This is a genomic window from Streptomyces sp. NPDC056128 (assembly GCF_042263835.1).
Classification (GTDB): Bacteria; Actinomycetota; Actinomycetes; order Streptomycetales; family Streptomycetaceae; genus Streptomyces.
Genome location: NZ_JBHJVQ010000018.1, coordinates 54,745 through 108,804 on the forward strand (window position 1 = coordinate 54,745; position 54,060 = coordinate 108,804).

Annotated in this window: 50 protein-coding genes, 1 pseudogene and 1 riboswitch (1 of these 52 only partly in view); of the genes and pseudogenes, 27 read left to right on the top strand and 24 right to left on the bottom strand. The window is 73.0% G+C overall.

Features of this window, described 5'->3' with window-relative positions; translation table 11 throughout:
• A riboswitch (cobalamin riboswitch) is annotated at positions 1–66 on the top strand; it begins 77 nt to the left of the window's first position.
• Between the two features lie 99 nt (positions 67–165).
• The 5 genes from ACFC1X_RS27330 to ACFC1X_RS27350 are packed head-to-tail and all read left to right on the top strand — an operon-like array spanning position 166 to position 6,760.
• Positions 166–1,131, top strand: coding sequence for a cobalamin biosynthesis protein (locus ACFC1X_RS27330; protein ID WP_376358047.1), 966 nt, complete (start codon positions 166–168; stop codon positions 1,129–1,131).
• Positions 1,128–2,636: a cobyric acid synthase gene (locus ACFC1X_RS27335; RefSeq protein WP_376358049.1), complete on the top strand. Its 1,509-nt coding sequence runs from the start codon at positions 1,128–1,130 to the stop codon at positions 2,634–2,636. Before ACFC1X_RS27330 ends, ACFC1X_RS27335 begins: the two co-directional genes overlap by 4 nt.
• 40 nt (positions 2,637–2,676) lie before the next feature.
• A complete protein-coding gene (locus ACFC1X_RS27340) occupies positions 2,677–4,716 on the top strand; it encodes a putative cobaltochelatase (RefSeq protein WP_376358052.1) in 2,040 nt (679 codons plus the stop codon).
• The gene (cobO, locus tag ACFC1X_RS27345) at positions 4,716–5,315 is read left to right on the top strand and encodes a cob(I)yrinic acid a,c-diamide adenosyltransferase (protein ID WP_122614793.1); all 600 of its coding nucleotides are present in this window, start codon (positions 4,716–4,718) and stop codon (positions 5,313–5,315) included. The genes ACFC1X_RS27340 and cobO overlap by 1 nt, the downstream gene beginning before the upstream one ends.
• A complete protein-coding gene (locus ACFC1X_RS27350) occupies positions 5,312–6,760 on the top strand; it encodes a cobyrinate a,c-diamide synthase (RefSeq protein ID WP_376358055.1) in 1,449 nt (482 codons plus the stop codon). The genes cobO and ACFC1X_RS27350 overlap by 4 nt, the downstream gene beginning before the upstream one ends.
• An 11-nt stretch (positions 6,761–6,771) precedes the next feature.
• Here ACFC1X_RS27350 and ACFC1X_RS27355 read toward each other — a convergent pair whose 3' ends face one another.
• A complete protein-coding gene (locus ACFC1X_RS27355) occupies positions 6,772–7,500 on the bottom strand; it encodes a ZIP family metal transporter (RefSeq protein WP_376358058.1) in 729 nt (242 codons plus the stop codon).
• Between the two features lie 95 nt (positions 7,501–7,595).
• Here ACFC1X_RS27355 and ACFC1X_RS27360 point away from each other — a divergent pair.
• Positions 7,596–8,045 (top strand): annotated as a pseudogene (locus ACFC1X_RS27360) (cobalamin biosynthesis protein); the annotation flags it as partial.
• A gap of 22 nt (positions 8,046–8,067) precedes the next feature.
• Positions 8,068–9,156, top strand: coding sequence for an Rv2231c family pyridoxal phosphate-dependent protein CobC (gene cobC, locus ACFC1X_RS27365; protein WP_376358061.1), 1,089 nt, complete (start codon positions 8,068–8,070; stop codon positions 9,154–9,156).
• Between the two features lie 174 nt (positions 9,157–9,330).
• Here cobC and ACFC1X_RS27370 read toward each other — a convergent pair whose 3' ends face one another.
• The 3 genes from ACFC1X_RS27370 to ACFC1X_RS27380 all read right to left on the bottom strand — a co-directional run bounded on the left by ACFC1X_RS27370 (position 9,331) and on the right by ACFC1X_RS27380 (position 12,038).
• Positions 9,331–10,290 carry an SCO1860 family LAETG-anchored protein gene (locus ACFC1X_RS27370; RefSeq protein WP_376358064.1) on the bottom strand — a complete coding sequence of 320 codons (960 nt, stop codon included), beginning with the start codon at positions 10,288–10,290 and terminating at the stop codon, positions 9,331–9,333.
• Positions 10,291–10,476: 186 nt separating this feature from the next.
• Complete coding sequence (locus ACFC1X_RS27375) at positions 10,477–11,568, bottom strand: amidohydrolase family protein (protein WP_376358067.1); 1,092 nt, start codon at positions 11,566–11,568, stop codon at positions 10,477–10,479.
• On the bottom strand, positions 11,565–12,038 hold the full coding sequence (locus ACFC1X_RS27380) for a hypothetical protein (RefSeq protein WP_376358070.1): 474 nt from the start codon (positions 12,036–12,038) through the stop codon (positions 11,565–11,567). The genes ACFC1X_RS27375 and ACFC1X_RS27380 overlap by 4 nt, the downstream gene beginning before the upstream one ends.
• Positions 12,039–12,203: 165 nt before the next feature.
• Here ACFC1X_RS27380 and ACFC1X_RS27385 point away from each other — a divergent pair, with 165 nt between their 5' ends.
• The 5 genes from ACFC1X_RS27385 to thpD all read left to right on the top strand — a co-directional run bounded on the left by ACFC1X_RS27385 (position 12,204) and on the right by thpD (position 16,970).
• Positions 12,204–13,331, top strand: a complete 1,128-nt coding sequence (locus tag ACFC1X_RS27385) for a pyridoxal-phosphate-dependent aminotransferase family protein (protein WP_376358072.1) — start codon at positions 12,204–12,206, stop codon at positions 13,329–13,331.
• 330 nt (positions 13,332–13,661) lie between these two features.
• The gene (gene ectA, locus ACFC1X_RS27390; RefSeq protein WP_376358075.1) at positions 13,662–14,174 is read left to right on the top strand and encodes a diaminobutyrate acetyltransferase; all 513 of its coding nucleotides are present in this window, start codon (positions 13,662–13,664) and stop codon (positions 14,172–14,174) included.
• A 133-nt stretch (positions 14,175–14,307) separates the two neighbouring features.
• Entirely contained in the window at positions 14,308–15,579 is a 1,272-nt protein-coding gene (gene ectB, locus ACFC1X_RS27395; protein WP_376358078.1) for a diaminobutyrate--2-oxoglutarate transaminase, read from the top strand.
• Between the two features lie 89 nt (positions 15,580–15,668).
• On the top strand, positions 15,669–16,067 hold the full coding sequence (locus tag ACFC1X_RS27400; RefSeq protein WP_122614803.1) for an ectoine synthase: 399 nt from the start codon (positions 15,669–15,671) through the stop codon (positions 16,065–16,067).
• Positions 16,068–16,070: 3 nt separating this feature from the next.
• Positions 16,071–16,970, top strand: a complete 900-nt coding sequence (thpD, locus tag ACFC1X_RS27405) for an ectoine hydroxylase (protein ID WP_376358231.1) — start codon at positions 16,071–16,073, stop codon at positions 16,968–16,970.
• Positions 16,971–17,044: 74 nt separating this feature from the next.
• Here the strand turns inward: thpD and ACFC1X_RS27410 are convergent, their stop codons facing one another.
• The 5 genes from ACFC1X_RS27410 to ACFC1X_RS27430 all read right to left on the bottom strand — a co-directional run bounded on the left by ACFC1X_RS27410 (position 17,045) and on the right by ACFC1X_RS27430 (position 21,771).
• A complete protein-coding gene (locus tag ACFC1X_RS27410) occupies positions 17,045–18,139 on the bottom strand; it encodes an aminotransferase class V-fold PLP-dependent enzyme (protein ID WP_376358081.1) in 1,095 nt (364 codons plus the stop codon).
• A 47-nt stretch (positions 18,140–18,186) separates the two neighbouring features.
• Positions 18,187–18,912, bottom strand: coding sequence for a DsbA family oxidoreductase (locus ACFC1X_RS27415; protein ID WP_376358084.1), 726 nt, complete (start codon positions 18,910–18,912; stop codon positions 18,187–18,189).
• A 76-nt stretch (positions 18,913–18,988) separates the two neighbouring features.
• The gene (locus tag ACFC1X_RS27420; protein ID WP_376358086.1) at positions 18,989–19,492 is read right to left on the bottom strand and encodes a GNAT family N-acetyltransferase; all 504 of its coding nucleotides are present in this window, start codon (positions 19,490–19,492) and stop codon (positions 18,989–18,991) included.
• Between the two features lie 37 nt (positions 19,493–19,529).
• Positions 19,530–20,138 (bottom strand): DUF1349 domain-containing protein, encoded by a 609-nt coding sequence (locus ACFC1X_RS27425; RefSeq protein ID WP_376358088.1) that lies wholly within the window; start codon positions 20,136–20,138, stop codon positions 19,530–19,532.
• Positions 20,139–20,241: 103 nt separating this feature from the next.
• Positions 20,242–21,771 (bottom strand): aldehyde dehydrogenase (NADP(+)), encoded by a 1,530-nt coding sequence (locus tag ACFC1X_RS27430; RefSeq protein WP_376358091.1) that lies wholly within the window; start codon positions 21,769–21,771, stop codon positions 20,242–20,244.
• A gap of 112 nt (positions 21,772–21,883) precedes the next feature.
• Here ACFC1X_RS27430 and ACFC1X_RS27435 point away from each other — a divergent pair, with 112 nt between their 5' ends.
• The 8 genes from ACFC1X_RS27435 (at position 21,884) to ACFC1X_RS27470 (ending at position 29,180) form a co-directional block, all read left to right on the top strand.
• Complete coding sequence (locus ACFC1X_RS27435; RefSeq protein WP_376358094.1) at positions 21,884–22,657, top strand: IclR family transcriptional regulator; 774 nt, start codon at positions 21,884–21,886, stop codon at positions 22,655–22,657.
• A gap of 3 nt (positions 22,658–22,660) precedes the next feature.
• Positions 22,661–23,131, top strand: coding sequence for a GNAT family N-acetyltransferase (locus ACFC1X_RS27440; protein WP_376358097.1), 471 nt, complete (start codon positions 22,661–22,663; stop codon positions 23,129–23,131).
• Positions 23,132–23,209: 78 nt separating this feature from the next.
• A complete protein-coding gene (locus ACFC1X_RS27445) occupies positions 23,210–24,214 on the top strand; it encodes a hypothetical protein (protein ID WP_376358100.1) in 1,005 nt (334 codons plus the stop codon).
• Entirely contained in the window at positions 24,211–25,455 is a 1,245-nt protein-coding gene (locus tag ACFC1X_RS27450; RefSeq protein WP_376358103.1) for a sensor histidine kinase, read from the top strand. Before ACFC1X_RS27445 ends, ACFC1X_RS27450 begins: the two co-directional genes overlap by 4 nt.
• Before the next feature lie 187 nt (positions 25,456–25,642).
• The gene (locus ACFC1X_RS27455; protein WP_376358106.1) at positions 25,643–26,305 is read left to right on the top strand and encodes a response regulator transcription factor; all 663 of its coding nucleotides are present in this window, start codon (positions 25,643–25,645) and stop codon (positions 26,303–26,305) included.
• A 64-nt stretch (positions 26,306–26,369) separates the two neighbouring features.
• Positions 26,370–27,824, top strand: coding sequence for a peptidoglycan D,D-transpeptidase FtsI family protein (locus ACFC1X_RS27460; protein ID WP_376358109.1), 1,455 nt, complete (start codon positions 26,370–26,372; stop codon positions 27,822–27,824).
• A gap of 79 nt (positions 27,825–27,903) precedes the next feature.
• Positions 27,904–28,470, top strand: a complete 567-nt coding sequence (locus ACFC1X_RS27465) for a SigE family RNA polymerase sigma factor (protein WP_376358112.1) — start codon at positions 27,904–27,906, stop codon at positions 28,468–28,470.
• Positions 28,467–29,180, top strand: a complete 714-nt coding sequence (locus ACFC1X_RS27470) for a hypothetical protein (RefSeq protein ID WP_376358115.1) — start codon at positions 28,467–28,469, stop codon at positions 29,178–29,180. Before ACFC1X_RS27465 ends, ACFC1X_RS27470 begins: the two co-directional genes overlap by 4 nt.
• A gap of 10 nt (positions 29,181–29,190) precedes the next feature.
• Here ACFC1X_RS27470 and ACFC1X_RS27475 read toward each other — a convergent pair whose 3' ends face one another.
• The 13 genes from ACFC1X_RS27475 to ACFC1X_RS27535 all read right to left on the bottom strand — a co-directional run bounded on the left by ACFC1X_RS27475 (position 29,191) and on the right by ACFC1X_RS27535 (position 43,690).
• Positions 29,191–29,988 carry an HAD family acid phosphatase gene (locus ACFC1X_RS27475; RefSeq protein ID WP_376358118.1) on the bottom strand — a complete coding sequence of 266 codons (798 nt, stop codon included), beginning with the start codon at positions 29,986–29,988 and terminating at the stop codon, positions 29,191–29,193.
• A gap of 116 nt (positions 29,989–30,104) precedes the next feature.
• Positions 30,105–31,232, bottom strand: a complete 1,128-nt coding sequence (locus ACFC1X_RS27480; protein WP_376358121.1) for a pectinesterase family protein — start codon at positions 31,230–31,232, stop codon at positions 30,105–30,107.
• A 17-nt stretch (positions 31,233–31,249) separates the two neighbouring features.
• Complete coding sequence (locus tag ACFC1X_RS27485; protein WP_376358123.1) at positions 31,250–32,560, bottom strand: polysaccharide lyase family 1 protein; 1,311 nt, start codon at positions 32,558–32,560, stop codon at positions 31,250–31,252.
• A gap of 151 nt (positions 32,561–32,711) precedes the next feature.
• A complete protein-coding gene (locus ACFC1X_RS27490) occupies positions 32,712–34,073 on the bottom strand; it encodes an ABC transporter substrate-binding protein (RefSeq protein ID WP_376358126.1) in 1,362 nt (453 codons plus the stop codon).
• 48 nt (positions 34,074–34,121) lie between these two features.
• Complete coding sequence (locus tag ACFC1X_RS27495; protein ID WP_376358129.1) at positions 34,122–35,657, bottom strand: family 43 glycosylhydrolase; 1,536 nt, start codon at positions 35,655–35,657, stop codon at positions 34,122–34,124.
• Positions 35,654–36,499, bottom strand: a complete 846-nt coding sequence (locus tag ACFC1X_RS27500) for a PmoA family protein (RefSeq protein ID WP_376358132.1) — start codon at positions 36,497–36,499, stop codon at positions 35,654–35,656. The genes ACFC1X_RS27495 and ACFC1X_RS27500 overlap by 4 nt, the downstream gene beginning before the upstream one ends.
• Positions 36,496–37,653, bottom strand: a complete 1,158-nt coding sequence (locus ACFC1X_RS27505; protein WP_376358135.1) for a Gfo/Idh/MocA family protein — start codon at positions 37,651–37,653, stop codon at positions 36,496–36,498. The genes ACFC1X_RS27500 and ACFC1X_RS27505 overlap by 4 nt, the downstream gene beginning before the upstream one ends.
• Complete coding sequence (locus ACFC1X_RS27510) at positions 37,650–38,549, bottom strand: carbohydrate ABC transporter permease (protein WP_376358138.1); 900 nt, start codon at positions 38,547–38,549, stop codon at positions 37,650–37,652. The genes ACFC1X_RS27505 and ACFC1X_RS27510 overlap by 4 nt, the downstream gene beginning before the upstream one ends.
• On the bottom strand, positions 38,546–39,481 hold the full coding sequence (locus ACFC1X_RS27515) for a carbohydrate ABC transporter permease (protein ID WP_307011114.1): 936 nt from the start codon (positions 39,479–39,481) through the stop codon (positions 38,546–38,548). The genes ACFC1X_RS27510 and ACFC1X_RS27515 overlap by 4 nt, the downstream gene beginning before the upstream one ends.
• A 99-nt stretch (positions 39,482–39,580) precedes the next feature.
• Entirely contained in the window at positions 39,581–41,320 is a 1,740-nt protein-coding gene (gene araD / locus ACFC1X_RS27520; protein WP_376358142.1) for an L-arabinonate dehydratase, read from the bottom strand.
• Positions 41,317–42,225 carry a dihydrodipicolinate synthase family protein gene (locus ACFC1X_RS27525; protein ID WP_376358145.1) on the bottom strand — a complete coding sequence of 303 codons (909 nt, stop codon included), beginning with the start codon at positions 42,223–42,225 and terminating at the stop codon, positions 41,317–41,319. The genes araD and ACFC1X_RS27525 overlap by 4 nt, the downstream gene beginning before the upstream one ends.
• Positions 42,222–42,890 (bottom strand): GntR family transcriptional regulator, encoded by a 669-nt coding sequence (locus ACFC1X_RS27530; protein ID WP_376358147.1) that lies wholly within the window; start codon positions 42,888–42,890, stop codon positions 42,222–42,224. The genes ACFC1X_RS27525 and ACFC1X_RS27530 overlap by 4 nt, the downstream gene beginning before the upstream one ends.
• Before the next feature lie 197 nt (positions 42,891–43,087).
• On the bottom strand, positions 43,088–43,690 hold the full coding sequence (locus ACFC1X_RS27535) for a TIGR03086 family metal-binding protein (RefSeq protein WP_376358150.1): 603 nt from the start codon (positions 43,688–43,690) through the stop codon (positions 43,088–43,090).
• A gap of 142 nt (positions 43,691–43,832) precedes the next feature.
• On the opposite strand from ACFC1X_RS27535, the gene ACFC1X_RS27540 reads away from it, so the two are divergent.
• Positions 43,833–45,095: an MFS transporter gene (locus ACFC1X_RS27540; RefSeq protein ID WP_376358153.1), complete on the top strand. Its 1,263-nt coding sequence runs from the start codon at positions 43,833–43,835 to the stop codon at positions 45,093–45,095.
• Positions 45,096–45,311: 216 nt separating this feature from the next.
• Here ACFC1X_RS27540 and ACFC1X_RS27545 read toward each other — a convergent pair whose 3' ends face one another.
• Together ACFC1X_RS27545 and ACFC1X_RS27550 are read right to left on the bottom strand one after the other, a co-directional pair.
• Positions 45,312–46,481, bottom strand: coding sequence for a hypothetical protein (locus tag ACFC1X_RS27545; protein WP_376358155.1), 1,170 nt, complete (start codon positions 46,479–46,481; stop codon positions 45,312–45,314).
• Positions 46,478–47,464 carry a 5-dehydro-4-deoxyglucarate dehydratase gene (locus ACFC1X_RS27550; RefSeq protein ID WP_376358158.1) on the bottom strand — a complete coding sequence of 329 codons (987 nt, stop codon included), beginning with the start codon at positions 47,462–47,464 and terminating at the stop codon, positions 46,478–46,480. Before ACFC1X_RS27550 ends, ACFC1X_RS27545 begins: the two co-directional genes overlap by 4 nt.
• Positions 47,465–47,656: 192 nt before the next feature.
• On the opposite strand from ACFC1X_RS27550, the gene ACFC1X_RS27555 reads away from it, so the two are divergent.
• From ACFC1X_RS27555 to ACFC1X_RS27580, 6 genes are all read left to right on the top strand, one after another.
• Positions 47,657–48,466: an NAD-dependent epimerase/dehydratase family protein gene (locus ACFC1X_RS27555; RefSeq protein ID WP_376358160.1), complete on the top strand. Its 810-nt coding sequence runs from the start codon at positions 47,657–47,659 to the stop codon at positions 48,464–48,466.
• Positions 48,467–48,880: 414 nt separating this feature from the next.
• The gene (locus ACFC1X_RS27560) at positions 48,881–49,651 is read left to right on the top strand and encodes a DeoR/GlpR family DNA-binding transcription regulator (RefSeq protein ID WP_376358163.1); all 771 of its coding nucleotides are present in this window, start codon (positions 48,881–48,883) and stop codon (positions 49,649–49,651) included.
• A gap of 95 nt (positions 49,652–49,746) precedes the next feature.
• On the top strand, positions 49,747–51,117 hold the full coding sequence (locus ACFC1X_RS27565) for an ABC transporter substrate-binding protein (RefSeq protein WP_376358166.1): 1,371 nt from the start codon (positions 49,747–49,749) through the stop codon (positions 51,115–51,117).
• The gene (locus ACFC1X_RS27570; RefSeq protein WP_376358169.1) at positions 51,114–52,058 is read left to right on the top strand and encodes a carbohydrate ABC transporter permease; all 945 of its coding nucleotides are present in this window, start codon (positions 51,114–51,116) and stop codon (positions 52,056–52,058) included. Before ACFC1X_RS27565 ends, ACFC1X_RS27570 begins: the two co-directional genes overlap by 4 nt.
• A complete protein-coding gene (locus ACFC1X_RS27575) occupies positions 52,055–52,930 on the top strand; it encodes a carbohydrate ABC transporter permease (RefSeq protein ID WP_360892795.1) in 876 nt (291 codons plus the stop codon). The genes ACFC1X_RS27570 and ACFC1X_RS27575 overlap by 4 nt, the downstream gene beginning before the upstream one ends.
• Positions 52,927–53,916 carry a zinc-dependent alcohol dehydrogenase family protein gene (locus tag ACFC1X_RS27580; protein WP_376358171.1) on the top strand — a complete coding sequence of 330 codons (990 nt, stop codon included), beginning with the start codon at positions 52,927–52,929 and terminating at the stop codon, positions 53,914–53,916. Before ACFC1X_RS27575 ends, ACFC1X_RS27580 begins: the two co-directional genes overlap by 4 nt.
• Positions 53,917–54,060 lie beyond the last annotated feature (144 nt).

The window sequence follows — 54,060 nt, forward strand, 5'->3', positions numbered from 1 at the left end:
TCCCGCCACTGTGACCGGGGAGCAGACCCCGGTAGCCAGGAACTCTCACCGCCGGACTCTTCGAACCAGGGCGTGGACACCCTGAGTGAGGACGCGACGCGATGCCCGGCTGCCGACCGACGTTCAGTACCAGGTGCTCCCCTGCCCGTGTGACCGGCTGAACCCGTGCGTGCCGGACGCGTCTTCGCGTACGGCGCCGCCGCCGGCCTGCTCGGTGACCTCCTCCTCGGCGACCCGCGCCGCGGACACCCGGTCGCCGCGTTCGGCCGCGCCGCCGGTGCCGTGGAACGGGTGCTGTGGCGTGACCACCGGGGCTGGGGCGCGCTGCACACCCTGGTGTGCGCCGGTGGCGCCACCGCCCTGGGCTCGGCCGCCGCGCACGCCGTACGCCGCTCCCCCGCCGCCTCGGTCGCGCTGACCGGCGCGGCCACCTGGGCCGTGGTCGGCGGTACGTCGCTGGCGCGCGAGGCCCTCGTCATCGGCCGGGCCCTGGAGGCCGGGGACGTCGAGGCGGCCCGGGCGCGGCTGCCGCACCTGTGCGGGCGGGACCCGCAGGCACTGGACGCCGACGGGATCGCGCGGGCGGTCGTGGAGTCGGTCGCCGAGAACACCTCGGACGCGGTGGTGGGCGCCCTGGTCTGGGGTGCAGTCGGCGGAGTGCCGGGACTGCTCGGCTTCCGTGCGGTGAACACCCTGGACGCCATGGTCGGCCACAAGTCGCCCCGGTACCGGCGCTACGGCTGGGCCTCGGCCCGCCTCGACGACCTCGCGGGCTGGCCGGGCGCCCGCCTGACCGCCCTGCTGACCACCGTGGCCGGCGGCGATCCGCGGGGCGCCGTACGGGCCTGGCGCGCGGACGCCGGACGGCACCCGAGCCCCAACGCCGGTCCCGTGGAGGCGTCGTTCGCGGGCGCCCTCGGGGTGCGGCTCGGCGGGACGCTCTCCTACGGCGGGCGGGTCGAGCACCGGCCCGTGCTCAACGGGGCGGCGGGGCGCGCCGTCCGGGCCGGTTCCGGCGACATCGAACGGGCCGCTCGGCTCTCCCGGCGCGTGGGCTGGCTGGCGCTCGGCGTGTGCGCCGGCGCCCGGCTGCTGGTGCGCGGGGCCGTCAGGAAGGGACGTACGTCATGAACGGTGGACTCCTCGTCGCCGGCACCACCTCCGACGCCGGCAAGAGCGTCGTCACGGCCGGGATCTGCCGCTGGCTGGTGCGCCAGGGCGTGAAGGTCGCGCCCTTCAAGGCGCAGAACATGTCGCTCAACTCCTTCGTGACGCGCGAGGGCGCGGAGATCGGGCGGGCGCAGGCCATGCAGGCCCAGGCCTGCCGGGTGGAGCCGACCGCGCTGATGAACCCGGTGCTGCTCAAGCCCGGCGGTGAGCGCAGCAGCCAGGTGGTGCTGCTCGGCAAGCCGGTCGGCGAGATGACCGCCCGCGGCTACCACGGCGGGCGGCAGGAGCGGCTGCTCGGCACGGTGCTCGACTCGCTGGCCGAGCTGCGCGGCACCTACGACGCGGTGATCTGCGAGGGCGCGGGCAGCCCGGCCGAGATCAACCTGCGCCGCACCGACATCGTGAACATGGGGATCGCGCGGGGCGCCGGGCTGCCCGTGCTGATCGTCGGCGACATCGACCGCGGGGGCGTCTTCGCCTCCTTCTTCGGCACGGTGGCGCTGCTCTCGCCCGAGGACCAGGCGCTGGTCGCCGGGTTCCTCGTCAACAAGTTCCGCGGCGACGTGTCGCTCCTGGAGCCGGGCCTCGACATGCTGCACGGCCTGACCGGACGGCGGACGTACGGTGTGCTGCCCTTCCGGCACGGGCTCGGCATCGACGAGGAGGACGGGCTGCGGGTCTCGCTGCGCGGCACGGTGCGGGAGTCCGTGGTCGCGCCGCCGGTCGGCGAGGACGTGCTGCGGGTCGCCGTCTGCGCGGTCCCGCTGATGTCCAACTTCACGGACGTGGACGCGCTGGCCGCCGAACCGGGCGTGGTGGTGCGGTTCGTGGACCGGCCCGAGGAGCTGGCCGACGCCGACCTGGTGATCGTGCCGGGGACGCGCGGGACGGTCCGGGCGCTGGAGTGGCTGCGCGAGCGGGGGCTGGCGGAGGGCATCGCGCGCCGGGTGGCCGAGGGCCGGCCCGTGCTCGGCGTGTGCGGCGGGTTCCAGCTCCTCGGCGAGCACATCGAGGACGACGTCGAGTCGCGTGCCGGGCACGTCGACGGGCTCGGACTGCTGCCCGTGCGGGTGCGGTTCGCCCGCGAGAAGACCCTGACGCGACCGGTGGGCGAGGCGCTCGGCGAGCGCGTCGAGGGGTACGAGATCCACCACGGGGTCGCCGAAGTCCTGGGCGGCACACCCTTCTTGGACGGCTGCCGGGTCGGCCAGACCTGGGGCACGCACTGGCACGGCTCGCTGGAGTCGGACGGCTTCCGGCGGGCGTTCCTGCGCGAGGTGGCCGCCGCTGCGGGCCGCCGGTTCGTGCCGGCCCCCGACACCTCGTTCGCCGCGCTGCGCGAGGAGCAGCTCGACCGGCTCGGCGACCTGATCGAACAGCACGCGGACACCGACGCGCTGTGGCGGCTCATCGAGTCCGGCGCGCCGCCCGGGCTGCCCTTCGTGCCACCGGGGGCGCCCGCATGAGCCCGCAGGAACTTGAAGGCGACTTGGAGGACGACAACAAGTGAGTACCCCGTTCCCGTTCACGGCCGTCGTCGGCCAGGACGACCTGCGCCTCGCGCTGCTGCTGAACGCCGTCTCCCCGGCGGTCGGCGGCGTGCTGGTGCGCGGCGAGAAGGGCACCGCCAAGTCGACGGCCGTACGGGCGCTGTCGACGCTGCTGCCGGCGGTGTCGGTGGTCCCCGGCTGCCGCTTCTCCTGCTCCCCGGGGTCGCCCGACCCGGGCTGCCCCGACGGTCCGCACGAGCCCGGGACGGCCACCGAGCGTCCCTCGCGGATGGTCGAACTGCCCGTCGGCGCCTCCGAGGACCGGCTGGTCGGCGCCCTCGACATCGAGCGGGCGCTCGCGGAGGGCGTGAAGGCCTTCGAGCCCGGCCTGCTGGCCGACGCGCACCGCGGGATCCTGTACGTGGACGAGGTCAACCTCCTCCACGACCACCTGGTGGACCTGCTCCTCGACGCCGCCGCGATGGGCGCCTCGTACGTCGAGCGCGAGGGCGTGTCGGTGCGGCACGCCTCGAAGTTCCTGCTGGTCGGCACCATGAACCCCGAAGAGGGCGAGCTGCGGCCGCAGTTGCTGGACCGGTTCGGGCTGACGGTGGAGGTCGCCGCCTCGCGCGAGCCCGACCAGCGGGTGGAGGTCGTACGGCGCCGGCTCGCGCACGACGACGACCCGGCCGGTTTCGTCGCCCGCTGGGCGGACGAGGAGGCCGCCGTGCGGGCACGGATCGTGGCGGCCCGGGAGCTGCTGCCGTCGGTGTCGCTCGGCGACGCGGCGCTGCGGCAGATCGCGGCGACCTGCGCCGCCTTCGAGGTGGACGGCATGCGGGCCGACATCGTGATGGCCCGGACCGCGACCGCGCTGGCGGCCTGGGCCGGGCGGACCGACGTCCTGGCGGAGGACGTCCGCCAGGCGGCGCTGCTGGCGCTGCCGCACCGGCGGCGGCGCAACCCGTTCGACGCGCCCGGCCTCGACGAGGACAAGCTCGACGAGACGCTGGAGGAGTTCGGCGACCAGGGCGAGGACGACCCCGATCCGGACCCGGACCAGGACCCCGACCCCGGTCCCGACGGTCCCGGTGGCGGCGGTGGACGGCCGCCCGAGGAGGGCCCGCAGGACGGTGCGGACGACGCGGGCGTCCCGCCCGAGGCCGGTACCGGTGACGAACCGGGGCCGGTGCCCGCCGGGGGCGGCGCCGGGGAGCGGTCCGCCGTACCGGCCGCCGAGCCGTTCCGGACCAAGGTGCTGAGCGTGCCCGGACTCGGCGAGGGGGCCGCCGGGCGGCGCTCCCGGGCCCGGACCGAACACGGGCGGACCACCGGCGCCCGCCGGCCGCGGGGCGCGCTCACCAAGCTGCACCTGGCGGCGACCGTTCAGGCGGCGGCTCCGCACCAGCGGGAGCGCGGCCGGGCGGGGCGCGGTCTGGTGGTGCGCCGGGACGACCTGCGGCAGGCGACCCGCGAGGGGCGCGAGGGCAACCTCGTGCTGTTCGTCGTGGACGCCTCCGGGTCGATGGCGGCACGGCAGCGGATGAGCGCCGTGAAGGGCGCCGTGCTGTCGCTGCTGCTCGACGCCTACCAGCGGCGGGACAAGGTGGGTCTGGTGACCTTCCGGGGTTCGGCCGCCGACGTGGCGCTGCCGCCGACCTCGTCGGTGGACGCGGCGGCCTCCCGGCTGGAGTCGCTGCCGACCGGCGGGCGTACCCCGCTCGCGGCCGGGCTGCTCAAGGCGCACGAGGTGCTGCGGGTGGAGCGGCTGCGGGACCCGGCACGCCGGGCGCTGGTCGTGGTGGTCACCGACGGTCGGGCCACCGGCGGGCCGGAACCGGTCGCGTTGGCGTCGCGCGCGGCGCGGCTGTTCGCGGCCGAGGGCACCGCCTCCGTGGTCGTGGACTGCGAGTCGGGGCCGATCCGGCTGGGGCTCGCCGGGCAGCTCGCGGGTGAGCTGGGCGGTACGGCGGTGACCCTCGACGAGTTGCGGGCGGACTCGATCGCGGGGCTGGTCAAGGATGTGCGGGATACCGGAACAAGGAGGGCCGCGTAGTGCCCAAGGGACAGCCGAGTGTCGTACCGGACGACGGACTGACGACCCGACAGCGGCGCAACCGGCCGCTGGTCTTCGTGCACACGGGGATCGGGAAGGGCAAGTCCACCGCCGCCTTCGGGCTGGCGCTGCGCGCCTGGAACCAGGGGTGGCCCGTCGGGGTGTTCCAGTTCGTCAAGTCGGCCAAGTGGAAGGTCGGCGAGGAGAACGCCCTGCGGGTGCTCGGTGCGTCCGGTGAGGGCGGCACCGTCGACTGGCACAAGATGGGCGAGGGGTGGTCCTGGGTCCAGCGCGACCAGCAGCAGGACAACGAGGAGAAGGCCCGGGAGGGCTGGGAGCAGGTCAAGCGCGACCTCGCCGCCGAGACGTACAAGCTGTACGTGCTGGACGAGTTCGCCTACCCGCTGCACTGGGGGTGGATCGACACCGACGAGGTGGTGTCCGTGCTGCGTGACCGGCCCGGCACCCAGCACGTCGTGATCACCGGGCGGAACGCGCCGCAGCAGCTGGTGGACTTCGCGGACCTGGTCACCGACATGTCCAAGGTCAAGCACCCGATGGACACCGGCCAGAAGGGGCAGAGGGGCATCGAGTGGTGACAGCCTCCGTCCCCAGGCTGGTCGTGGCCGCGCCCTCCTCGGGCAGCGGCAAGACCACCGTGGCCACCGGGCTGATGGCCGCGCTCGCCGCGCGGGGGCTCGCCGTGTCCCCGCACAAGGTCGGGCCCGACTACATCGACCCCGGGTACCACGCGCTGGCCACCGGGCGGACGGGACGCAACCTCGACGCCTACCTGTGCGGGCCCGAGCTGGTGGAGCCGCTGTTCCTGCACGGGGCGCGCGGCTGCGACATCGCCGTGATCGAGGGCGTGATGGGGCTGTACGACGGGGCGGCCGGGGAGGGCGAACTCGCCTCCACCGCACACGTGGCCAAGCTGCTGCGGGCGCCCGTGGTGCTGGTCGTGGACGCGTCGGCGCAGTCGCGGTCGGTGGCGGCGCTGGTGCACGGGTTCGTGTCCTTCGATCCGGACGTGCGTGTCGGGGGCGTGATCCTGAACAAGGTCGGGTCGGACCGGCACGAGGTGATGCTGCGGGAGGCGTTGGACTCCGTCGGGGTGCCGGTGCTGGGGGCGTTGCGGCGGGCCGCGCCGGTGGAGACGCCGTCGCGGCATCTGGGGCTGGTGCCGGTTGCCGAGCGGGGGGCGGCGGCGGTCGACGCCGTCGGGGCGATGGCGGCGTTGGTCTCCGACGGGTGTGATCTGGAGGGGCTGGTGGCGTTGGCCCGGGGGGCGGGGGCGTTGCCGGGTGCGGCTTGGGACGCGGGTGAGGTGCTTGTTTCCTCGCCCCCGCCGCCCCTTCCCGTCCCGAACCTGGGGGCTGCGCCCCCAGACCCCCGCTTTCGGCCTGGACGGCCTCGTCCTCAAACGCCGGACGGGCTGAAGAATGCCCGGGTGGCTGTTGCGGGCGGGGCCGCGTTCACCTTTTCCTATGCCGAGCATGCCGAACTGCTCGCGGCGGCGGGGGCCGAGGTCGTCGTCTTCGATCCGTTGCGGGACGAGGAGTTGCCGGAGGGGACGCGGGGGCTGGTGATCGGGGGCGGGTTTCCGGAGGTGTACGTCTCCGAGCTGTCGGCCAACGAGGGGCTGCGGAAGTCCGTCGCCGAGCTGGCGCTCGGGGGTGCGCCCGTCGCGGCGGAGTGTGCGGGGCTGCTGTACCTGGGGCGGGAGCTGGACGGGCTGCCCATGTGCGGGGTGCTGGACGCCTCCGCGCGGATGTCGGGGCGGCTCACCCTCGGGTACCGGGACTGCGTGGCGCTGACCGACAGTCCGCTGGCCGTGGCGGGGACGCGGATGCGGGGGCACGAGTTCCACCGGACCGTCGTGGAGCCGGGGGCCGGGGCGACACCCGCGTGGGGGATGCGGACGCCCGAACGGCGCGTCGAGGGGTTCGTCGAGGGTGGTGTGCACGCGAGTTACCTGCACACGCACTGGGCGGCGGAGCCGTCGGTCGCCCGTCGGTTCGTGGAGAGGTGCCGGACGTCGTGAACGGCGGCCGCTCACTCCGCGATGCCCACCACCAGCCAGATGAAGGCCGCGCCGGCGACCGTGCACAGCAGGGTCGAGCGAGCCGGGTGCTCGTGGTGGGCCTCGGGCAGGATCTCGGCCGCGGCGAGGTAGAGCAGTACGCCGCCGAACAGGCCGAGGTACGCGCCGAGCGCGCCCTCCGGGATCGAGAAGAGCAGGGTGGAGGCCGCGCCCGCCACGGGTGCCAGGGCGTCGGCGACCAGCATCGCGATCGCGCGGCGGCGGGCGTTCCCGTACAGGCTGGTCAGCGTGTACGTGTTGAAACCGTCCGCGAAGTCGTGGGCGATCACCGCCATCGCCACCGCCGCGCCCATGCCGCCGCCCACCTGGAAGGCGGCGCCGATCGCCACGCCGTCCATCGCGCTGTGCCCCACCATCGCGGCGGCCGCCGTGAGGCCCACCTGGGGCGAGCGCCGCTCGTGCTCGTCGGCGCCGTGCGCGGCGCGGCGGGCGGCCAGCAGGCGTTCCACCAGGTGCGCGAGGAGGAAGCCGGCGACGAAGAGCAGCAGCGCCTCGGGTACGCCGAACACCTCGTCGCCGGCCGCCTCCAGTGCCTCGGGCAGCAGGTCGAGGCCGACGACGCCCAGCATCAGGCCGCCGGCCAGCCCCAGGACCAGGTGGCGCCGGTCGGTCACGCGCTGTGCCGTCCAGCCGCCGGCCAGCGTCATCAGGAACGCGCCGAGCGCGACGAAGACCGCCATGGGCCCTTGCTATCCGATCAGGGCGCGTTCCCACGTGCACGACAGCGGCAACGGCGGTAAATATGCGCAGGATGAGCGGGACGGGAGCGGATTCCATGCCCGGAATGCCCGGACGTGCGGTGCGGCCCGCGTCGTCGGTCGTCGTCGGTGTCGGCGCGTCCCGGGGCGTGCCGGTCGACGAGGTGCTCGCGCTGGTGGCGCTGGCGCTGGGCGAGGCGGGGCTGGACTCCGCATCGGTCACGGAGCTGGCCACCCTGGACACGAAGGCCGCGGAGCCCGGGATCGCCGGGGCCGCCGAGCGGCTGGGCGTGCCGCTGGTGACCTACAGCGCCGCTGAACTGGCGGCGGTCGGGGTGCCCCATCCCTCCGGTGCCGCGTTCGCGGCCGTGGGCACCGCGTCGGTCGCCGAGGCGGCGGCGCTGGCGGGTGGCGGTGCGCTTCTCGTGCCCAAGCTCAGGTCGGCGGCGCGTCCGGCGCGGGCGACCTGCGCGGTGGTAAGCCGGTCCGGGCGCGGGACGGCGGACCCGGGCGCCGGGGCGGAGGACGGGGTGCGGCACCATCACGCGTATGGACACGCACACTCCCATGCGCGCTGAGCCGGGAACCCGGGGCCACGACCTGCGGCACCACGGGGACGCCGAGGTACGCGACGACGGCTCGGCGCTGGTGGACCTCGCGGTGAACGTCCGCGCGGACACGCCGCCGGTGTGGCTGCGCGAGCACGTGGCCGCCTCGCTGGGCTCGCTGGCCGCCTACCCCGACGGGCGGGCGGCGCGGGCCGCGGTGGCGGAGCGGCACGGGCTGCCGGTGGAGCGGGTGCTGCTGACGGCCGGGGCGGCGGAGGCGTTCGTGCTGCTGGCGCGGGCGCTGAAGGTGCGGCGGCCGGTCGTGGTGCACCCCCAGTTCACGGAGCCGGAGGCGGCGCTGCGGGACGCCGGGCACACGGTCGACCGGGTGCTGCTGCGGGCCGCGGACGGCTTCCGCCTCGACCCGGCGGCCGTCCCGGAGGACGCCGACCTGGTGGTGGTCGGCAACCCGACCAACCCGACGTCGGTCCTGCACCCGGCGGACGTGCTCACGGGGCTGGCCCGTCCCGGGCGGACCCTGGTCGTGGACGAGGCGTTCATGGACGCGGTGCCGGGCGAGCGGGAGGCGCTGGCCGGGCGCACCGACGTACCCGGGCTGATCGTCCTGCGCAGCCTCACCAAGACGTGGGGGCTGGCGGGGCTGCGCATCGGCTACGTCCTGGCGGCGCCCGAGACGGTGGCCGAGCTGGAACGCGCGCAGCCCCTGTGGCCGGTGTCCACGCCCGCGCTGGCGGCCGCCGAGGCGTGTGTGGCGCCGCGGGCGCTGGCGGAGGCGGCCCACGCCGCCCACCGCGTCGCCGCGGACCGGGCCCATCTGGTCGCCGGGCTCGGGGAGTTCGCCGGGGCCGGCCTGCGGGTCGTCGAGCCCGCCGAGGGCCCCTTCGTCCTCGTCCGCCTCCCGCACGCCGCCGCGGTACGCCACCGGCTGCGCGGCCTCGGATTCGCGGTACGGCGCGGGGACACGTTCCCCGGACTGGACGAGGAGTGGCTACGCCTCGCGGTCCGGGACCGGGCCACGTCCGACAGGTTCCTGCGGGCGCTGGCAGGGGCGATACCGGCCCCGGCCTGACGACCCCGGCCGCGAGGCGCGGGAGCAGATCCGCCCTCACGGGGCTCGACCCGGGCGGGACGCGCGCCGACGGGACCGCCCCCCGCACGCACGCCCCGCCGAGGCCGGCCCCGGCGGGGTCTGCGGCGGCCGGGCCACGCCGGTCGCCGCATGTGCCGCCGTCCCCTTGACGCGTCAGCCGCGTCCGCGTCGGGCCAGGACCAGCGCTCCGCCGCCCGCCAGGACCAGGGCCGCGGCGCCGGCCGCGACGTACGGGGTCGCGGAGCTGCCGCCCGTCTCGGCGAGGTCGGCCTCGGCGCGGGCGCCCTGGGGCTTGACCTCGGTCGCCGGTTCGGCGGCGGGCTCGGCGTCCTGGTCGGCCGGGGGCTCCTCCTCGGCCTTCACCGGCGGCTGCTCGGCCTCGTCCGCGGGCGCCGTCGGTGCCTCGCAGGTCGCCTTCGCCAGGGTGACGGTGCCGTGCACCTCGGCGACGTTCAGGTCGAGCGGGTTGACGGACACCTTCAGTTCGAGCGCGGTGGCGGCCGCCGTACGGGAGGTGGTCTCGGTCTTCGACAGGTCGAGCCGCACCTCGCCGACGCCGGGCACCTTCACGTCCGTCGTCCCGGCCGTGGTCAGCGTGACCTTCTTGCCGAGGACCGTCACGGCGCCCAGCAGGTTGGCCTCGGCGGCCGGCTTCTTCCCGGCCTCGCAGGTCGCCCTGGAGGTGACCTGCTCGACCTCGATCACCGACAGCAGCGGCAGCCCGGGGACGTGGAGCCGCGCGCCCGCGAGCTTGGTGCGGCCCTCGCTCTTCCCGGCGTCCGCGGTCGCCGCGGCCTCGGCCACGTCGGCGCGCAGGACGCTGAAGGGCTTGCCGCCGTCGACGCCGTCCAGCCGGGCGGTCAGCGCGGTCTTCTCGGCGCTCTCGGGGGCCTGCACCTCGTTGAGGGTGACCGCGAGCGGGACGTTCACGGTCTTGTTGAGCAAGGAGACGTCGAGCCCGGTGCGCAGCACGGTGGCGCTCGCGCGGCCGTGGTCACCGGTCGCGTGGGCGGCGCCCGCGCCGGCCAGGGTCACGGGACCCGCGGCCAGGGCCGTGGCCGCCGCGACGGTGGCGAGGCGGCGTGCGGGCATGCGGAAGGTGTTGCCGTTCAAGGTGGTGGGACCCCCAGTGAGACATGCGTGCGGGACACGCATGAGCGACATGCTTGGGACCCGGAAAGAATGTCCCCGCGCACGCCGAACCGTCAGCGATCCAGGGTCACTTCACCCCTTCGTGGAGTTTTGGCGAACCCTTTCGAATCTTCCGGCACGGGTGTTCGCCGCCGTCACTCCCCTCGGCTAACCGACGACCCGCCCGTTCAGCACCACCCGGCGCGGAGCGGCGAGCACGCGCACGTCGGCGCGCGGATCCTCGTCGTACACCACCAGGTCCGCCGGCGCCCCCTCGTCGAGGCCCGGGCGCCCGAGCCAGCTCCGCGCGGCCCAGGTGGTCGCGGCGAGGGCCTCCAGGGGCGGGATGCCGGCGGTGACCAGTTCGGCGACCTCCGCCGCGGCCAGGCCGTGGGCCAGGGAGCCGCCCGCGTCGGTGCCGACGAAGACGGGGACACCGGCGTCGTAGGCGCTGCGCACGGTGTCGTAGCGGCGTTCGTGCAGTCGGCGCATGTGGGCCGACCAGCGTGGGAAGCGGGACTCGCCGCCGTCGGCGAGGGCGGGGAAGGTGGCGATGTTGACGAGGGTCGGCACGATGGCGACGCCCCGTTCGGCGAAGAGCGGGATCGTGTCGTCCGTGAGGCCCGTGGCGTGTTCGACGCAGTCGATGCCGGCCTCGACCAGGTCGCGCAGGGAGTCCTCGGCGAAGCAGTGCGCGGTGACGCGGGCGCCGAGGCGATGGGCCTCCGCGATCGCCGCCTCCACGGCGCCGCGCGGCCAGCAGGCCGACAGGTCGCCGAGGTCGCGGTCGATCCAGTCGCCGACCAGCTTCACCCAGCCGTCGCCGCGGCGGGCCTCCTGGGCGACGTAGGCGACGAGGTCGTCCGGCTCGACCTCCCAGGCGTAGTTGCGGATGTAGCGGCGGGTGCGGGCGATGTGCCGCCCGGCCCGGATGATCTTCGGGAGGTCCTCGCGGTCGTCGATCCAGCGGGTGTCGGACGGTGAGCCCGCGTCGCGGATGAGCAGCGTTCCCGCGTCCCGGTCGGTCAGCGCCTGCTTCTCGGCCACGTCCTCGGGGACGGCGCCGTGCTGGTCGAGGCCGACGTGGCAGTGCGCGTCGACCAGGCCGGGCAGCGCCCACCCCTCGACGGTGCGGACGTCGCTGGCGCCGGCGGGCCGGTCGTAGGAGACCCGGCCGTCGATCACCCACACCTCGTCGCGGACCTCGTCCGGTCCGACGAGCACCCGACCCTTGACGTGCAGCACCGCGCGATCGCTCATGCTCGCACCCTAAACCGGGCCCCGGGGGTGTTCGAAAGGCCGGCCGCGAGGGCGCTCCCCGCGGCGGTCAGGGCGAGGACGGCGGTGCCCGGGTTGACGTAGCCGGGGACGTCGTCACTGGTGTAGTCGTCGCCGTCGGAGGTCTCGCAGACGAAGCCCAGGGGCAGGAAGGAGACCGACTGGTCGATGACGTGGAGGGCCCGCTCCTCGTACCCCGGCATCCGGCAGGGAGGCGCCGGCGCCGAGTTCGCACCACCGTTGGACTCCATGGCGGCGCCCGCCACGTGCAGCAGACCCCAGCCGTACACCGCCACCGCGGCCGCACCGGCGAACGCGGCGAGGGCGTGGAGCAGCGGTCCGGCGCCGGGGCCCCGGGCACGGCGGGCGGCGAGGACGCTCGCGCCGTGGCCGGCGAGTCCCATGGCCGACACCACGGCGATCACGACGAGAAGCAGAAGTACCAGGAACACAGGGCGAGTTCATCAGCCCGGAGACCCTCACCGCTGTTGCGGAAGCCACAATTCCGGGCGTGGGGGTGTCGCAACGGATGGACTCGGTAGCGAGTGCCGGAAGTGGTCATGGTTACTCTCGACTCGTACGTTCCGTACACCAGCCGTACTGAAGAGAGCCCCGCCGTGACCCATCCCCTCCTGGACCTCCCCCCGCTGAGCGCCGGCCGTTTCGCCGCGATCGAGGACCGGGTCGCGCGTCTGCTCGGGACCGCGCAGGACGTCGTGGTCATGCAGGGTGAGGCGCTGCTGCCGCTGGAGGGCGCGATCCGCGCCGCCGCGGGGCCGGGCACCGTGGCGCTCAACATCGTCACCGGACCGTACGGGCAGACCTTCGGGAACTGGCTGCGGGACTGCGGCGCGACCGTGCACGACCTCGCCGTGCCGTTCCACACGGCCGTCTCCGCCGAGCAGGTCCGCGGGGCCTTCGCGGAGCACCCGGAGATCGACTTCGTGTCGCTGGTGCACGCCGAGGCGGCGACCGGCAACACCAACCCGGTCGCGGAGATCGGCGAGGCCGTCCGGGCGCAGGGCGCGCTGTTCTACCTGGACGCCGTGGCCTCCGTGGGCGCCGAGCCGGTGCTGCCGGACGCGTGGGGCGTGGACCTGTGCGTGATCGGCGCGCAGAAGGCGATGGGCGGTCCGGCCGGAGTCTCGGCGGTGTCGGTCAGCGAGCGGGCGTGGGCGCGGATGGCGGCGAACCCGGCGGCACCGCGCCGGTCGTACCTCTCCCTGCTGGACTGGAAGGAGCGCTGGATCGACGGCGGCCGCAAGGCCCTGCTGCACGCGCCGGCCCAGCTGGAGATGCTCGCGCTGGAGGCCTGCGTGGAGCGCATCGAGGCGGAGGGCCCCCAGACGGTGATGGCGCGGCACGCGTCGGCCGCGGCGGCCACCCGGGCCGGCGCCCTCGCGCTGGGCGGCCTGGAGCCGTACGTGTACGAGGCGAAGGAGGCGGCGCCGGTCGCCACGACCCTGCGGACGCCGTCGGACGTCGACGCGTCCGCGCTGGTGGCCCGGGCCCTGGCCGCCGACCCCGCGCTGCCGCTGGCCGCGGGCGGGGGCGCGCTGGCCGGCGAGATGGTCCGGGTCAACCACTACGGTCCGGACGCGACGCTCATGGCCGTACAGGGCTGTCTGACGGCACTGGGTGCCGCGCTGACGGAGACGGGACGGAAGGCCGATCCGGAGGGCGCCCGGCGGGCCGCCGGGGACGCCTGGGAGCGGCCGGTCGGAGCCGGCCTTTCCGGAGCATGAATTCAAGGGAATTCCCTTATCCCGCACTTACTCAATAGAGGAATTCCCGTCCAGCGCAGGATCCCATATTCTTCTGCCCGCTTTCTCTTGACCTAAACACAAAGATTTCGCGAACGTGGAGCTACGCATTTCGGACACGTCTCGCATGGGTTACGAGATTGTGACCCGATACACATGCTGTCCGCTTCGCGGAGTTTGACCCGGTCAAATCACCACAAGTTGCCGTCGCCTCGCGCGGAGGTACGCGCCCGCGTGATAACACACGAGGCAGCGATCCGTAACCCCATCCGACGATGCAATTTTGAAATTCCCTCGGTAAATTCAATTTGCATGACTGCCGCGCAAGCAGACCTGCAAATCGATCGTCCGAGAGTGGCCGACGGCGCCGCCCTGTGGCGGATAGCTAAGGATTCCAAGGCCCTCGACCTGAACTCGTCCTACAGCTACCTGCTCTGGTGCCGGGACTTCGCCGCCACCTCGGCCGTTGCTCGCGACGGGCACGGGGTGCCGGTCGGCTTCGTCACCGGCTACATCCGGCCCGACCGGCCGGACACGCTGCTGGTGTGGCAGGTGGCCGTGGACGAGGCGTACCGTGGACGAAGGCTCGCGGCTTCACTGCTCGACGGGCTGGTCGCCCGCACTGTCGCGGAGTGCGCGACGACGACCTTGGAGACCACCATCTCCCCCGACAACACCGCGTCCCAGCGGTTGTTCACCTCGTTCGCCGAGCGGCACGGTGCCCGGCTCGATCGCGAGGTGCTGTTCGACACGGACCTCTTCCCGGACGGGCCGCACGAGCCCGAGGTCCTGTACCGCATCGGTCCCCTGACCGCAGCCGGCTGACCCGCCGGACGCCCGGACGGCCGGGCACCCCTGACCGTCCGGCCCCACAGACTTCCCGCCGGGACCACACCGGTTCCCGCCGGATTCGTACGACCTTCCTCTCCCACCCTCACCCAACGAGGAGCGATTCGTCGTGACCATCACCCAGCCCGACCTCAGCGTCTTCGAGACCGTCGAGTCCGAGGTGCGTAGCTACTGCCGCGGCTGGCCCACCGTGTTCGACCGTGCGGTGGGCAGCCGCATGTACGACGAGGACGGCCACGAGTACCTCGACTTCTTCGCCGGAGCGGGCTCTCTCAACTACGGGCACAACAACGCGGTCCTGAAACGCGCGCTGATCGACTACCTGGAGCGAGACGGCGTCACGCACGGTCTCGACATGTCGACCACCGCGAAGCGCCGCTTCCTGGAGACGTTCCAGGACATCATCCTGCGCAAGCGTGACCTGCCGTACAAGGTCATGTTCCCGGGCCCGACGGGCACCAACGCCGTGGAGTCCGCGCTCAAGCTGGCACGCAAGGTGAAGGGGCGCGAGTCGATCGTGTCGTTCACCAACGCCTTCCACGGCATGTCGCTGGGCTCGCTGGCCGTGACCGGCAACGCCTTCAAGCGGGCCGGCGCCGGCATCCCGCTGGTGCACGGCACGCCGATGCCGTTCGACAACTACTTCGACGGCACCGTCGAGGACTTCCTCTGGTTCGAGCGGCTGCTCGAGGACCAGGGCTCCGGCCTGAACAAGCCGGCCGCCGTGATCGTCGAGACGGTGCAGGGCGAGGGCGGCATCAACGTCGCCCGGCCCGAGTGGCTGCGCGCCTTGTCGGAATTGTGCGAACGCCAGGACATGCTTCTCATCGTGGACGACATCCAGATGGGCTGCGGCCGGACCGGCGCCTTCTTCTCCTTCGAGGAGGCGGGCATCACGCCGGACATCGTGACCGTGTCCAAGTCGATCAGCGGCTACGGTCTGCCGATGTCGCTGTGCCTGTTCAAGCCGGAGCTGGACGTCTGGGAGCCGGGCGAGCACAACGGCACCTTCCGCGGCAACAACCCGGCCTTCGTCACCGCGACCGCCACGCTGGAGACGTACTGGGCCGACGGGTCGGCGATGGAGAAGCAGACCCGCACCCGTGGTGAGCAGGTCGAGCAGCACATGATCGCCATCACCGAGGAGAACCTCGCGGACGTCAAGGAGTACCGGGGCCGCGGCCTGGTCTGGGGCCTGGAGTTCCACGACAAGGACCGCGCGGGGAAGGTCGCCAAGCGCGCCTTCGAGCTCGGGCTGCTCATCGAGACGTCCGGCCCCGAGAGCGAGGTCGTCAAGCTGCTCCCGGCGCTCACCATCACGCCCGAAGAGCTGGACGAGGGCATGAAGACCCTCGCCCGGGCCGTGCGTGAGACGGCCTGACACCACCACCGCTTCCGGCGCCTTCGGCCCGCGTGACCGAGGGCGCCGGGGACCCTGCACACCCTTCACCTAGGAGGCATCGCAACACCGTGATCGTCCGTTCGTTCAAGGAGATCGAAGGCACCGACCGGCACGTGAAATCGGCGTCCGGCACCTGGGAGAGCAAGCGCATCGTCCTCGCGAAGGAGAAGGTCGGCTTCTCCCTCCACGAGACGATTCTGTACGCGGGTACGGAGACGTCGATGTGGTACGCGAACCACATCGAGGCCGTCGTCTGTACCCAGGGCGAAGCCGAGTTGACCGACCGCGAGACGGGGAAGACGTACACCATCACGCCGGGCACGATGTACCTCCTCAACGGCCATGAGCGGCACACGCTCAAGGTCAAGGAGGACTTCCACTGCCTGTGCGTCTTCAACCCGCCCGTGACCGGACGGGAGGACCACGACGAGAACGGCGTCTACCCGCTGCTCACCGAGGAGGTGTGAGTCATCGTGACCATGACCACGAACGTCACCGATCTCTATCCCACCCGCGGCGCCACCGAGGTGGCAACCCCCCGGCAGGACCCGGTGGTCTGGGGCTCCCCCGACACGCCCGGTCCGGTCTCGCAGGGTGACCTCCAGTCCTTGGACCGCGACGGGTTCCTCGCCATCGACCAGCTCATCGGGCCGGACGAGGTCGGGGTCTACCAGCGGGAGCTGGAGCGGCTCACCACCGACCCGGCCATCCGCGCGGACGAGCGCTCGATCGTCGAGCCGCAGTCCAAGGAGATCCGGTCGGTCTTCGAGGTGCACAGGATCAGCGAGGTCTTCGCCAACCTCGTGCGGGACGAACGAGTGGTCGGACGGGCCCGGCAGATCCTCGGCTCGGACGTCTACGTCCACCAGTCGCGGATCAACGTCAAGCCCGGCTTCGGGGCCAGCGGCTTCTACTGGCACTCGGACTTCGAGACCTGGCACGCCGAGGACGGTCTGCCGAACATGCGGACGATCTCGGTCTCGATCGCGCTCACCGAGAACTACGACACCAACGGCGGTCTCATGATCATGCCGGGGTCGCACAAGACGTTCCTCGGGTGCGCGGGGGCCACGCCGAAGGACAACTACAAGAAGTCCCTGATGATGCAGGACGCGGGGACGCCGTCCGACGAGGGTCTGACGAAGATGGCCTCGGAGTACGGCATCAAGCTGTTCACCGGCAAGGCCGGTTCGGCGACCTGGTTCGACTGCAACTGCATGCACGGGTCGGGCGACAACATCACGCCGTTCCCGCGCAGCAACGTGTTCATCGTCTTCAACAGCGTCGAGAACACCGCGGTCGAGCCGTTCGCGGCACCGATCCGGCGGCCGGACTTCGTCGGCGCGCGGGACTTCACTCCGGTGAGGTGACCCGCATCTGAACTCGGGCAGGGGCCTTTTGTGTGGGACAGGAGGCTCCTGCCCGATGCCATGTCCTGAGGTCTTCAGCCGGCCAGCACGTCCAGCAGCCGGTCGACGTCCGCCGCCGTGTTGTACAGGTGGAAGGCGGCCCGCAGGTTGCCCGCCCGGTCGGAGACCTCGACGCCGGCCCGGCTCACCTCGTCCCGGCGCCGGCCGAGGCCGGGCACGGACACGATGGCGGAGCCCGGCGCGGCCACCGGCTCGTGGCCCAGCGACAGCACCCCCGCGCGGAACCGGTCGGCGAGACCGGTGTCGTGGGCGTGCACGGCGTCCACGCCCAGCTCCTCGAGCAGCGCCAGGGAGTGCCGGGCGCCGGTGTACGAGAACACCGCGGGGCTCTCGTCGTAGCGCCGGGCCGAGTGCGCCAGCTCCTGGACGGGGCCGTAGCAGCTGTCCCAGGGGCGCTCCCCCGACGCCCAGCCGGCGAACAGCGGCGTCAGCCCGGCCGACACCCCCAGGTCCTCCGGTACGACGAGGAAGGCGACGCCGCGCGGGCAGAGCACCCACTTGTAGGCGACGGCGACCACGAAGTCGAAGTCGTCCGCGGCCGTCGGCAGCCAGCCGTTCGCCTGGGAGACGTCGATCAGCGTCCGCGCCCCGTGCGCCCGGGCCGCTTCCCGCAGCGCCGCGAGGTCGGCGATCCGCCCGTCGGCCGACTGAACCGAGCTGACCGCGACGAGCGCGGTCTCCGGGCCCACCGACTCGGCGAGGCGCTCCAGGGGCACACTGCGCACCTTGAGGTCGCCCCGCATGTACAGGGGGTTCACCAGCGAGGCGAAGTCGGCCTCCGCGGTGAGGACTTCGGCGCCCGCGGGCAGTGCGGCGGCGACCAGGCCGCTGTAGGTGGCCACCGAGGCACCGGCCGCGACCCGGGTGGCGGGCACCCCCACGAGCCGGGCGTAGGCGGACCGGCACGCCTCGACGTCGGCGAACATGTCGAGCGGCTGCCCGGCCGCGGCCGACGCCGCCGCGTCCCGCATCGCGACGAGGGTCCTGGCGGGCAGCAGGCCGGTGCTGGCCGTGTTGAGGTACGTGGTCTTCGGGGCGAACTCGGCACGGACGAGATTCTCGAAGCTCTCCATGGCACCACTGTGCGGCCCCGTGACCTCCCCGTCCATTGCGTATTCCTACGCGGTTTCTCCAAGCAATCCTTATGTACGGCCCCTCACCTGGGGTTCTCGGCCCCCGGCACCGCGCAGCCCTCGGGACCGCACGCCTCCGCGCCCCCGTCGTCGATCAGCTTCAGCGGGGCGCGCTCGCCCCACGCCTGCGTCAGCGCCTGGGCGAAGACCTCGGCGGGCTGGGCGCCGGAGACGCCGTAGGCCCGGTCGAGCACGAAGAACGGCACTCCGGTGGCCCCGAGCTGCGCGGCCTCGCGCTCGTCGGCGCGGACCTCGTCGGCGTAGGCGGCGGGGTCGGCGAGCACCGCGCGGGCCTCGTCGGCGTCCAGACCGGCGGCGACGGCCAGCTCCACGAGCCGCTCGTCGTCGTTGAAGACGGAGCGCTCGTCGGCGAAGTTGCCCCGGTAGAAGGCGTCGAGGAGCGCCTCCTGCCGCCCCCGCTCCTTGGCGAGGTGCAGCAGCCGGTGCATGTCGAAGGTGCTGCCGTGGTCGCGGTCGCGGGTGCGGTAGTCCAGGCCCTCGGCGGTGGCCTGCGCGCCGAGGTTGTCCTCACCGGCCCGCGCCTGCGCCTCGCTCATGCCGTACTTGGCGGTGAGCATCGTCAGCACCGGCTGCACGTCGTCCTTGGCCCGCCCGGGGTCCAGCTCGAACGACCGGTGGACGACCTCGACGCCGTCCCGGTGCGGGAAGGCCGCCAGCGCCTTCTCGAAGCGGGCCTTGCCCACGTAGCACCACGGGCAGGCGATGTCGCTCCAGATCTCGACGCGCATGTCTCGGCTCTTCTCCAGGTCGTACGGGTACGGAGGCCCTCTCCGCACCTATACGTGAACGTTCAAGCAGCGGGCCTCATTCCCCGGGCACCCGAAAACGCAGGAACAAGTGGTGGTCGCCCTCGGCGGGCGGGTTCTCCGGGTCCGGAACCCAGCCCAGGCGGGCGTAGAAGGCCTGCGCCCGCCGGTTGTCGACGTGCACGTCCAGCACCGCCGCCCGCCGGCCGTCGGCCTGCCACTGCTCGACGCAGGCGGCGTGGAGTGCGGTGCCGAGGCCGGCGCGCCAGTGGCCGGGGTCGACGTGGAACTGGAAGAGCTTGACCGTGTCCGCCGGTCCGTCCTCCGGGACCCGGAAGGAGGCGATGGCGGCGATGCGCCCCTGTTCCACCGCGCACAGCACGTGCCCGTCGGTCCGCTCCACGGCGGTGCGCCAGACGGCCGCCCAGTCGAGACCGTCGTCGGGCAGCCCGTCGGGGTAGTACGTCGCCCGGGCCCGGGCGTGCAGGGCGGCGACGGTCTCGGCCTCGGCGGGCAGGACGGTGCGGATCACCCTGCTTCCGGTCACACGTTCGCTGATCATGCACCGCAGGACGCGCGGAACCACCCTGCCGGTTGCGTCAGCTGCCGTCGCGCAGGTCCGCAGGCCAGCCCGGCCGGAACTCCAGGCGGTCGTACGTCACGACGCAGCCCTCCCCCGTCGGCGCCTGGGCCAGGAAGCCGACCAGGGCCGCACCGGTCTCCTCCGCGTCGCCGAGCGTGAAGAGCCGCACGAACGTCCAGCGCTCCCCGTCGAGCGAGGCGTGGAAGGCGAAGGCCCGCCCGCTGCGGCTGACCCGGAACCAGACGGAACTCCCGTCCACGGTGGAGGAGTTGCAGTCGTCGGAGTGCCCCCGGGTGACCACCGTGCAGACGGTGGGCACGTCCGGCGAGTACTCCAGACACAATTTGGCCCACGCCCGCTCACCGACATGCACGTAGAGCACCCCGGCGTCGAAGGCCCCCTTGAACCCGACGGTGACCCGGGCGACGAGCTGGAAGTCCCCGTCGGGAGCCCCCAGCAGCCGAGGCGCGTCGGAAGGGGCGTCCAGCGCCTCCCCGGTCGGCGTCACGAACCGGTCCTGCCGCGGGCCGGCGGCCCCGGTGAGCACACCGCCCTCGTAGGACCAGCCGCCGTCGGGCCCGTAGGGACGGAGGGGGAAGGGCAGTTCGGGAAGTGCGATGTCCATGTACTGATTCTCTCCGGTCGCGTGTACCTACCAAGGGGCGCGGGGAACTGCGCGACAAGCCACGACGGCGCAGCACCCGCAACGAACCCGCACCCCCACGGCGCTACCGCTCCAAAACCCCGTTGAACCGCCGAGGCACCCCCAACGGATTCCCATCCCGCAACTCAGCCGGCAGCAAAGCCTCCGGCACCCCTTGATACGCCACCGGCCGCAGCCACCGCTCCACAGCCGTCCCCCCCACCGACGTGGACGTCGACGTCGTCGCAGGGTACGGCCCCCCGTGATGCTGAGCCGCCGCCACGGCAACCCCCGTGGGCCACCCATTCACCAGCACCCGCCCCGCAAGCGGCGTCACCGCACCGAGAAGCTCGGCACCACCCCCCTCCCCCGCAACCTCTCCGGAGGAGAGCTGCACGGTCGCCGTGAGATTCCCCGGCAGCCGCGACAGCACCCCCCGCACCTCGTCCTCGTCCTGATAGCGGGCCACCACGGTGACCGGCCCGAAGCACTCCTCCAGCAGCAGATCGTGCTCCCCCTCCGCCGCCAGCCGCGCGGCCGGCACGGTGAGGAACCCGGCGGCGACGGTGTGCTCGCCGCCCGCGCCCGGCGTCACCGGCGAGTCCACGTCGGGCAGCGCGGCGCGCTCGGCGACGCCGGCGACGAAGTTGTCCCGCATGCGGTGGTCGAGCAGGACCCCGGCGTCGGTGTCGCTGACCGCGTCCGTGAGCGTCTTGACCAGGCCGTCACCAGCGGCGCCGGCCGGCACCAGGACCAGGCCGGGCTTCACGCAGAACTGGCCGACGCCCAGCGTCATCGAGCCGGCCAGCCCCGCGCCGATCGCGTCCGCCCGCTCGGCGGCCGCCGCCTCCGTGACGACGACCGGGTTCAGCGAGCCCAGCTCGCCGTGGAAGGGGATCGGCACCGGCCGCGCCGCCGCCGCGTCGAACAGCGCGCGACCGCCCCGTACGGATCCGGTGAAACCGGCCGCGGCGACCAGCGGATGCCCGATCAGTTCGATGCCCGCGTCGAAGCCGTGCACCAGACCGAGGACGCCGTCCGGGATGCCGTGCCGGGCCGCGGCGCGGCGCAGCACCTTGGCGACCAGTTCGGACAGGGCCGGGTGGTCGGGGTGCGCCTTGACGACGACCGGGCAGCCGGCCGCGAGGGCGCTGGCGGTGTCGCCGCCGGGGACGGAGAAGGCGAAGGGGAAGTTGGAGGCGGAGTAGGCCGCGACGACGCCGAGGGGCACCTTGTAGCGGCGCAGGTCCGGGATGGGCGGGGTGGCGGTGTCGTCGGGGTGGTTGACCACGACACCGAGGAACTCGCCCTCGTCGACGATGTCCGCGAAGGCCCGCAGCTGGTAGCAGGTGCGGGCCAGTTCGCCGGTGAGCCGTACGGGGCCGAGCGCGGTCTCCGCGTCGGCGGCCTCGACCAGCGTCCCCTCGGCGGCCTTCAGTTCGTCGGCGGCACTGCGCAGGAAGGCCGCGCGGACGGTACGGTCCGCGAGGGCGCTCCGGGCGGCGTGCGCGGCGCGGACGGCGTCGTCCACCTCCTGGGCGGTGGCCTCCACCGCGACCTGTTCACGCTGCTTCCCGGTACGGGGGTCGACACTCCAGACTGGTGCTGCTGCCACCGCGGGTCCCTCCACGTGCTCTGCATCCGACCGTTCGATATACTGAACGCTGTCTCTGATGATGAATATGCTGTTCGAGACTATTTCCCGGCGAACGAAGGGGTCAAGGGCGATGTCGGCTGGCGATACGGGGGGCGGAGCGCAGGTCAAGTCCGCGGTGCGGACGGTTGAACTGCTCGAGTACTTCGCCGGACGCCCCGGTATGCACTCCCTCGCGTCGGTCCAGGAGGCCGTCGGCTATCCCAAGTCCAGTCTCTACATGCTGCTGCGCACGCTGGTGGAGCTGGGCTGGGTGGAGACGGACGCCACGGGCACGCGGTACGGCATCGGCGTACGGGCGCTGCTGGTCGGCACCTCGTACATCGACGGCGACGAGGTGGTCGCGGCGGCGCGGCCGACGCTGGACCGGCTCTCCGACGACACGACGGAGACCATCCACCTCGCGCGCCTGGACGGCACGAACGTCGTCTATCTGGCCACCCGGCAGTCGCAGCACTACCTGCGGCCGTTCACCCGGGTCGGCCGGCGGCTGCCCGCGCACTCGACGTCGCTGGGCAAGGCGCTGCTGAGCACGTACACCGACGAGCAGGTCCGCAAGATGCTGCCGGAGACGCTGCCGGCGCTCACCGAACACACCATCACCGACCGGGAGAAGCTCATCGAGGAGCTGCGCCTGGTGCGGGAGCAGGGGTTCGCCGTGGACCGCGAGGAGAACACGCTGGGGCTGCGCTGCTTCGGCGTGGCGGTGCCCTACCGCACCCCCGCGCGGGACGCGATCAGCTGCTCCGTGCCGGTGGCGCGGCTGACGCCCGCGCACGAACAGATGGTGAAGGACGCTCTGTTCGACGCGCGGGACCGGCTGACACTGGCCACGCGTAGGCTCTGAGCCATGCTCATCGCACTGCGCGACGTCCACGACAGCGATCTGCCCGTGTTCTTCCGGCAGATGAACGATCCGGAGGCCCTGCGCATGGCGGCCTTCACGCCGAAGGACCCGGCCGACTGGGACGCGTTCGCGGCCCACTGGAGCAGGATCCGGGCCTCCGCCGACATCGTGCGGACCATTCTCGGCGACGGTGACGTCGTGGGCAGCGCGGCGGTGTACGGGGAGCCGGGCGAGCGCGAGGTCACCTACTGGGTGGACCGGGCGTACTGGGGCCGCGGGGTGGCGACGGCCGCGCTGCAGGCCCTGCTCGCCGAGGTGCCGGACCGGCCGCTGTACGCCCGTGCGGCGGCCGACAACGCCGGGTCGCGGCGGGTGCTGGAGAAGTGCGGCTTCGAGACGACCGCCCGGGCCAGGGGCTTCGCGGCGGCGCGGGGCGAGGAGATCGACGAGGTCGTCCTCCACCTCGCGCACTGACCCCCTCCGCCGCGCGGCGGAGGCGGATCGTCGCCGCGCGTGACGTGCGCGGGGGTGTCCGCGCGGGAGCGTGGAGGCATGACGCAGACGTTCGCACCCACGCCCTCACCGGCCGCCACGGCGCCGGGGCCCACCCGGACCCGTCGGCTCCTGCGCGCGGTGGCCGTGCTCTCCTGCCTCCCGTACCTCGGGCTCAAGGCCGCCTGGATCGCGGGGAGCCGGATCGGCATCCCGGAGGGCAGCGCGCTGCTGGACGACCGGGTGACCATGATCGTCGCCAACGGGGTCTCGGTCCTGCTGGACAGCTGTGTGATCGTGCTGGCGCTGGTGCTGACCCGGCCGTGGGGGCGGCGGGTGGCCGCGTGGCTGCTGGCGTTCCCCGTGTGGGTCGCCACGGGGCTGCTCGCGCCGATCATGGCCGGGTTCCCGCTGCAGCTGCTCACGCGGGCGCTGGGCGGCGACACCGCGACGGCGCCCGGTCCGGGGCGCGAACCCTTCCTCCAGGAATGGGTGTTCGCGGTCGTGTACACGGGGTTCATCGTGCAGGGGCTCGCCCTCGGGGCGCTGTTCGTGCTCTACGCCCGGGACCGCTGGGGACACCTGTGGCGCGGGCGGATGCGGGAACTCCCGGCCGGCGTCGTCGGCACGCCGTACCGGGCCGTCGCCGTCGCCGCGGCGATCCTCGCGTCCCTCCCGCTCGCCGTCCGGCTGTACTGGACGTGCGGTGGCACGGCGGGGCTCGGGGACGAGAACCGCACGACCGACTTCCAGGTACTGGACGGCATGCACGTCGCGTTCCTCGTCGGGGCCGTCGTCGGCGCCCTGTTGCTCGCCTTCCGCCGCGCCCGCGTCCTGCCGGTCGCGGTGCCCCTCGCGTCGACCTGGGTCTGTTCCGGCGCCGCGGCCTGCTGGGGCGGCTGGGTGCTGCTCGCCACACTGATCACGGCCGACGATCCCGCCGACCGGCCGACAGCGCTGATGACGCTCACCTACGCTGGCCAGATGACCGTCGGCCTGCTCCTCGCGTCAGTCGGCGCCCACTTCCTCGTCCGGCGGTCGGCCGCCCTCGGCACCCGGCCATGACCGCGTTCGCCGGGCTGCTGTTCGGGCGGCGAACGCGGCTGCGGTGGATCCATCTGATCCTCGGCGGCGCGCTCGCCATGCCGTACGTCCTGGTCGGCTCGGTCGTCGTCGGCCCGGTCGCCGGGGACGCGAACGTCTTCGGCTCACTGCGCCTGCAACTGGCCTCGTTCGCCGTCGGGCTGCCGCTGGCCGCCGTCACCTCGCTGTTCCCGCTGACCCGGCCGCTGGAGTCCGGCGTCGTGCGGTCGCTGTGCGGGGTCGAGCCGGACCGGCTCGCCCACGGGCCCGCCCGCACCAAGGGCGAGAAGGGGCGTACGGCGGCCTGGTTCACGCTGCATCTGGGCTTCGGCGGTGTCATCGCGGGGATGTCGCTCGCGGTGCCGCCGTTCGCGGCCGCGCTGATCGCGCTGCCGTTCGTGCCGGCGCTGCGGGACGACCGGATGGGGCTGCCCGGTGTCCTCCAGCACACCTGGTCGCTCGCGCTCGCGCCGGTCGCGGGCGCCGCGATGCTGGTCGCGCTCGCCGGGTGCGCCGCCGCCTGCGGCACACTGCTGGCCCGCTGGGCGCCCGCGCTGCTCGGCCCCTCCGCCGAGGACCGGGTCGCGGCGGCCGAGGCCCGCGCCGCCGCGCTCGCCGTCCGCAACCGGCTCGCGCGCGAGCTGCACGACTCCGTCGGCCACGCGCTGAGCGCGGTCACCCTCCAGGCGAGCGCGGCCCGCCGGCTCCTGGACAGCGACCCGGAGTTCGTCCGCGAGGCGCTGGCCGCGATCGAGGACACCACCCGGCGCACGGTCGGCGAACTCGACGCCGTACTGGGCGTACTGCGCGACGGCGACGCCCCCGGCACCGCGCCGACGCTCGCCGCCGATCTCGACGGGCTGCTGCACCGCACCCGCGCGGGCGGACTGCGGGTGACCGCCACGGTCACCGCCGACCCCGGCGCGCTGCCGCCGTTGGTCTCGCGCGAGGCGTACCGCATCGTGCAGGAGGGGCTGAGCAACGCGCTCAGGCACGCGGGCGCGGACGTCACCGTGGCGCTCCGCGTCGACGTGCGCGACGACGACCTGCGGATTTCCGTCGAGAACCCCCTCGGCGAGGCCCGCACCACGCGCCCCGGCGGCGGCCACGGCCTGCGCGGCATCACCGACCGCGCCCGCCTGCTGGGCGGCGCGGCCGAGGCCGGCGCCGAGGGAGAGACGTGGCGCCTCCACGTACGCCTGCCCCTGAGGGGGACCACGTGACCCGCCCGCGCCGGGCCCGGCCCCTCCGCCGCGGACGGGATCGGGACCACCCCGCCCGATCCCGGCGCCGCCTCTCCCTCCGCGTCCTGGGCCGGAGGGGAATCGGCAACCACCTGATCCGGCCGGAGACCCTGCCGACCCGCCCGCCCCACGTCCCGCCGCCGCAAGCGGCATCCGAGGAGACCCCGTGACCCGCCCGCCGATCCGGATCGTGCTCGCCGACGACGAGCGGATGGTGCGCACCGCGCTGCGTGCCATCCTCTCCGCCGAGGCGGGCCTGGAGGTGGTCGGGGAGGCGGCCACCGGTGCCGAGGCGGTGTCCGTGGTGCGGGAGACCCTGCCGGACGTGGTCCTGATGGACGTCCGCATGCCCGGCGTCGACGGCATCCGCGCCACCGAGCAGATCCTCGCCACCGTCGCCGCGCCGCCCCGCGTCGTGGTCGTGACCACCTTCGAGAACGACTCCTACGTGTACGACGCCCTGCGTGCCGGGGCCGCCGGGTTCCTGCTCAAGCGGGCCGACGCCGACACCCTCGTCCGCGCGGTGCGGCTGGTGGCGCACAGCGACACGCTGCTGTTCCCGTCGGCGGTGCGGACGCTGGCCGCCGAGCACGCCCGCGCGCACCCCGCCCCGCCGCCCTGGGTGGCGCGGCTCACCGAACGCGAGGGCGCGGTGCTGCGCCTGATGGCGACCGGCCTGACCAACGCGGAGATCGCGGCGCGGATGGCGGTGGGCCCGGCCACGGTGAAGACACACGTGGCGTCGGTGCTGGCGAAGACCGGCAGCCGGGACCGCACCCAGGCGGTGATCCGGGCCTACGAGGCCGGCTTCACGCGACCGGCCACATGAACGGACGATGAGAAAACGGGGCACATGGAACGATCGGCCCCGGCCCGTTCGTCCTGTCAGCGGGATGAACAAGACGATCAGGCGCGCATCGGTCTTCACGCTGCTCCTGGTGTTCGCTCTGCTGATCAGGGCGACCTGGGTGCAGTTCTACGAGGGCCAGGCGCTCGCGGACAGCAAGGACAACCGGCGCAACGCGATCGAGACGTACGCGGAGCCGCTCGGGAACATCATCGTGGCCGGCCGGTCGGTCACCGGCTCGGCGCCCACGGAGGGGAGCGACCTCGCCCACAAACGCACATACGAGAACGGCAAGCTGTACGCGGCCGTGACGGGCTACGCCTCGCAGGCGTACGCGCCGACCCAGCTGGAGGGCATCTACCAGGACGTGCTCAACGGCACCGACCCGCGGCTCAAGACCGTCATGGACACGATCACGGGCACGCGCGCCGAGCCGGGGAACGTGGTCACCACCATCGACCCGGCCGTGCAGAAGGCCGGGTTCGACGCCCTGGGCGAGACGAAGGGCGCCGCCGTCGCGATCGACCCGAAGACGGGCAAGATCCTGTCGGTCGTGTCGACCCCCTCGTACGACCCGACGTCGCTCACCGACGCCAACACCGCGGGCGAGGCCTGGGAGAAGCTCACCAAGGACCCGGACAAGCCGCTGACCAACCGCGCGCTGCGCCAGCCGCTGCCGCCGGGCTCCACGTTCAAGCTGGTCGTCGCGGCCGCCGCGCTGGAGAACGGGCTGTACGGGTCGGTGGACGAGAAGACCGACAGCCCGGACCCGTACCGACTGCCGGGCACCACGACAGACCTGTCCAACGAGAACCCGAACGCCCCCTGCGAGAACGCCACGATCCGCACCGCGCTCCAGTACTCGTGCAACAACGTGTTCGCGAAGATGGCCGTCGACCTCGGCCAGGACGAGCTGCGCGCCATGGCGGAGAAGTTCGGCTTCAACGACGAATCGCAGGACGTGCCGGTCCGGGCGTACACCAGCGTGTACCCGAAGGACATGAACAGTTCGTCGACCGCCCTCACGGGCATCGGCCAGTTCGACGTGACGGCGACCCCGCTGCAGATGGCGATGGTCTCGGCGGCCCTCGCCAACGGCGGCGAGCTGGTCTCCCCGCACATGGTGTCGCAGGTCACCGACAGCGGCGGCGACGCCCTGGAGGACCACTCCGACGCGGACTCGAAGCGGATCGTCGGCTCCGACACCGCCGAGCAGCTCCAGTCGGCGATGCAGACCGTCGTCGACGAGGGCACCGGGTCGAACGCGCAGATCGCCGGCGCCACGGTGGGCGGCAAGACGGGCACGGCCCAGCACGGCGAGAACAACAGCAAGACGCCGTACGCCTGGTTCACCTCGTACGCCAAGTCCGACTCCTCGGACAAGGAGGTCGCCGTGGCGGTCATCATCGAGCAGTCCGACGCCGCCCGCTCCGAGGTCAGCGGCAACGGCCTGGCGGCCCCGGTGGCCAAGGCGATGATGGAGGCGGCGCTCAAGAGCTGACCCTCCCCCGCGGATCCGGTCTGTCATACGGTGTTCGACGCCGGGGACACCGGGACGCCGCTGCGAGGAGGGTCCGCCCGTGGGGAGAGCCGCCGACGACGCCGCCTCCGCGGAGTTCCACGCCTTCTTCGAACGCCACTACGCCGAACTGGCCCGGCTCGCCCACCTGCTGACGGGCGAGCCGGACGCCGCCGACGACCTCGCGGCGGACGCCCTGCTGGCCCTGTGGCACCGCTGGGACCGGGTGCGCGCGGCCGACCATCCGGTGGCGTACGCCCGCGGTGTCGTCGCCAACCTGGCCCGCTCCCGTATCCGCGCCGCCGTGCGCGAGCGCAGACGGGCCGCCCTGTTCTGGTCGCAGCGCGAGCAGCGGACGGAGAACCCGGACGTCGCCGGGGTGGTCGACGTGCGGGAGGCGCTGCGCCGGCTGCCGTTCCGCAAGCGGGCGTGTGTGGTGCTGCGGCACGGGTTCGACCTCTCCGAGCGGGACACGGCGCTCGCCCTAGGCGTCTCGGTGGGCACGGTCAAGAGCCAGACCTCGAAGGGCGTCGCCGAACTCCAGCGGCTGCTCGGCACCCGGGCGGCTCCTCGGCAGGTGCGCGCGGCACTCGCGCGCGGCGGTGAGGCCGCGGGAGGGGCCGGATGACCGGGCGGCGGGACGCCGACGCGGAACTCCGCGCCCGGCTGCGCCGGGCGGCCGGGGCGCACGAGCCGGACCGGGCGCGCATCCTGGCCCGGGTGGAGCGCGGCATGGCGGCCGGGGACGGCACCGGACCCCATCGGCCGGCCCGTGCGCTGCCGGGCTGGGCGCGGGTGGCCGGGGCGACCGTGGCGGTGGCGGGCGTCCTGGTGGCGGGCGTCCTGGTGGCCGGCGGCCACCTGGCCGCGTCGACGGTGGGCGAGGACGCTCCCGCACCGCGCCCGGTCGCCGCCCCGCCCGGTTCGCGGGAGCCCGGGTCGCGCGGCCCGCTGTGGTCGGCCGGCGCGGTGGACCCGCACAGCAACGAGTTCTGGGCGCAGAGCAACATCACTCTGAGAACGAGCGCTCCCCTGACCGCGCTCACCGTCGAACTGCGGGTGGCGCAGACCGGCTCGGTCACCTCGACGGGCGCGTGGCGTTCGCTGCCCGAGGCCGACTTCACCTTCACGGCCGGTGAACGGAGCGGCTTCCTCGTCTACCGGTGGGCCCTCAAGCCGGGCCGCACCGTCCCGGCGGGCGAGTGGATGTTCGCCGGGCAGTACAACCACGAGCGCGGTGGCCGGGACGCGCGCGGCGACCGCTACTCCGCGACGGCCACCGCGGCGTCCGGACGCCACTCGGTGGAGGGCGGTTTCACGCCGCGCGAGGGCGGCTGACGCCCCCGCGCTACTCGACGAAGTACGTCGGGTTGGGCAGCTTGTACGTGCGATCCGCGTGGCCGCCCTGGAGGTCGGAGTACTGGTCGCCGACGTTGGCGACGATGTCGTACCCGAGGTCCCGCTCGATGTGCCGGCGGGTGCCCGCCTTGTACTGCACGGTGGTGCAGGTCCAGGTGCCGGGGGTGGCGCAGTGGGCGAGGTAGGACGGCGGGTGCGCCTTGTCCTTGAGGAACATGTGGGCGGCGTCGAGGTTCACGTCGGCGCCCACCGTCTTCAGGTTCCGCACGGCGGCGGCGCGCTGCTCCTCGCCCAGACCCGAGTTGTAAAAGACCTCGACGCCCTTCTTCTCGGCGTACCGGACGAGCCCGGGGCTGCCGGGGACGGCGGGGCGGTCCGCGCGGTCGACGTAGGCCGCCCAGGTGGCGCTGTCGTAGCCGTAGTTGTTCTTCTTCTCGTAGTCGAGGCTGAGGAGCAGCGTGTCGTCGATGTCGAAGACGACCGCCGGCTTCGTGTGCCGGTGGGCTGCCGTGCGGGCCGCCCCGTCGATCTGTTTCCTCGCGGCGGCGTCGGCCCGGGCCAGGTCGGCGGCGTACGGGCTGTCCGGGGAGGCCTGGTAGACGCCGTCGGCGTCGCGGGTGGTGCCGTAGTAGGCGTCGATGTCCTTGGCCAGCTGCCCGATGTTGTAGGGCTCGTGGGTGGAGTTGGCGGTGGACTGGCCGGCGGTGGCGGCGCCCGTGCCGTACAGGACGGCACCGGCGACGGCGCAGGCGGCGGCGACGGTCGCGAGGCGCAGTGGTTTATGCATGACACATGTTTCTACGCGCGTCACCCGGGTGGACGCGAGACCCGTGGCCGGATCCGCGCCCCTATACCTGGCAAAATTCGCGTCAAGCGGGTCAAGTGCCGGACCCGGCAAGCCCGTCACGGCATGCGTCGGTACGGCCGCCAGTCGCCCAGGTACGCCTCCCGGGTGTGCGCCGCCGCCTCGGCGCGGGTGAGCCGGGGCCGGTTCTCCGGGACGGTCACCACGGCGCCGGGCCCGGTGTTGCGGTACTCCCGGAACCGCTGCCGCTGCCAGGGGTGTTCGTCCCGCATGTTCGCGTAGGGCGCGCGGGCATCGATGCCCGCGCCGAGGCGGGTCTCGCGCACGGTGAGCATCGGGCGGGCGGTGCTGTCGGAGCTGGGCACCCAGGGGCGGGCCAGCTTGTAGTAGCCGTCGGGGGCCGCACTGTCGACGCGGCCGCCGGTCACCAGGTAGCCGCGCGGGTTGGCACCCGCCGTGGACGGCGCGAAGACGAAGCCGTAGGGGGCGGCGTCGAGGTCGGTGCGGGCCAGGGTGCGGAAGTGGCAGTGCTCGTACACCGCGGTCGCCCGGCCGAAGACGAAGTCGACGTCGCCCTCGACATGACAGTGCGCGTAGTACTGGCGGGCGAAGTGGGAGAGGTCGCGGCTGTCGGCGTAGAGGGTGTCCTGGTGACCGAGGAAGCGGCAGTGGTGGAAGGCGGAGCGGTCGCCCTGGACCTTGACCGCGACGGCCTGGGTGCCGGTGATGCCGGGGTGGTCGGCGCGCAGCCAGTCGTTGGCGAAGGTGAGGTGGCGGGCGGTGAAGCCGTCGGCGCGCAGGGTGGTGGTGGCCGACCCGCTGGTGCCGTGAGTGCCGGAGCCGTCCGGCTTGGGGGTGCCGGCCGCGTTGTCGTACACGATGACGACGTCGCGCGGATCCCCGGAGGCGCCGATCCAGGTCGCCGCGGTGCGGTCGGTGTCGAGCAGGACCGTCTCGCGGTAGGTGCCGGGGGCGAGGACCAGCGTCCAGCCGCTCCCCGCGGCCGCGGTCACGGCGGCCTGTACGGAGGTGAAGTCGCCGCGGCCGTGCGGGTCGACGTACAGGGTCTTCGGGGAGCGCCGGGCGGCCGGTGAGCCGTGGCGGCCGAAGGGGCGCGGGTGGGGCCGGGGTCCGGCGACGGCGGGGCGGGCGGTGAGGCCGAGGGCGGCGCCCGCGCCGGCGGTCGTCACCAGGAATCCCCTGCGGGACAGGGCGGGTCTGGGCATGCGGATGCTCCTTCGGGTCAGCGCAGGCGTCCGGCGCCCGCGCCGTGGTCCACGGCGAACGGGACCGCCCAGGCGGGCAGGACCTTGGTGCGCAGGGTGGGCGTCCAGCCGGCGCCGGAGCGCAGGGTCTCCTCCGGGATCTCCGCGTTGTGCACGGCGATCAGGTCGACGGTGCGGCCGTTGACGCGGTTGTGCGCGGCGGTGAGCGGCGCGTCGTTCCAGCGCTTGAGCACGTTCGCGGCGCTGACGCCGTCGGGCAGCGTGAAGGCGTTGTGCTCGGCGACGAGCTGGGACTCCTTGCCCACGCCGAAGCTGTAGGCGTAGTCCTCGCCGGCCACGAAGTGGTTGTTGTAGACGTCGACCTGCCCGAACCGCACCCGGGGGGCGCGCTCGACGAGGTTCTTGAACAGGTTGTGGTGGAAGGTCACCTTCAGGTGCCCGCGGTCGCCGGCGGCGGTGGACTCGCTGTCGCTGTTGCCGATCAGGATCGTCTTGTCGTGCTCGGTGAACACGTTCCAGGACGCGGTGACGAAGTCGGCGCCGCGTACGACGTCGAGCTGGCCGTCGTGCTGCTGGTAGAGCGTGCCGAAGTAGGTGGGCGCCGCGCTGTCGGGGTGGTCGCCGTCGGTGAAGGTGTTGTGGTCGAGCCAGACGTGCGTCGATCCGTACACGACGGCGCTGTCGTACTCGGAGTTCCAGTTGCCCGTGTCGCCGTCCGTCGGGTCCCACTGCGGGAAGCAGTCCACGGGGCTCTCGAAGGTCAGGTTGCGGACGATGACGTTGTCCACGCCCTTGATCTGCAGACTGGCGCCCTTGAGACCGGCGCCGCGGCCGACGCCGATGATCGTGGTGTTGGACGGGACCTCCGCCTTGACGGCCAGGTCCTGCCGGGCGGCGGAGGCACGGCGCAGCCCCTCGGGGCTGCCGTCGGGCTCGGCGCTCAGGTCGGTCTCCGTGCCCCAGTTCTCGGGGGAGTACTTCTCCAGGTAGGCGTCGAAGTCGTAGCCGGGCGCGGCGAAGGCGTCACACCCCTGGGCGACGGCGTCGACGGTCCCCTTCACCTTGATGATCCTCGGCGCGCTGCCTTCGACGGCGAGCGCGGCCCGGAACCCGTCCCAGTCGCTGACGGTGAAGACGCGGGAAGCGTCGGCGGCGGCCCCACCAGTGGTCCCGGCCCCTTCGGCGGCCCACCCGTCCTTCACCGGCAACGTCTGCCGGGCGACATCGCGGTGCGGATGGTGCCCGGGCAGTGCCTGGGCGGTGGCGACGGTCAGGGTCAGCACGAGAGTGGTACAGCCGGCCAGCAGGCCAACTCGGCGCAGATGCATAGTGCGGCTCTCCTTGTTCATGAGTGACACGCCAGTGCCTTATAACGGGGGGCAGACCACCCACCCCAGGGGCGCGGGGAACTGCGCGCCCAGCCAGGGACGGCCCGCAGCCCGAACACAACGGACCGCCCCACGCCGAACCCGGCAAGAACTAACCCAACTGCGCAACCCAGTCGGCCTGCGCCGCATTCAACTTCTCGGCCAACTCATCGAGGAACGACTCCGCACTCATGTCCCCGAGCAACACCTTCTGGAACCCCGGCTCACTCTCCGACTTGGACAGCGTGTTCCAGTCCGGCAGGTAATACGGCAGCTGCACGATGGTCGTAGACCCATCACTCAGCGCCTCCGCCGCCAGCTTCGTAGGCTCGGCCTTCTGGATCCACGCGTCCTGCCCGGCCCCGGTGTTGGACGGCACCTGCCCGGCCGACTCGTTGAACTTCGAGTTCTGCTCCTTCGACGTGGCGAACTCGATGAACTTCCAGGCCGCCTCCTTGTTCTTGGAGCTCTTGAACACGCCGAGCCCGTCGACCGGGTTGGACACCTGGACCCGCTTGCCCCCGGGGCCGACCGGCTGCGGGATGCCGCGGAACTTGTCGACCCCGAGCGCCTTCACGTGGTCCTGGTAGGAGCCGAGGTTGTGGTTGAGCATGCCGATCGTGCCGGTGTCCCACTGGGCGACCATCTTGGCGAAGTCGTTGTTGACGTCGGCGGCCGGCGTGACCTTCTTGTAGAGGGCGGCGTACTTCTCCAGCGCCGCGACGTTCTTCGGGTCGTTGACGGTGGTCTTCTTCTTGTCGGCGTCCCAGAACGAGGTGATGCCGGACTGCCCGTACATCGCGTCGAACGCCTGGGCGATGGAGCCGGAGCCGCCGCGGATGGTGTAGCCGAACTCGTTCTTGTCCGCCTTGGTGAGCTTCTCCGCGGCCGTGAAGAAGCGGTCCCAGGTGGTCGGCTCCTCCAGCCCGGCCTTCTCGAAGAGGTCGGTGCGGTAGTAGAGGACGCCGTTGTTGGCGGAGGTCGGCACCGAGTACAGGGTGCCGTCGCCGCCGCCGGCCGCCTTCAGGGACTCGACCATGTCCTTGTTGAGCTGCCCGTTCAGGGAGGACTTCGCGAGCCGGCCGTCCAGCGGCTCCAGCGCGCCCTGGGCGGAGAAGCCCGCGAGCATCGAGGCTGTGACGCCGCCGACGTCCGGCAGGCCCCCGCCCTGGATGGCGGTGTCGACCTTGGACTGGTACTCGGTGGCGGCGATCCCGACGTACTCCACGTCGATGTCCGGGTTGGCCTTCTCGAAGTCGGCGATGATCTCCTTCCAGACGGCCGTACGGATACCGCCGTTGTTGTCCCAGAAGACGATCTTCCCCTTGCCGCTGCCCTCCGCGCCCTTGTCGCCGGCCCCGCTGCCGTCGTCACCGCAGGCGGTGGCGGTCAGCGCGAGTACGGCGCCGAGGGCGACGGCGGCGGACGTCCGGCGCCTGCCTGTGCCTCTGCTGCTGAGCATGCTGATCTTCATTGGTCGGCTCTCTTCTTCTGGATCCAACAAAGGGGAGCTTCGGGTGGTTCAGTAGGTGGGCGTGGGCGTGTGCGGTCCCACGCGGAACCGCGTGAAGGTGGCCGCGCCGGCGTGTCCCTGGCCGGCCGGCGCCAGGGCGAACAGGCCGAGCAGGGCGCCGACCCAGCGCCAGGGGGTGGCGGCGAAGTCCCGGCCGGTGGGGCGCGGGCCGTCGCCCAGGTCGTAGGAGAAACGGCACCGTGCCCCGGCGACGGTCTCCACGCGCAGGAGTGCGCGGCCCTCCGGTGCGGGGCGGGGCCGGTCGGCGTCGCGCTCGGCCCGCGCCACCGACTCGGCGAACCGGTGCACCAGGTACGCCGTCCCGTCCGCGTCCCGCTGGAGCCCGATCCAGCGGTAGGCGTCGCCGAGCACCGCGAGCCCGGCCCGCGCGCCCGGCTCCTCGCTGTCCAGCCGCAGCTCCACCTCGACCACGCGGGGCTCGCCGGGCAGCCGCTGCGTGAGCACGCTCGGGACTCGGCGCAGGTCGTGCGCGTCGTCGGAGCGGACGCAGGCGAGGCGCAGCCCGTCCCCCGAGTGCTGGGTGGCCCAGCCGTCGCGGGGGTTGGCCGTCCACGACCACTGGCGGCCGTGGCGACCGCCGGGGAAGTCGTCGCCGGTGGCCGGCGCGGCGGGCGGCTGCGGCGGCAGGGCGGGACGCCGGTGCTCGGTGACCGGGGCGCCGTCGTCGCCCAGGACCGGCCAGCCGTCCGTGCCCCACACCATGGGCTGGAGGTGCACGACGCGCCCGTACGCGCCGCGCTGCTGGAAGTGCAGGAACCAGTCCTCGCCCGACGCCGTGCGCACCCAGCCGCCCTGGTGGGGGCCGTTGACGTCGGTGTCCTTCTGTTCGAGGACGACCCGCTCCTCGTACGGCCCGAAGAAGCCGCGGGAGCGGAAGGCGCCCTGCCAGCCGGTCTCGACCGACCCCGCGGGTGCCAGGATCCAGAACCAGCCGTCGTGCCGGTAGAGCTTGGGGCCCTCCAGGGTGAACCAGCCGGGGATGCGGTCGGCGTCGACGATCACCTCGCCCTCGTCCAGGACCTCGGTGCCGTCGGGGTGCATGCGGTGACCGGTGAGGCGGTTCTTGATCCCGGAGCGGGACCTGGCCCAGGCGTGCACGAGGTACGCCTCGCCCGTCTCGTCGTCCCACAGGGGGCAGGGGTCGATCAGCCCCTTGCCCGCCTTCACCAGGCGGGGCGCGGTCCACGGCCCGCGGATCTCGGGGGCGTTGACCTGGAGGACGCCCTGGTCCGGGTCGCCCCAGAAGATCCAGAAGCGGTCGGCGTGGTGCCGCAGGGAGGGCGCCCAGACACCGCGGTCGGGGCCGGGCGCCGCGAAGGCGTGGGCGGGTTCCAGGCGGTCCAGGGCGTGCCCGACCAGGGTCCAGTTGACCAGGTCCCGGGAGTGCAGCAGGGGCAGGCCGGGGACGCGGCCGAAGCTGGAGGCGGTCAGGTAGAAGTCGTCGCCGACCCGCACGACGTCCGGGTCGGACCAGTCGGCGTTCAGCACGGGGTTGGTGTACGTCGGCGCGCTCTCGGGGGTCACCGGCCGACCGCCTTCCGTACGAGGGCCGTGGCGCCGTCGGCGTCGAGGCGGCCGTCGGCGACCACGGTGACGATCCGGCGGACGAGGGTGTCCCCCGGTGCGACGGCCACGCGGTCGTCGTGGGCCAGCGACGAGCCCACGCCCGGGTACTCCTCGGTGCGCACGAACCACGGGTCGCGCCGGGTCCGTTCGGTGGCGCCGGCGAAGACCAGCGTCCAGGTGTCGCCGGTCAGCGCCAGCCAGTCGGCGCGGTGGCCGTGGACCTCCGGCTCGCCCTCCCGGCCGGCGGTGAAGACCCGCGGGGCCGCGCCCTCCTTGCGGGCCCGCCAGAAGAAGCCGCCGTAGGCCGCGCCGGGGCGCCCGTTGGTGGCGGGACTGCCGATGGTGAGCGGGGCCTTGGTGGCGTTGGTGAGGGAGAAGGTGAAGTCCAGCGCCCAGGCGGTGGCGGTGAGTTCGGTGGCGGCGACCGTGCGGCGTTCACGCAGCAGCTCGGTGCCCGCGGCGACCCAGCGCAGTTCCTCGACGAAGCCGTCGGGGTCACGGAGCTGGAAGGCGGTGTGCCGCTGCGCGCCGTGGTTGTCCAGCTCGGTCGGGCCCCGGTCGCGGACGTAGGTGCGCCCGCCCCAGAAGTTGTGCCCCTCGACGTCGGGAACGGCGACACCGACGCCGAGGTGATGGAGGTGGTCGGCGGGGCGGAACTCGGTGACGGGGGTGCCGGCCAGCGTGGTGACGGGGTGCAGGCAGGGGCGCGGGGAGAGCCGGGCCGGCAGCTCGGGCCGGGTGAGGTACCGGGCGACGGGGCGGCCCGCCACGCGCAGCACCGGGGTGTCGTCGCCGGTCATCGGGCACTCACCTCGTTCAGCGCGTGCTCGGTGCGCGGCGCCCAGGGCGCGCCCAGCTCGGAGTAGAGGCTGAGGGTGTCGGCGGCGGCGGCCACGAGTCCGTCGACGCCGGGGACCACGCGGCGGCTCTCTCCGGGGACGCGGTGCCAGGCGGCCGGGGGCAGCGGGTCCGGGTCGGGAGCCGTGCGGATCGCCTCCACGACCCGCATGAAGGCGCCGGTCTCGTCCGGCGGCACCAGCAGGGCGGCGCCGGTGGTGAGGTGGTCGACCAGGTTCTCCAGCAGGTCGGTGCGGCCGTACTGGTACTCCTCGGGGCCGTGGCCGCCGCGCTGGAGCAGGATGCGGTCCTGCTTGTACCAGAAGGTGATGCGGCCGCTGCCGCCGTGCAGCAGGACGTACGGCTCGGCGGCCCGTTCCGCGCACAGGGTCGCGGCGACGGTGACGCGGTGCCCGCGGGCGGTGCCGATCCGCACGCATGAGGTGTCGTCGGCCTCGATGTCGTTGGCGTGGCTCAGCTCGGTCTCGATGCCCGTGACGTCCTCGGCGCGGGTGGTGCCGCCGAGCGCGAGGGCGGTGGCGACGGCGTGCGCCAGCGGGTTGGTCAGCGCCCCGTCGATCACGTCGGCGCCGTCCATCCGCCGCCGGCCCGCCCAGGGCGCCCGGCGGAAGTAGGCCTCGTCCCGTACCCACGCCCCGGCCCCGCCGACGCCCACGACCTCACCGATCGCCCCCTCGGCCACCAGTTCCCGGATCGCCGGCACGGCGTGCGAGCCGAGTGACTGGAACCCGACCTGGCAGGCGACGCCGGTCCCGGCGACCCCGTCGGCCATCCGGCGGAACTCGGCGTAGGACGGCGCCGGCGGCTTCTCCAGGAGCAGGTGCACGCCCCGCCGGGCGGCGGTCAGCGCGAGGTCGGTGTGGGTGGGGATCGGCGTGCAGACCACCGCGACCCGGGCGCCGGTGGAGTCCAGCAGGGCACCGAAGTCGGCGGACTGCTCGGGGAGTTCCCCGCCGGCCTCCTGCTCGGTCAGCGGGGTGAGTTCGCAGATCCCGGCCAGCCGGACCAGTCCGGCCCGCTCCAGACGCCGGATGTTGGCGACGTGCCAGCGCCCGTGCCCGCGGGCGCCGGCGAGGACGACGGGAACCGGGCTCATCCCTTCACCGCCCCCGCGCTGAAGCCGGTGATCAGCCACTTCTGGATGAAAGCGAAGACGATCACGACGGGGACCGCGGCGATGATGCCGCCCGCCGCGAGCGCGCCGAGGTCGACGCTGTCCGCGCTCATCAGGGAGTTGAGACCGACCGGGATGGTCTGCTTGGACTGGTTGTTGAGGAACATCAGGGCGAACAGGAAGTGGTTCCAGGAGTGCACGAAGGCGAAGGAACCCACCGCGATCAGACCCGGCCGCAGCAGCGGCAGCACGACGATCCGGAAGGCCCGGAACCGGCCGCAGCCGTCGACCCAGGCCGCCTCCTCCAGGGAGTACGGCACGTTCTTGATGAAGTTGCTGATCAGGATGATCGACAGCGGCAGCTGGAAGACCGTCTCGGCGAGGATGACGCTGCCGAGCGAGTTGATCATCTGGAGTTCGGCGAAGATCTCGAACAGCGGCACGAGCAGCAGCGCGCCGGGCACGAACTGGGAGCACAGCAGGCCGAGCATGAAGACCCGCTTGACCTTGAAGTCGAACCGGGCGAGGGCGTAGCCGCCGGCCAGGGCGACGAGGGTGGTCATCACCAGGGTGGCGACGCCGACGTAGACGCTGTTCTGGAAGAAGGTGCCGAAGCTTCGGTCGGTCCACACCTTCTCGAAGTGGTCGAACGTCATCGGCCAGGGCACCAGCGAGGTCGAGCCCGCCGGGCGCAGCGCGAAGAGCAGGATCCAGTAGAAGGGGACCAGGGTGAAGACCAGGTAGATGCCGAGCGGGAGGTAGATCTGCCAGCGGGGGACCTCGTCCCAGGCGGGGCGGCGCTTCCCGGCCGGCCGCGGGGGTGCGTGATCGGCCCGCGCGGGTGCGGGGGCGGGCGCGGTGGCCTCCTTGGTGATCACTTGTTCTCGCCTCCGAACTTGCTCAGCCGCAGGTAGACGATCGAGCAGAAGAGCAGGATCACGAACGCGACCGTGGTGAGGGCCGACGCGTAGCCGAAGTCGTGGGCGTCGACGCTGGTGTTGGCGATGTACAGCGGCAGGGTCGTGGTGACGCCCGCGGGTCCGCCGCCGGTCAGGGTGTAGAGCAGGTCGACGTTGTTGAACTCCCACACCGCGCGCAGCAGCGTGGACAGGATGATGGCGTCCTTCAGGTGCGGCAGCGTGATGTGCCAGAACTGCTTGAGGCGGCTCGCCCCGTCGACCTCGGCGGCCTCGTACAGGTCCTTGGAGACGGACTGGAGGTCGGCGAGGATGAGGATCGCGAAGAAGGGGACGCCGCGCCACAGGTCGGCGACGACCGCCGCGGAGAACACGGTCGAGGTGTCGGAGAGCCAGCTGGTGCCGTAGGTGCCGATGCCCATGTCGGCGAGGTAACGGGTGATGCCGGTCTGGGAGTTGTAGAGCAGCACCCAGATGGCGGAGGTCAGGACCCCGGAGACGGCCCAGGGGGAGAAGACCAGGGCGCGCCCCACGCCCCGGCCGACGAAGGTCTGGTTGACGATGAGCGCCAGCGCCAGTCCGAACAGCAGCTGCAGCCCGACCTCGACGAAGACCCACTTGGCGCTGAAGACGAGGGTGTCCAGGAACACCGGGTCGTCGGTGAAGATCCGGACGAAGTTGTCGAAGCCCGCGAAGCCGTTGCGCCACGGCTTGGTGGGGTTGTAGTGCTGCAGGCTGTAGTAGAAGACGCTGATGACCGGATAGGCGATGAAGCCCAGCATCAGCAGGACGGCCGGCCCGATGAGCAGGTAGGGGAGCCTGCGCGGGGTGGCGGAGGCACGGCGCCGCCGGGGTGGCGCGGGCGGTTTCGCCACGGCTGCGGCTTGGGCCATGACAGTTCTCCGTTCTGGTTCTGGTACGTCGTGCTCGGTTCGTGCAGGAAGCGCTTTCTCGGCGTGCAGGGGGGTGCGATGGTCTTTGGCGGAGTGGGGTCAGCCGGCGTACGGGTCCCGCACCTTGCCCGGGCGGGCCAGGAACTCGAAGTCGCAGCCGGTGTCGGCCTGGGTGATCTGTTCGTCGTAGAGCGCGCCGTAGCCGCGCTCGTGGCGGGCGGGCGGCGGCGTCCACGCCGCCCGGCGCCGTGCCAGCTCCTCGTCGTCCACGTCGAGCCGCAGCGAGCGCGCCTCGACGTCAAGGGTGATCGAGTCGCCGGTGCGTACCAGCGCCAGCGGTCCGCCGACGTGCGACTCGGGGGCCACGTGCAGCACGCAGGCGCCGTAACTCGTGCCGCTCATCCGGGCGTCGGAGATCCGGACCATGTCGCGCACGCCCTGCTTGAGCAGGTGGTCGGGGATGGGCAGCATCCCGTACTCGGGCATGCCGGGGCCGCCCCTGGGGCCGGAGCCGCGCAGCACCAGCACGCTGTCGGCGGTGATGTTCAGGTCCGGGTCGTTGATGGTGCGCTGCATGGTCCGGTAGTCGTCGAAGACGACCGCGCGCCCGGTGTGCTTGAGCAGGTGCGGCTCGGCGGCGATGTGCTTGATGACCGCGCCGTCCGGGCAGAGGTTGCCGCGCAGGACGGCCACCCCGCCCTCGCTCGCGACGGGGTTGTCCCGGGGCCGGATGACGTCGTCGTGGTGGACTAGGGCGCCGTCCAGCTGCTCCCGCAGCGTGTCGTGCGCGACGGTGGGCCGGTCCAGGTGGAGCAGGTCGGTGATGCGGGAGAGGAAGCCGGGCAGGCCGCCGGCGAAGTGGAAGTCCTCCATCAGATAGGTCTGTCCGCCGGGCCGCACGTTGGCCAGGACCGGCACCGTGCGGGCGATGCGGTCGAAGTCGTCGAGCGTGAGGGTGACGCCCGCGCGGCCCGCCATGGCGATCAGGTGGATGACGGCGTTGGTGGAGCCGCCGAGGCCGAGGACCGTGGTGACCGCGTCCTCGAAGGCGTCGGCGGTGAGGATGTCGCTCAGCTTCCGGTCCCGGTGGACCAGTTCCACGATGCGCAGGCCGGCCGCGGCGGCCATCCGGTCGTGGCCGGAGTCGACGGCCGGGATGCTGGAGGCGCCCGGGACCGTGACGCCGAGGGCCTCGGCGGCGGCGGTGAGCGTGGAGGCCGTACCCATCGTCATGCAGTGGCCGGGCGAGCGGGCCAGACCGCTCTCCAGCTCGTGCATCTCGCAGTCGCCGATGAGCCCGGCCCGCATGTCGTCCCAGTACTTCCACATGTCGGTGCCGGAGCCGAGGGTCTCGCCGCGCCAGTGCCCGGGGAGCATGGGCCCGGCGGGCACGAACACCGCCGGGAGGTCGACGCTGGCGGCGCCCATCAGCAGGGCGGGGGTGGACTTGTCGCAGCCGCCCATCAGCACGGCGCCGTCCACCGGGTAGGAGCGCAGCAGTTCCTCGGTCTCCATGGCGAGGAGGTTGCGGTAGAGCATGGGGGTCGGCTTCTGGAAGGTCTCGCTCAGCGTGGAGACCGGGAACTCCAGCGGGAAGCCGCCCGCCTGCCACACCCCCCGCTTGACCGCCTGGGCGCGGTCGCGCAGGTGGACGTGGCAGGGGTTGATGTCGGACCAGGTGTTGAGGATCGCGATGACGGGCTTGCCGAGGTGCTCCTCGGGCAGGTAGCCGAGCTGCCGGGTGCGGGCGCGGTGGCTGAAGGAGCGCAGGCCCGAGGAGACGCCGCTGCCGTACCACTGGTGGCTGCGGAGCTGTTCGGGGGACTTCCTGGGTGTCATATCGACCATCCGGCGGCGATGGCGGCGACCTCGGCGCGCTCGCTCTCGGGCAGGGGCTTGCTCGGCGGGCGGACCTCGCGCCGGCACAGGCCGAGGGCGGCGAGGGCCTCCTTGACCACGGTGACGTTGTTGGCGGAGCCGTTGGCGGCGCGCAGCTCCTCGAAGCGGCGGATCTGCTCCCAGACCTTCATGGCGGCCGGGTAGTCGCCCGATCGAAGCGCTTCGATCATGTTCAGCGAGACCGCCGGGGCGACGTTCACCAGCCCCGAGGTGAAGCCGGTGGCGCCCGCGCTGAAGTACGAGGGGGCGTAGGGCTCGGCCAGGCCCGCGATCCACACGAAGCGTTCGAGGCCGGCGTCGCGGGCGAAGGCGGCGAACCTGGCGGCGTCCGGGACGGCGTACTTGACGCCGAGGACGTTGGGGCAGGCGTCGGCGAGTTCGGCGAGGCGGGCGCCGGTGAGCCGGTCGTTGCGGATGTAGGGCACGACGCCGAGTTCGGGCACGGCCTCGGCGATCGCGCGGTGGTAGTCGACCCAGCCGCCCTGGGCGACGTAGGGGTGGACGGGCTGGTGGACCATCACCATCGAGGCGCCCAGTTCCCGGGCGTGCCGTGCGGAGGCGACGGCGGTCGGCAGGTCGTGGCCGACGCCGACCAGGATCGCGGCGCGGTCGCCCGCCTCCTCGACGGTCAGCTCGGTGACCAGGCGCCGCTCGGCCGGGGAGAGGGCGTAGAACTCGCCGGTGTTGCCGTTGGGGGTGAGCGTCGTGATGCCGCCGTCGAGAAGGCGACGCAGCAGGGCCCGGTAGGTGGCGGGGTCGACGGAGCCGTCCTCGGCGAACGGGGTCACCGGGATCGCCACCACGTCGGCCAGGGCCGCCCGCTGGGTCTCGAACGTCGCCGTCATGCCTGACCGTCCTCTTCCTGGGCCGCGGTCCCCGCTTCGGGGAAGGCCCGCTCGACGAAGGACGCGATGTGCGCGTGCAGGGCGCGGGCCGCGCCCTCCGCGTCACCGGCGAGGGCGAGGCGCAGGATCTCCTGGTGCTCGCCGGCCTCCCGCTGCCAGGAGGGGTCGGCGGCCCAGGCGACGGCGGAGACGAGGGCCGCCTGGTCGCGGACCTCGTCGAGCATCCGGCCGAGCAGCGGGTTGCCGCAGGGCACGTACAGGGCGCGGTGGAACTCGCGGTTGGCCAGCGACCGTTCGGCGGTGTCGGTGGCTCCGTCGGCGCGGGTCAGTGCGTCACGGGCGGCGTCCAGGGAGGCGCCGCGGCGCACGGCGCGCCGCAGGGCCTCGGGCTCCAGGAGCAGCCGCACGTCGTAGACCTCGCGCGCCATGTCCGCGTCCACCATGCGCACCGTGACGCCCTTGTACTGGTTCATCACGACCAGTCCGGTCCCGGCCAGCGTCTTGAGCGCCTCGCGCACCGGTGTCTTGGACACCCCGAACTGTGCGGCGAGGTCGGTCTCGACCAGGGCTTGGCCCGGCGTGAGCCGGCCGGTGAGGATGCGGCGTTTGATCTCCTCCAGCACGTACTGCGTGCGGGAGGGGATCGGCGTGGGCACAGAGGTCATGCGCGCCTCTCGGAGTCTCGCGTCGGATGCGCGGGCGCCGGACGTCCGGTCTCGGACATCCGATCTCGCGTATCGCGTCTCATATATGACGTACGGAGTACGACGCGTTGAAGGTAAGAGGGGCGCGAGGCCACGTCAATGCTTCTGACAAAGGAAAGTTCGGGTGGGGCGGCGCCGGCCCCGGCCCTTCCCCGGCGCTACCGGGCGGGGCGGCTCCAGCCGGGGTCGCGTCCGCTCAGGCCCACCGCGCGCTCCAGCAGCGGGGCGTCGTCGGGCACGGCGACGACCGGCCCGAACATGCCCTCGTCCCGGTCGGTCTCCTCGGCGGCGGCGCTGAGCAGGCCGTACGCCGCCTGGAGGGCGGCCGGGTCGGGGCGGTACTCCTGGCCGGTGGCGCGGGCGAGGTCCCAGCCGTGGATGACCAGTTCGTCGGCGACGACGGCGCCGGCGACGTCTCCGGGCAGGTCGATGCCGCCGGCCCGGGTCATGCCGGTCCAGGCGCCGGGGTCGCGCCAGGCCACCGCGAGTTCGCCGAGCACCCCGGACAGCTCCTCGCGCCAGCCGGGCCCGATGTCCGGCACGGAGGCATCGGGGGCGGTGTCGGTGGTGGCGCCGAGGTCCTTGCGCGCGGCGTCGCGGAAGGCGGCGGCCAGGCCGGTCAGGTGGCCGAGCAGGTTGCGGACGGCGAGGTCCGGGCACGGCGTCGGGTCGGCCAGCCGCGCGTCGCTCACGCCCTCGGCGAGGCGGGCCAGGACCCGCGTCTGCGGGCCGAGATCGAGGGTCGTGGTGTCGTGGGTCATCGGGTGCTCCTCGGGCGACGGATGGGCCGGCTCTCCTGGGAGGTAGACCGATCCGGGCCGCGGAACTCATCGGCGGCGGGGGCTGCCGATAGGGCACCTTCCCGATGCCCGGCACCCGGCCTTAGGCCCACGCTGACCAGGCATGACACCAAGGACGACGAAGACGACCCGGACGCGGGGACCCTGGGCGGTGTCCCGGGTCCTGCGCGACCGCGACGCGGGCCTGTATCTCGCCGGGGTGGTGGTGTCCGGCTTCGGCACCTCGGCGCTGTGGCTGGTGTCCGGGGTGTGGGTGAAGGACCTCACCGGCTCGGACGGACTCGCGGCGCTGTGCGTGCTCGCGATGTGGGCGCCGACCCTGGCCGGTCCGGCGCTGGGCACCCTGGCGGACCGCGTGCGCCGCCGGCCGCTGCTGATCGCCACGAGCCTGCTGACGGCCGGCCTCCTGCTCACACTATTCGCCGTCGACTCACCGGACATGCTGTGGCTGCTGTTCGCGGTGCTGTTCGGGTACGGCGCGGCGGGCGTCGTCCACGACGCGGCCGAGGCGGCACTCGTCGCCGCCACCGTCGAACCGCGGCTGCTCGGCGACTTCAACGGGCTGCGCACCACCGCCAACGAGGGCATGAAACTGGCGGCGCCACCGGCCGGTGCGGCGCTCTACACGGCGTACGGCGGCCCGGGCGTGGCCCTGCTGGACGCGGCGACGTTCGTGCTGGCCACGGGGGTGTACGCGGCCCTGCGGGTACGCGAGGCGCCGCCGCCCCGCCCCTCGGTGAACGCGTGGCGGCAGGCGGCAGAGGGCGCCCGCCTGCTGTGGGGCCACCCCCGGCTGCGCCCGCTCGTCCTCGCCGGCGGCGCCACGATGCTGTGCGCCGGCGTCAACGGCGCCACGGTCTACGCCGTCGTGGACCGCCTCGGGCACTCCCCCGCGTACGCGGGTGTGCTGTACGCCGCCCAGGGGGCCGGGTCCGTGACGGTGGGGCTGCTGGCCGGGCCCGCCCTGCGGCGACTGGGCGGGCGCCGCTTCGCCGCTGCCGGGATCGCCCTGCTGGCGGTGGCGGTCGCGGCGCGGGCGGTCCCGTACGACGCGGTGGCCCTGCTCTCCGGCGCGGCGATCGGCGCGGGGCTGCCCGCGGTGCTGATCGCCGCCCTGACCGCGGTCCAGCACGAGACGCCCGGCCCGCTCCTCGGCCGGGTCACCGCGACGGCCACCTCCCTCGTCTTCGCCCCGAACGTCCTGGGCCTGGCGGCGGGAGCGGCCCTGGTGGAGCTGGCGCCCCTGCACCTGCTGCTGCCCGCCCTGAGCATCGCCCTGCTGACAACGGCGACCCTCATCGCCCGCCGCCCACGGGAGAATCCCGGCCTCACGCCCACGACACCGAACGCTCCCACGCCGCTGTGACGGCCCCTGCGGTCCCCCGTCTGCGCCGGACCCCGGCATCACCGACCCCGCGGGGCGCCCACCAACCCGGCGGGGACCACCCACCAGCCCAGAGGCCGCCCACCACTCCGGCTGGGGCCACCCACCAACCCGGGGGCCACCCCGCGCCAAGCCCACGGCCACGTACTCCGTCGCCCCTCAGACCCGTCGCCCAGGAGCCGGCCCACGGCCCCCGTCTCAAAGCCCCCCAAGTGCCGACCGCACCGCCCCCAGGTCGGCGTCCGACGCCAGGCCCGCGTGGTACAGGCGCAGCTCCGTCGCGCCGCGTTCGGCGGCGTGGGACGCGTCCGTGGCGAGGGTGTCCGGGCTGCCGCCCATGCCGGAGACCACGGTGAGGTTGGCGGCGAGGATGGCACCGGCGCGGTTCTGCTCGGCGAAGGGCGTCAGCAGGGCCGGGCCGCCCGTGCAGGGCACGACCACGCCGTCCGCGACGGACAGGATGTGCGCGGGGTCGACGCCGGCGTTGGCGCCGCAGTGGTAGGAGACGGGGTCGGCGTGCAGCAGGACCTCGAAGCCCGAGGGCGCCGCGGCGCGCACGGCCGCGACCGCCGCCTCCTGGAGCGTGCGGGCGGTGTCGTCCCGCCACGCGCGCGTGGCGTTCGCCGTCGCCTCGCCCAGCAGCTTCTCGACGCCCGCCCAGCCCCCGTCCGACGGCGCCGTCCCCCGCCACACCGGCTCCAGCGCGGTGCGCACAGCGGCGGCAAGTTCGTCGGCGTCGAGGCCCTGACCGCCGTATCCGCCCCGGCAGTCCGGGCAGAAGCACAGCGACATCAGGTACTGCCCGGCGTCCCCGAGGGCGACCCCGCCGGTCTTGTCGTGGGCGTGCAGGTGGGCGAGCCCGTACCAGCCGAGGGACTCCAGTTCGGTGCCGCGCGCTCCGGGCCGCACCGCCGCCTCGGCGGCCAGGTCGGTGAGGTACGCGCGCGTGGCGGGCCGCGCGATGCACGGCGCCCAGGGGTAGCGGTCGCCGTAGGCGTTGACGACGGAGGTGTGCGGGTGCTCCGCGCCGAGGCGGGAGTTGTGGGCCAGGACGACCCACGTGCTCAACTCCAGCCCCGCTCGCGCGAGGGCTTCGGCGGCCTCCCCCCAGGCGTCGCCGGGCGCCCAGTCACCGGCCTCGTACGGGCGCGGCACGCGGCCCTCCCAGCGGACGGCGTCCGGCGGATAGAGCACCGCGGAGTGCTCGGCGGTGACGACGCGGTGGCGGGGGTGACGGGGGGTGAGCGCCCGGGTCGAGTGGTACGCGGAGGCGAGCGTCACCTGGGACACGCCGAGGTCCGCCACGCGCGCGGGGGCTTCCGGGTCGCCGTTGACGTCCCACGGGTAGACGAACGCCGACGCCTTCACTTGTCCCCCTCCACGACGGACTCCACGAAGGACTCCACCCCGGGCTCCGCGTCGAGCAGCGCGTAACCCCGCTCGATGATCCGGGCGAGCTGCTTCACGTGGTCCTCGGCCGGCTCCTGCAACGGCGTCCGCACCTCCCCCACGTCCAGGCCGCGCAGCCGTACGCCCGCCTTGACCAGGGCGACGGCGTACCCGCGGCCCTGGGCGCGCAGTTCGACGAAGGGCCGGTAGAAGCCGTCGAGCAGACGGTGCGCGAGCGCGTCGTCGCCGGTGCGCAGCGCCCGGTGGAAGGCGAGGGCGATCTCGGGCGCGAAGCAGAACGCGGCGGAGGAGTACAGGGTGACGCCGAGCGCGCGGTAGGCGAGCTGGGTCTGCTCGGCGGTCGGCAGGCCGTTGAAGTAGAGGAAGTCGCCGCCGGGCAGCGCGGTGCGCACGGCACTGATGATGCGCTGCACGAGGTCGAGGTCGCCGAGCCCGTCCTTGAGGCCGACGATCCCGTCCGTGCGGGCCAGTTCGACGACGCTCTCCGGGGTGAAGACGGCGTTGTCCCGCTGGTAGACGATCACGGGCAGGGAGGTCGCGGCGGCCACCTCCCGGTAGTGCCGCACCAGCCCCTCCTGGCCGGCGACCACCAGGTAGGGCGGCATGGCGAGCAGTCCGTCGGCGCCGGCCGCCTCGGCGAGGCGGGCGTGGCGCACGGCGAGGGCGGTGCCGTAGCCCGCGCCCGCCACGACGGGCACCCGTCCCGCCGTCTCCTCGACCGCCGCGCGGACGCAGACCTCGAACTCCTCGGGCGTGAGGGCGTGGAACTCGCCGGTGCCGCAGCAGGCGAACACGGCGGCGGCCCCCGCCGCGACCCCCTGGCGCACATGGGTGCGGTAGGCGTCGAGGTCGAGGCCGCCGTCGGGGCCGAACGCCGTGACGGGGAAGAACAGCGGCCCGCTGGGGGCGGTGATCCGGTCGGCGAGAGGGGCTGAGGTCACGGGCGCTCCCCATTCCATATGCATGATTCATGTCTATATTTCTGAACGCCTCCACGCTAAGCCGCCCCGTGTACACCGTCAAGCAGGCGCCCTCTTGACGGGCCACCACCCATTCCTTAGCGTGTCCACGCATATGAACGCCAGGCACGCACCCGCACGACTGCCGCCGCAGCAGACCTAGGAGTCCCGAGGATGCCCGCTCCCCGCACCGTCCTGCTCACCGGCGCCGCCGGCGGCCTCGGCACCCTGATGCGGGACCTGCTCCCCGCCCACGGCTACGCACTGCGCCCGCTCGACCTGCGCCCCGTCGAGGGCGAGCCGGACGCGATCGTGGCCGACCTCGCCGACCGGGACGCGCTGCGCGAGGCGGTCCGCGGCGTCGACGCGATCATCCACCTCGCGGGCATCTCCCTGGAAGCCCCCTTCGAGAAGATCCTCAAGGCGAACATCGAGGGCACGTACAACCTGTACGAGGCCGCCCGCGAGGAAGGCGTCCGCCGCGTCGTCTTCGCCTCCTCCAACCACGCCGTCGGCTACACCCCGCGCCCCCGGGGCGACGACCCCCTCATCCCGGTCGACACGCCGCGCCGCCCCGACACCTTCTACGGCCTGTCCAAGTGCTTCGGCGAGGACCTGGCCCAGCTCTACTGGGACAAGCACGGCATCGAGACCGTCTCCGTCCGCATCGGCTCCTGCTTCCCCGAGCCGACCAGCGTGCGCATGCTCTCGGTGTGGATGAGCCCCGCGGACGGCGCCCGCCTCTTCCACGCCGCCCTCACCGCCGAGAACGTCGGGCACACCGTCGTCCACGGCTCCTCGGCCAACACCCGCCTGTGGTGGGACCTCACCTCCGCGCGGGCGCTCGGCTACGAGCCGCAGGACGACTCCGAGCCGTACGCCGACAAGCTCGTCGCCGAACAGGGCGGGCTCGACCCGGACAACCCGGCGCACGCGTACCTGGGCGGCCCCTTCGTGACCGACCCCCCGATCTGGCCGTACTGACCGGAACACGACCCCACGAGAAGCGGGGGGGGCCCCCACCGGCCCCGCCCCGTCCCGAAACCGGCAAAACCCCAACCCCGGCACACCCCCACCCCCCCCGCCCCCCCCCCCCCCCCCCCCCCACCCCCCCCCCCACCACCCCCCCACCCCCCGTAAACACCCCCCCACCACTCGCGCCCGCCCCCCCACGGGCCCCGCCCGCTTCCGTATGCGGGCATCCGCACTGCCCGTTCTCACCCCGTCCCGCGCTGCGCCCCAGGTCCGCGACGGGCAGCCGACGCCGGAAACGGGCCCACACGGGCAGTATCGGCTCCGCAACAGACCTGGTCAGTGCCGCCCGACCGCTGTAGAACTTCCCCCACGGGCCCGAACGGGCAGCGACCCGGCGACGAGGCGGTGAGGCAGGTGTACGGCATGGGCACGAGGACGGCGGAAGAGCGCCAACGCGAGATCGTGCGGGTCGCCCGCGCCACCGGTTCGGTCGACGTCACCGCGCTCGCCACCGAACTGGGCGTCGCCAAGGAGACCGTACGACGGGATCTGCGCGCGCTGGAGGACCACGGCCTGGTCCGCCGCACCCACGGCGGCGCCTACCCCGTGGAGAGCGCCGGGTTCGAGACCACGCTCGCCTTCCGCGCCACCAGCCACGTGCCCGAGAAGCGCCGGATCGCCTCCGCCGCCGCCGAGCTGCTGGGCGACGCGGAGACCGTCTTCGTGGACGAGGGCTTCACCCCCCAGCTGATCGCCGAGGCCCTGCCCCGGGACCGGCCGCTGACCGTGGTCACCGCGTCCCTGCCGGTCGCCGGCGCCCTGGCCGAGGCCGACGACACCTCCGTCCTGCTGCTCGGCGGCCGGGTCCGTCCGGGCACCCTGGCCACCGTCGACCACTGGACGACGAAGATGCTGGCCGGCTTCGTCATCGACCTGGCGTACATCGGCGCCAACGGCATCTCCCGCGAGCACGGCCTCACCACCCCCGACCCCGCGGTCAGCGAGGTCAAGGCGCAGGCCATCCGGGCCGCCCGCCGCACCGTGTTCGCCGGCGCGCACACCAAGTTCGGGGCGGTGAGCTTCTGCCGGTTCGCGGAGGTCGGCACCCTGGAGGCGATCGTCACCAGCACGCTGCTGCCCTCCGCCGAGGCCCACCGCTACTCCCTGCTCGGACCGCAGGTCATCCGCGTCTGAAACCCGACCCACTCCCCGCACGGCACACCCTCACGCGCACGGCACACCCACACCCCTCAATGCCCCATACCTCCCCATATGTTCAGGAGCGATCCATGCGAACCCAGAGCCGACGGAGGCCGCGAGCCACGCTCGCCATGGTCGCCGCAGGGACGCTGCTCGCCCCGCTGCTCACCGGCTGCTGGGTCGGGGCGGGCGGCGCCGGATCCGGCGGCAACGCCATCAACGTCCTGATGGTCAACAACCCGCAGATGGTCGAGCTGCAGAAACTCACCGCCGACCACTTCACCGAGGAGACCGGCATCAAGGTGAACTTCACCGTGCTGCCGGAGAACGACGTCCGCGACAAGATCAGCCAGGACTTCGCCAACCAGGCCGGCCAGTACGACGTCGCCACCCTCTCCAACTACGAGATACCGATCTACGCCCGCAACGAGTGGCTGCGGCCGATGGACCCCTACGTCGCCAAGGACCCGGCGTACGACGAGAAGGACATCCTCGGCCCGATGCGCGAGTCCCTCACCGGCGACGACGGCAAGCTCTACGGCCAGCCCTTCTACGGCGAGTCGTCCTTCCTCATGTACCGCAAGGACGTGTTCGCCCAAGAGGGCCTGAAGATGCCCGAGCACCCCACGTGGACCGAGATCGCCGGCCTCGCGGCCCAGTTGGACGGCGCCGAGCCTGGCATGAAGGGCATCTGCCTGCGCGGACTGCCCGGCTGGGGCGAGCTGATGGCACCCCTGACGACGGTCGTGAACACCTTCGGCGGCACCTGGTTCGACAAGGACTGGCAGGCCCGCCTCGACTCGCCCGAGTGGGAGAAGGCGACGAAGTTCTACGTCGACCTCGTCCGCGAACACGGCCAGTCCGGCGCCGCCCAGTCCGGATTCGCCGAGTGCCTCAACAACATGACGCAGGGCAAGGTCGCCATGTGGTACGACGCCACCTCCGCGGCCGGGTCCCTGGACGCCGCCAAGTCGCCGGTCAAGGGCAAGGTCGGCTACGCACCGGCCCCGGTCGAGAAGACGGACTCCTCCGGCTGGCTCTACACCTGGGCCTGGGGCATCCAGAAGGCCTCCCGCAACGCCGACAAGGCCTGGAAGTTCGTCTCCTGGGCGTCCAGCAAGGAGTACGAGCAGCTCGTCGGCAAGGAGATCGGCTGGTCCAACGTCCCGGCCGGCAAGCGCGCCTCGACGTACGAGAACCCGGCCTACGTCAAGGAGGCCGCCGCCTTCCAGGAGATGACCAAGGAGGCGATCGAGGGCGCGAAGCCGAACGACCCCGGCGTCCAGCCGCGGCCCGCGCCCGGCATCCAGTTCGTCGGCATCCCCGAGTTCACCGACCTCGGCACCAAGGTCTCCCAGGAGATCAGCGCGGCCATCGCCGGACGGCAGTCCGTCGACGAGGCCCTGAAGAAGTCCCAGCAGCTCGCCGAGAAGATCTCCGAGGAGTACGAGGGACGATGACCGCCACGACAACGGCCCCCTCGGCCGCACCCGACCAGACCCGCCCCACCGTCCGCCCGCCGTCCTCCCGGCTGCGCGCCTGGGCCACCCGCGCCCCTCTCCTCCCCGCCCTGATCTTCATGATCGCGGTCACCCAGCTGCCCTTCGTGGCGACCCTGGTGATCTCCTTCTTCGACTGGAACTCCCTCTATCCGGACGCCCGGCACTTCACCGGCTTCGCCAACTACGGCGACGTCCTCGGCGATCCGGACCTGCGCCAGTCGGTGTGGACGACGATCCTGCTGACGGTGGCGGTCGTCCTGGCCAGCCTCGTCCTCGGCCTGGCCCTCGCCCTGCTGCTTGACCGGAGGTTCAAGGGCCGGGGCGTGGTCCGCACCCTGCTGATCGCCCCGTTCCTCGTGGTCCCGGTCGCGGCCGCCCTGCTCTGGAAGCACGTCCTCTACAACCCCGAGTACGGCCTGCTCAACGGGTTGCTGCACTACGTGGGCGGCCCGCAGCCGGACTGGATCTCCAACACCCCGCTGCTCGCGGTCGAGCTGTCACTGGTGTGGCAGTGGACGCCCTTCATGATGCTCATCCTGCTGGCCGGCCTGCAGAGCCGGGACCAGCAGCAGATCGAGGCCGCCCGGGTGGACGGCGCGGGCGACTGGCAGATCTTCGTCCACCTCACCCTCCCCCACCTGCGCCGCTACCTGGAACTGGGCGCCCTGCTCGGCTCGATCTACATCGTCCAGAACTTCGACGCCGTCTTCACCATCACGTCCGGCGGCCTGGGCACGGCCAACCTGCCCTACACCGTCTACCAGAGCTTCTACCAGGCCCACGAGAACGGCCTCGCCTCGGCCGCGGGCGTCCTGGTCGTCATCGGCTCGATCATCATCGCCACCTTCGCGCTGCGCGTGGTGTCGTCCCTGTTCCGCGAGGAGGTCGGCCGCGCATGAGCGCCACCGCCGTACGACCCGCCACCACCACCGCCAAGCCGGCCCGGACCCGCCGCAAGGCCGGTGCCGGACTGGGCCTGGTGGCCTGGCTGGCCGGCATCGTCTTCTTTCTGCCCATCGCGTGGATGGCGCTGACCTCCTTCCACTCGGAGGCGGACGCGGCCACCAACCCGCCGTCCTTCGCCGCGTCGCTCACGCTGGACGGCTACCGCGAGTTCTTCGGCGCCGGCGGCGGCGCCAGCCCCTGGCCCGCGCTGATCAACTCGGCGGTGGCATCGGTCGCCTCGACCCTCTTCGTCCTGGTCCTGGCCCTGCCCGCCGCCTACGCCCTCTCCATCCGCCCGGTGAAGAAGTGGACGGACGTCCTGTTCTTCTTCCTGTCGACCAAGATGCTGCCGGTGGTGGCGGGCCTGCTGCCGATCTACCTGTTCGCCAAGAACACCGGCATGCTGGACAACATCTGGCTGCTGGTCATCCTCTACACGTCGATGAACCTGCCGATCGCGGTCTGGATGATGCAGTCCTTCCTCGCCGAGGTGCCGGTCGCGATCATCGAGGCGGCCCGGGTGGACGGCGCGAAGCTGCCCACGATCCTGGTCCGCGTGGTCGCCCCGATCGCCCTGCCGGGCATCGCCGCCACCTCCCTCATCTGCTTCATCTTCAGCTGGAACGAACTGCTCTTCGCCCGGGTGCTGACGGGCGTGGTCGCCGAGACCGCCCCCGTCTTCCTGACCGGCTTCATCACCAGCCAGGGCCTCTTCCTGGCCAAGGTGTGCGCCGCGTCGCTCGTCATCTCCCTGCCGGTGCTCGCCGCGGGGTTCGCCGCCCAGGACAAGCTGGTCCAGGGCCTGTCGTTGGGAGCCGTGAAATGAAGGCCGCCGTCATCGAGTCCGTGGGCCGCGCCGTCGTCACCGAGGTCCCGGACCCGACGCCAGGTCCCCGCGACGTCGTCGTCGAGGTCGCCGCCTGCGGCCTGTGCGGCACCGACCTGCACATCCTCCAGGGCGAGTTCGCGCCCAAGCTCCCCATCGTGCCCGGCCACGAATTCGCCGGCGCGGTGGTCGGCGTCGGCGCCCAGGTCACGGAGGTGTCCGTCGGCGACCAGGTGGCCGTCGACCCCTCCCTCTACTGCTACGAGTGCCGCTACTGCCGCAACGGCCACAACAACCTCTGCGAACGCTGGGCCGCCATCGGCGTCACCACGGCGGGCGGCGCGGCGCAGTACGCGGTGGCCCCCGTGGCGAACTGCGTGAAGCTCCCCGAACACGTCCGCACCCAGGACGCCGGCCTGATCGAACCCCTCTCCTGCGCGGTCCGCGGCTACGACGTCCTCCAGTCCCGCCTCGGCGCCCACGTCCTGATCTACGGCTCCGGCACGATGGGCCTGATGATGCTGGAGCTGGCCAAGCGGACCGGCGCGGCCAGCGTCGACATGGTCGACCTCAACCCGGCCCGCCTGGAGACCGCCCGCGGCCTCGGCGTCACGGGGTCGGCCGCGACGCCCGACGAGCTGGACCGCCCCCAGGGCTGGGACCTCGTCATCGACGCCACGGGCAACGCGGCGGCCATCCAGGACGGCCTGGACCGGGTCGCCAAGGCGGGCACGTTCCTCCAGTTCGGCGTCGCCGACTACGCGACCCGCGTGCAGATCGACCCGTACCGCGTCTACAACCAGGAGATCACCATCACCGGCTCGATGGCCGTCCTGCACAGCTACGAGCGCGCCGCCGAACTCTTCGCGAACGGCGTCCTGGACCCCGACGTCTTCATCAGCGACCGCATCGGGCTGGACCGCTACCCGCAGGCGCTGGAGCAGTTCGCGGCGGGGGTGGGACGGAAGATCGTGGTCGTGCCGTAAGTCTTCGTTGTTTCAGCCCGTCCGGCGTTTGAGGACGAGGCCGAAGGCCGAAGGGGGTCTGGGGGCGCAGCCCCCAGGGACGGGAAGGGAAGGGGCGGCGGGGGCGACACTCGATGGGCCACGCCGGGGGGGGGGCGCGCGCCG

Coding starts and splice junctions, on each gene's coding strand:
- ACFC1X_RS27335 (WP_376358049.1), top strand. CDS start 1,128: ATGAACGGTGGACTCCTCGTCGCCGGCACCACCTCCGACGCCGGCAAG.
- ACFC1X_RS27355 (WP_376358058.1), bottom strand. CDS start 7,500: ATGGCGGTCTTCGTCGCGCTCGGCGCGTTCCTGATGACGCTGGCCGGC.
- cobC (WP_376358061.1), top strand. CDS start 8,068: ATGGACACGCACACTCCCATGCGCGCTGAGCCGGGAACCCGGGGCCAC.
- ACFC1X_RS27375 (WP_376358067.1), bottom strand. CDS start 11,568: ATGAGCGATCGCGCGGTGCTGCACGTCAAGGGTCGGGTGCTCGTCGGA.
- ectA (WP_376358075.1), top strand. CDS start 13,662: ATGACTGCCGCGCAAGCAGACCTGCAAATCGATCGTCCGAGAGTGGCC.
- ACFC1X_RS27410 (WP_376358081.1), bottom strand. CDS start 18,139: ATGGACGGGGAGGTCACGGGGCCGCACAGTGGTGCCATGGAGAGCTTC.
- ACFC1X_RS27415 (WP_376358084.1), bottom strand. CDS start 18,912: ATGCGCGTCGAGATCTGGAGCGACATCGCCTGCCCGTGGTGCTACGTG.
- ACFC1X_RS27420 (WP_376358086.1), bottom strand. CDS start 19,492: ATGATCAGCGAACGTGTGACCGGAAGCAGGGTGATCCGCACCGTCCTG.
- ACFC1X_RS27425 (WP_376358088.1), bottom strand. CDS start 20,138: ATGGACATCGCACTTCCCGAACTGCCCTTCCCCCTCCGTCCCTACGGG.
- ACFC1X_RS27435 (WP_376358094.1), top strand. CDS start 21,884: ATGTCGGCTGGCGATACGGGGGGCGGAGCGCAGGTCAAGTCCGCGGTG.
- ACFC1X_RS27440 (WP_376358097.1), top strand. CDS start 22,661: ATGCTCATCGCACTGCGCGACGTCCACGACAGCGATCTGCCCGTGTTC.
- ACFC1X_RS27445 (WP_376358100.1), top strand. CDS start 23,210: ATGACGCAGACGTTCGCACCCACGCCCTCACCGGCCGCCACGGCGCCG.
- ACFC1X_RS27450 (WP_376358103.1), top strand. CDS start 24,211: ATGACCGCGTTCGCCGGGCTGCTGTTCGGGCGGCGAACGCGGCTGCGG.
- ACFC1X_RS27460 (WP_376358109.1), top strand. CDS start 26,370: ATGAACAAGACGATCAGGCGCGCATCGGTCTTCACGCTGCTCCTGGTG.
- ACFC1X_RS27470 (WP_376358115.1), top strand. CDS start 28,467: ATGACCGGGCGGCGGGACGCCGACGCGGAACTCCGCGCCCGGCTGCGC.
- ACFC1X_RS27475 (WP_376358118.1), bottom strand. CDS start 29,988: ATGCATAAACCACTGCGCCTCGCGACCGTCGCCGCCGCCTGCGCCGTC.
- ACFC1X_RS27480 (WP_376358121.1), bottom strand. CDS start 31,232: ATGCCCAGACCCGCCCTGTCCCGCAGGGGATTCCTGGTGACGACCGCC.
- ACFC1X_RS27485 (WP_376358123.1), bottom strand. CDS start 32,560: ATGCATCTGCGCCGAGTTGGCCTGCTGGCCGGCTGTACCACTCTCGTG.
- ACFC1X_RS27490 (WP_376358126.1), bottom strand. CDS start 34,073: ATGAAGATCAGCATGCTCAGCAGCAGAGGCACAGGCAGGCGCCGGACG.
- ACFC1X_RS27500 (WP_376358132.1), bottom strand. CDS start 36,499: ATGACCGGCGACGACACCCCGGTGCTGCGCGTGGCGGGCCGCCCCGTC.
- ACFC1X_RS27505 (WP_376358135.1), bottom strand. CDS start 37,653: ATGAGCCCGGTTCCCGTCGTCCTCGCCGGCGCCCGCGGGCACGGGCGC.
- ACFC1X_RS27515 (WP_307011114.1), bottom strand. CDS start 39,481: ATGGCCCAAGCCGCAGCCGTGGCGAAACCGCCCGCGCCACCCCGGCGG.
- araD (WP_376358142.1), bottom strand. CDS start 41,320: ATGACACCCAGGAAGTCCCCCGAACAGCTCCGCAGCCACCAGTGGTAC.
- ACFC1X_RS27525 (WP_376358145.1), bottom strand. CDS start 42,225: ATGACGGCGACGTTCGAGACCCAGCGGGCGGCCCTGGCCGACGTGGTG.
- ACFC1X_RS27530 (WP_376358147.1), bottom strand. CDS start 42,890: ATGACCTCTGTGCCCACGCCGATCCCCTCCCGCACGCAGTACGTGCTG.
- ACFC1X_RS27535 (WP_376358150.1), bottom strand. CDS start 43,690: ATGACCCACGACACCACGACCCTCGATCTCGGCCCGCAGACGCGGGTC.
- ACFC1X_RS27540 (WP_376358153.1), top strand. CDS start 43,833: ATGACACCAAGGACGACGAAGACGACCCGGACGCGGGGACCCTGGGCG.
- ACFC1X_RS27555 (WP_376358160.1), top strand. CDS start 47,657: ATGCCCGCTCCCCGCACCGTCCTGCTCACCGGCGCCGCCGGCGGCCTC.
- ACFC1X_RS27560 (WP_376358163.1), top strand. CDS start 48,881: ATGGGCACGAGGACGGCGGAAGAGCGCCAACGCGAGATCGTGCGGGTC.
- ACFC1X_RS27565 (WP_376358166.1), top strand. CDS start 49,747: ATGCGAACCCAGAGCCGACGGAGGCCGCGAGCCACGCTCGCCATGGTC.
- ACFC1X_RS27570 (WP_376358169.1), top strand. CDS start 51,114: ATGACCGCCACGACAACGGCCCCCTCGGCCGCACCCGACCAGACCCGC.
- ACFC1X_RS27575 (WP_360892795.1), top strand. CDS start 52,055: ATGAGCGCCACCGCCGTACGACCCGCCACCACCACCGCCAAGCCGGCC.
- ACFC1X_RS27580 (WP_376358171.1), top strand. CDS start 52,927: ATGAAGGCCGCCGTCATCGAGTCCGTGGGCCGCGCCGTCGTCACCGAG.